Annotated in this window: 56 protein-coding genes (1 of these 56 cut by a window edge); 28 read left to right on the top strand and 28 right to left on the bottom strand. The window is 66.9% G+C overall.

What is annotated here, in order from left to right; genetic code table 11:
- Nucleotides 1-131 carry the end of a hypothetical protein gene (locus tag D8896_RS15380; protein WP_205596848.1) on the top strand. Its footprint begins 424 nt before the window's first position, so only the last 131 of its 555 coding nucleotides appear in the window; its start codon lies beyond the left edge, outside the window; the stop codon is at nt 129-131.
- Between the two features lie 103 nt (nt 132-234).
- Here the strand turns inward: D8896_RS15380 and D8896_RS15375 are convergent, their stop codons facing one another.
- The 3 genes from D8896_RS15375 to D8896_RS15365 all read right to left on the bottom strand — a co-directional run bounded on the left by D8896_RS15375 (nt 235) and on the right by D8896_RS15365 (nt 3,958).
- On the bottom strand, nt 235-1,347 hold the full coding sequence (locus D8896_RS15375; protein ID WP_121823003.1) for a pyridoxal-phosphate-dependent aminotransferase family protein: 1,113 nt from the start codon (nt 1,345-1,347) through the stop codon (nt 235-237).
- 95 nt (nt 1,348-1,442) lie between these two features.
- Nucleotides 1,443-2,681, bottom strand: a complete 1,239-nt coding sequence (gene ilvA / locus D8896_RS15370; protein WP_205596847.1) for a threonine ammonia-lyase — start codon at nt 2,679-2,681, stop codon at nt 1,443-1,445.
- Nucleotides 2,678-3,958 carry an amidohydrolase gene (locus D8896_RS15365; RefSeq protein ID WP_121823001.1) on the bottom strand — a complete coding sequence of 427 codons (1,281 nt, stop codon included), beginning with the start codon at nt 3,956-3,958 and terminating at the stop codon, nt 2,678-2,680. The genes ilvA and D8896_RS15365 overlap by 4 nt, the downstream gene beginning before the upstream one ends.
- A 129-nt stretch (nt 3,959-4,087) precedes the next feature.
- On the opposite strand from D8896_RS15365, the gene D8896_RS15360 reads away from it, so the two are divergent.
- Entirely contained in the window at nt 4,088-5,056 is a 969-nt protein-coding gene (locus tag D8896_RS15360) for a D-2-hydroxyacid dehydrogenase (RefSeq protein WP_121823000.1), read from the top strand.
- Here the strand turns inward: D8896_RS15360 and D8896_RS15355 are convergent, their stop codons facing one another.
- From D8896_RS15355 to D8896_RS15345, 3 genes are read right to left on the bottom strand one after another with little or no spacing between them, the layout of a single operon-like run.
- Nucleotides 5,057-5,461, bottom strand: coding sequence for a PIN domain-containing protein (locus tag D8896_RS15355; protein WP_121822999.1), 405 nt, complete (start codon nt 5,459-5,461; stop codon nt 5,057-5,059).
- Nucleotides 5,462-5,692, bottom strand: coding sequence for an antitoxin VapB family protein (locus D8896_RS15350; protein ID WP_121822998.1), 231 nt, complete (start codon nt 5,690-5,692; stop codon nt 5,462-5,464).
- A 53-nt stretch (nt 5,693-5,745) separates the two neighbouring features.
- Complete coding sequence (locus D8896_RS15345) at nt 5,746-6,927, bottom strand: M24 family metallopeptidase (protein ID WP_121822997.1); 1,182 nt, start codon at nt 6,925-6,927, stop codon at nt 5,746-5,748.
- Between the two features lie 441 nt (nt 6,928-7,368).
- On the opposite strand from D8896_RS15345, the gene D8896_RS15340 reads away from it, so the two are divergent.
- Together D8896_RS15340 and D8896_RS15335 are read left to right on the top strand one after the other, a co-directional pair.
- Nucleotides 7,369-8,217 (top strand): ParA family protein, encoded by an 849-nt coding sequence (locus D8896_RS15340; protein ID WP_121822996.1) that lies wholly within the window; start codon nt 7,369-7,371, stop codon nt 8,215-8,217.
- Nucleotides 8,214-8,675 carry a hypothetical protein gene (locus tag D8896_RS15335; RefSeq protein WP_121822995.1) on the top strand — a complete coding sequence of 154 codons (462 nt, stop codon included), beginning with the start codon at nt 8,214-8,216 and terminating at the stop codon, nt 8,673-8,675. The genes D8896_RS15340 and D8896_RS15335 overlap by 4 nt, the downstream gene beginning before the upstream one ends.
- 6 nt (nt 8,676-8,681) lie before the next feature.
- On the opposite strand, the gene D8896_RS15330 is transcribed toward D8896_RS15335, so the two are convergent.
- The 3 genes from D8896_RS15330 to D8896_RS15320 all read right to left on the bottom strand — a co-directional run bounded on the left by D8896_RS15330 (nt 8,682) and on the right by D8896_RS15320 (nt 10,128).
- Nucleotides 8,682-9,023 (bottom strand): glutaredoxin family protein, encoded by a 342-nt coding sequence (locus D8896_RS15330; RefSeq protein WP_121822994.1) that lies wholly within the window; start codon nt 9,021-9,023, stop codon nt 8,682-8,684.
- Between the two features lie 59 nt (nt 9,024-9,082).
- On the bottom strand, nt 9,083-9,328 hold the full coding sequence (locus D8896_RS15325) for a BolA family protein (protein ID WP_121822993.1): 246 nt from the start codon (nt 9,326-9,328) through the stop codon (nt 9,083-9,085).
- 146 nt (nt 9,329-9,474) lie between these two features.
- Nucleotides 9,475-10,128, bottom strand: coding sequence for a ribonuclease HI family protein (locus D8896_RS15320; RefSeq protein ID WP_121822992.1), 654 nt, complete (start codon nt 10,126-10,128; stop codon nt 9,475-9,477).
- Between the two features lie 85 nt (nt 10,129-10,213).
- Between D8896_RS15320 and D8896_RS15315 the strand changes: the two genes are divergently transcribed.
- Nucleotides 10,214-10,651, top strand: coding sequence for a hypothetical protein (locus D8896_RS15315; protein WP_162991595.1), 438 nt, complete (start codon nt 10,214-10,216; stop codon nt 10,649-10,651).
- A gap of 286 nt (nt 10,652-10,937) precedes the next feature.
- Nucleotides 10,938-11,519, top strand: a complete 582-nt coding sequence (locus D8896_RS15310) for a response regulator (RefSeq protein ID WP_121822990.1) — start codon at nt 10,938-10,940, stop codon at nt 11,517-11,519.
- 33 nt (nt 11,520-11,552) lie between these two features.
- On the opposite strand, the gene D8896_RS15305 is transcribed toward D8896_RS15310, so the two are convergent.
- Nucleotides 11,553-11,966 (bottom strand): ArsR/SmtB family transcription factor, encoded by a 414-nt coding sequence (locus tag D8896_RS15305; RefSeq protein ID WP_121822989.1) that lies wholly within the window; start codon nt 11,964-11,966, stop codon nt 11,553-11,555.
- A 181-nt stretch (nt 11,967-12,147) separates the two neighbouring features.
- Here D8896_RS15305 and D8896_RS15300 point away from each other — a divergent pair, with 181 nt between their 5' ends.
- From D8896_RS15300 to paaK, 5 genes are all read left to right on the top strand, one after another.
- On the top strand, nt 12,148-13,767 hold the full coding sequence (locus D8896_RS15300; RefSeq protein ID WP_162991594.1) for an ATP-binding protein: 1,620 nt from the start codon (nt 12,148-12,150) through the stop codon (nt 13,765-13,767).
- A 143-nt stretch (nt 13,768-13,910) separates the two neighbouring features.
- Nucleotides 13,911-14,966, top strand: coding sequence for a sensor histidine kinase (locus D8896_RS15295; RefSeq protein WP_205596846.1), 1,056 nt, complete (start codon nt 13,911-13,913; stop codon nt 14,964-14,966).
- A 25-nt stretch (nt 14,967-14,991) separates the two neighbouring features.
- The gene (locus D8896_RS15290) at nt 14,992-16,518 is read left to right on the top strand and encodes a bacterio-opsin activator domain-containing protein (RefSeq protein ID WP_121822987.1); all 1,527 of its coding nucleotides are present in this window, start codon (nt 14,992-14,994) and stop codon (nt 16,516-16,518) included.
- 147 nt (nt 16,519-16,665) lie between these two features.
- Nucleotides 16,666-19,182 carry an efflux RND transporter permease subunit gene (locus tag D8896_RS15285; RefSeq protein ID WP_121822986.1) on the top strand — a complete coding sequence of 839 codons (2,517 nt, stop codon included), beginning with the start codon at nt 16,666-16,668 and terminating at the stop codon, nt 19,180-19,182.
- 112 nt (nt 19,183-19,294) lie between these two features.
- On the top strand, nt 19,295-20,581 hold the full coding sequence (gene paaK, locus D8896_RS15280) for a phenylacetate--CoA ligase PaaK (RefSeq protein ID WP_121822985.1): 1,287 nt from the start codon (nt 19,295-19,297) through the stop codon (nt 20,579-20,581).
- A gap of 49 nt (nt 20,582-20,630) precedes the next feature.
- On the opposite strand, the gene D8896_RS15275 is transcribed toward paaK, so the two are convergent.
- Nucleotides 20,631-21,035, bottom strand: a complete 405-nt coding sequence (locus D8896_RS15275; protein WP_121822984.1) for a PaaI family thioesterase — start codon at nt 21,033-21,035, stop codon at nt 20,631-20,633.
- A 146-nt stretch (nt 21,036-21,181) separates the two neighbouring features.
- Here D8896_RS15275 and paaA point away from each other — a divergent pair, with 146 nt between their 5' ends.
- From paaA to D8896_RS15245, 7 genes are all read left to right on the top strand, one after another.
- Entirely contained in the window at nt 21,182-22,123 is a 942-nt protein-coding gene (gene paaA, locus D8896_RS15270; RefSeq protein ID WP_121822983.1) for a 1,2-phenylacetyl-CoA epoxidase subunit PaaA, read from the top strand.
- A gap of 4 nt (nt 22,124-22,127) precedes the next feature.
- Nucleotides 22,128-22,442 carry a 1,2-phenylacetyl-CoA epoxidase subunit PaaB gene (gene paaB / locus D8896_RS15265; protein ID WP_121822982.1) on the top strand — a complete coding sequence of 105 codons (315 nt, stop codon included), beginning with the start codon at nt 22,128-22,130 and terminating at the stop codon, nt 22,440-22,442.
- A complete protein-coding gene (gene paaC, locus D8896_RS15260; protein WP_121822981.1) occupies nt 22,442-23,290 on the top strand; it encodes a 1,2-phenylacetyl-CoA epoxidase subunit PaaC in 849 nt (282 codons plus the stop codon). Before paaB ends, paaC begins: the two co-directional genes overlap by 1 nt.
- Nucleotide 23,291: 1 nt before the next feature.
- Nucleotides 23,292-23,729: a 1,2-phenylacetyl-CoA epoxidase subunit PaaD gene (paaD, locus tag D8896_RS15255; RefSeq protein ID WP_121822980.1), complete on the top strand. Its 438-nt coding sequence runs from the start codon at nt 23,292-23,294 to the stop codon at nt 23,727-23,729.
- Nucleotides 23,726-23,896 carry a 1,2-phenylacetyl-CoA epoxidase subunit PaaE gene (gene paaE / locus D8896_RS19530; RefSeq protein WP_162991593.1) on the top strand — a complete coding sequence of 57 codons (171 nt, stop codon included), beginning with the start codon at nt 23,726-23,728 and terminating at the stop codon, nt 23,894-23,896. Before paaD ends, paaE begins: the two co-directional genes overlap by 4 nt.
- Before the next feature lie 79 nt (nt 23,897-23,975).
- The gene (locus D8896_RS15250) at nt 23,976-24,530 is read left to right on the top strand and encodes an NUDIX hydrolase (RefSeq protein WP_121822979.1); all 555 of its coding nucleotides are present in this window, start codon (nt 23,976-23,978) and stop codon (nt 24,528-24,530) included.
- Between the two features lie 63 nt (nt 24,531-24,593).
- The gene (locus D8896_RS15245) at nt 24,594-25,064 is read left to right on the top strand and encodes a VOC family protein (protein WP_121822978.1); all 471 of its coding nucleotides are present in this window, start codon (nt 24,594-24,596) and stop codon (nt 25,062-25,064) included.
- Nucleotides 25,065-25,077: 13 nt separating this feature from the next.
- Here the strand turns inward: D8896_RS15245 and D8896_RS15240 are convergent, their stop codons facing one another.
- A complete protein-coding gene (locus D8896_RS15240; RefSeq protein WP_121822977.1) occupies nt 25,078-25,536 on the bottom strand; it encodes a MaoC/PaaZ C-terminal domain-containing protein in 459 nt (152 codons plus the stop codon).
- A 158-nt stretch (nt 25,537-25,694) separates the two neighbouring features.
- Here D8896_RS15240 and D8896_RS15235 point away from each other — a divergent pair, with 158 nt between their 5' ends.
- Nucleotides 25,695-26,333, top strand: a complete 639-nt coding sequence (locus D8896_RS15235; protein WP_121822976.1) for a helix-turn-helix domain-containing protein — start codon at nt 25,695-25,697, stop codon at nt 26,331-26,333.
- A gap of 27 nt (nt 26,334-26,360) precedes the next feature.
- Here the strand turns inward: D8896_RS15235 and D8896_RS15230 are convergent, their stop codons facing one another.
- The 7 genes from D8896_RS15230 to D8896_RS15200 form a co-directional block, all read right to left on the bottom strand.
- A complete protein-coding gene (locus D8896_RS15230) occupies nt 26,361-27,758 on the bottom strand; it encodes an FAD-binding oxidoreductase (protein WP_121822975.1) in 1,398 nt (465 codons plus the stop codon).
- Nucleotides 27,759-27,800: 42 nt separating this feature from the next.
- Complete coding sequence (locus D8896_RS15225) at nt 27,801-28,526, bottom strand: ABC transporter ATP-binding protein (protein ID WP_240452048.1); 726 nt, start codon at nt 28,524-28,526, stop codon at nt 27,801-27,803.
- On the bottom strand, nt 28,523-29,275 hold the full coding sequence (locus D8896_RS15220) for an ABC transporter ATP-binding protein (protein ID WP_121822974.1): 753 nt from the start codon (nt 29,273-29,275) through the stop codon (nt 28,523-28,525). The genes D8896_RS15225 and D8896_RS15220 overlap by 4 nt, the downstream gene beginning before the upstream one ends.
- Nucleotides 29,272-31,224 (bottom strand): ABC transporter permease, encoded by a 1,953-nt coding sequence (locus tag D8896_RS15215; protein ID WP_121822973.1) that lies wholly within the window; start codon nt 31,222-31,224, stop codon nt 29,272-29,274. Before D8896_RS15215 ends, D8896_RS15220 begins: the two co-directional genes overlap by 4 nt.
- A 6-nt stretch (nt 31,225-31,230) precedes the next feature.
- Complete coding sequence (locus D8896_RS15210) at nt 31,231-32,484, bottom strand: ABC transporter substrate-binding protein (protein WP_121822972.1); 1,254 nt, start codon at nt 32,482-32,484, stop codon at nt 31,231-31,233.
- A 65-nt stretch (nt 32,485-32,549) separates the two neighbouring features.
- Nucleotides 32,550-34,805 carry an LUD domain-containing protein gene (locus tag D8896_RS15205; protein ID WP_121822971.1) on the bottom strand — a complete coding sequence of 752 codons (2,256 nt, stop codon included), beginning with the start codon at nt 34,803-34,805 and terminating at the stop codon, nt 32,550-32,552.
- The gene (locus D8896_RS15200) at nt 34,802-35,308 is read right to left on the bottom strand and encodes an LUD domain-containing protein (RefSeq protein ID WP_121822970.1); all 507 of its coding nucleotides are present in this window, start codon (nt 35,306-35,308) and stop codon (nt 34,802-34,804) included. The genes D8896_RS15205 and D8896_RS15200 overlap by 4 nt, the downstream gene beginning before the upstream one ends.
- 151 nt (nt 35,309-35,459) lie before the next feature.
- Between D8896_RS15200 and D8896_RS15195 the strand changes: the two genes are divergently transcribed.
- The 3 genes from D8896_RS15195 to D8896_RS15185 all read left to right on the top strand — a co-directional run bounded on the left by D8896_RS15195 (nt 35,460) and on the right by D8896_RS15185 (nt 38,474).
- Complete coding sequence (locus D8896_RS15195; RefSeq protein ID WP_121822969.1) at nt 35,460-36,617, top strand: thiamine pyrophosphate-dependent enzyme; 1,158 nt, start codon at nt 35,460-35,462, stop codon at nt 36,615-36,617.
- Nucleotides 36,618-36,619: 2 nt separating this feature from the next.
- A complete protein-coding gene (locus D8896_RS15190; RefSeq protein WP_121822968.1) occupies nt 36,620-37,588 on the top strand; it encodes an alpha-ketoacid dehydrogenase subunit beta in 969 nt (322 codons plus the stop codon).
- 127 nt (nt 37,589-37,715) lie between these two features.
- Nucleotides 37,716-38,474 (top strand): IclR family transcriptional regulator, encoded by a 759-nt coding sequence (locus D8896_RS15185; RefSeq protein ID WP_121822967.1) that lies wholly within the window; start codon nt 37,716-37,718, stop codon nt 38,472-38,474.
- 350 nt (nt 38,475-38,824) lie between these two features.
- On the opposite strand, the gene D8896_RS15180 is transcribed toward D8896_RS15185, so the two are convergent.
- Nucleotides 38,825-39,829 (bottom strand): LLM class flavin-dependent oxidoreductase, encoded by a 1,005-nt coding sequence (locus D8896_RS15180; protein WP_121822966.1) that lies wholly within the window; start codon nt 39,827-39,829, stop codon nt 38,825-38,827.
- Between the two features lie 168 nt (nt 39,830-39,997).
- Here D8896_RS15180 and D8896_RS15175 point away from each other — a divergent pair, with 168 nt between their 5' ends.
- Together D8896_RS15175 and D8896_RS15170 are read left to right on the top strand one after the other, a co-directional pair.
- Complete coding sequence (locus tag D8896_RS15175; protein ID WP_121822965.1) at nt 39,998-41,683, top strand: thiamine pyrophosphate-binding protein; 1,686 nt, start codon at nt 39,998-40,000, stop codon at nt 41,681-41,683.
- A 131-nt stretch (nt 41,684-41,814) separates the two neighbouring features.
- Nucleotides 41,815-42,774 (top strand): NAD-dependent epimerase/dehydratase family protein, encoded by a 960-nt coding sequence (locus tag D8896_RS15170; RefSeq protein ID WP_121822964.1) that lies wholly within the window; start codon nt 41,815-41,817, stop codon nt 42,772-42,774.
- 9 nt (nt 42,775-42,783) lie between these two features.
- Here the strand turns inward: D8896_RS15170 and D8896_RS15165 are convergent, their stop codons facing one another.
- From D8896_RS15165 to D8896_RS15145, 5 genes are all read right to left on the bottom strand, one after another.
- Nucleotides 42,784-43,371, bottom strand: a complete 588-nt coding sequence (locus D8896_RS15165; RefSeq protein WP_121822963.1) for an HD domain-containing protein — start codon at nt 43,369-43,371, stop codon at nt 42,784-42,786.
- A gap of 1 nt (nt 43,372) precedes the next feature.
- Nucleotides 43,373-44,116: an EthD domain-containing protein gene (locus D8896_RS15160; RefSeq protein ID WP_121822962.1), complete on the bottom strand. Its 744-nt coding sequence runs from the start codon at nt 44,114-44,116 to the stop codon at nt 43,373-43,375.
- Nucleotides 44,117-44,287: 171 nt separating this feature from the next.
- Nucleotides 44,288-44,770 (bottom strand): cupin domain-containing protein, encoded by a 483-nt coding sequence (locus D8896_RS15155; RefSeq protein WP_121822961.1) that lies wholly within the window; start codon nt 44,768-44,770, stop codon nt 44,288-44,290.
- Between the two features lie 10 nt (nt 44,771-44,780).
- Nucleotides 44,781-46,055 (bottom strand): M24 family metallopeptidase, encoded by a 1,275-nt coding sequence (locus D8896_RS15150; protein WP_205596845.1) that lies wholly within the window; start codon nt 46,053-46,055, stop codon nt 44,781-44,783.
- Between the two features lie 112 nt (nt 46,056-46,167).
- Nucleotides 46,168-46,587 carry a VOC family protein gene (locus tag D8896_RS15145; protein ID WP_121822960.1) on the bottom strand — a complete coding sequence of 140 codons (420 nt, stop codon included), beginning with the start codon at nt 46,585-46,587 and terminating at the stop codon, nt 46,168-46,170.
- Between the two features lie 779 nt (nt 46,588-47,366).
- Between D8896_RS15145 and D8896_RS15140 the strand changes: the two genes are divergently transcribed.
- Complete coding sequence (locus tag D8896_RS15140; protein WP_121822959.1) at nt 47,367-48,680, top strand: orc1/cdc6 family replication initiation protein; 1,314 nt, start codon at nt 47,367-47,369, stop codon at nt 48,678-48,680.
- Between the two features lie 443 nt (nt 48,681-49,123).
- Here the strand turns inward: D8896_RS15140 and D8896_RS15135 are convergent, their stop codons facing one another.
- Complete coding sequence (locus D8896_RS15135; protein WP_121822958.1) at nt 49,124-49,894, bottom strand: pirin family protein; 771 nt, start codon at nt 49,892-49,894, stop codon at nt 49,124-49,126.
- A gap of 176 nt (nt 49,895-50,070) precedes the next feature.
- Here D8896_RS15135 and D8896_RS15130 point away from each other — a divergent pair, with 176 nt between their 5' ends.
- Nucleotides 50,071-51,129: a S66 family peptidase gene (locus D8896_RS15130; protein WP_121822957.1), complete on the top strand. Its 1,059-nt coding sequence runs from the start codon at nt 50,071-50,073 to the stop codon at nt 51,127-51,129.
- Nucleotides 51,130-51,200: 71 nt separating this feature from the next.
- Here the strand turns inward: D8896_RS15130 and D8896_RS15125 are convergent, their stop codons facing one another.
- Nucleotides 51,201-52,637, bottom strand: a complete 1,437-nt coding sequence (locus D8896_RS15125) for a (2Fe-2S) ferredoxin domain-containing protein (protein ID WP_121822956.1) — start codon at nt 52,635-52,637, stop codon at nt 51,201-51,203.
- Nucleotides 52,638-52,764: 127 nt separating this feature from the next.
- Here D8896_RS15125 and D8896_RS15120 point away from each other — a divergent pair, with 127 nt between their 5' ends.
- Complete coding sequence (locus D8896_RS15120) at nt 52,765-53,400, top strand: IS6 family transposase (RefSeq protein ID WP_121822955.1); 636 nt, start codon at nt 52,765-52,767, stop codon at nt 53,398-53,400.
- A 73-nt stretch (nt 53,401-53,473) separates the two neighbouring features.
- On the opposite strand, the gene D8896_RS15115 is transcribed toward D8896_RS15120, so the two are convergent.
- A complete protein-coding gene (locus tag D8896_RS15115) occupies nt 53,474-54,313 on the bottom strand; it encodes a proline dehydrogenase family protein (protein ID WP_121823174.1) in 840 nt (279 codons plus the stop codon).
- Nucleotides 54,314-54,444: 131 nt separating this feature from the next.
- Here D8896_RS15115 and D8896_RS15110 point away from each other — a divergent pair.
- Nucleotides 54,445-55,699, top strand: a 1,255-nt coding sequence (locus D8896_RS15110) for an aldehyde dehydrogenase family protein (RefSeq protein WP_121822954.1), incomplete at its 3' end; no start/stop codon positions are given.

Genomic DNA, 55,699 nt, shown 5'->3' with positions numbered 1-55,699 from the left:
CTGCGCCCCTGTTACCGGTCGCCGGACTCGTGCTGGTCGGCGCAGGACAGACGCTTGCGATCCTGGACGCTGCCTTCGGGTACGAGTTAGACGACACAGTCCGAGGCGCGGCCGACGGCGATTCTCCCTGACTCGGACCCGGCCGACCACAGGGTTCGGTAGAAGACAGTCAGATCGTCGCTGTGCCTGACTGACCGCGACCGGCCCGCGGCGGTCGAAGAACCAGTCGGTCGCCTACAGGTCGGCCACGTCTTCGATGGCGTCGGTCAGCGCCCGGATGCTCTCCACGTCGTGTTCGCCCATGTGGCCGATGCGGAACGTCTTCTCGCCGAGCTGTGAGCCGTAGCCGTTCGAGAACGCGAAGTCGTACTCCGCGGACACCTGCTCGATGGTGGCGGCGACGTCGATGCCCTGTGTGTTCTCGATGCAGCTCACCGTCTGCGATTCGTACCCGTCCTCGGGGAACACGTCGAAATGCTCCCGCGCCCAGTCGCGGGTGTACTCGGCCATCTCGCGGTGGCGTTCGCTACGGACCTCGTGACCCTCGTCCAGCATGTGTTTCATCTGCTTGCGGTAGGCGAGCATGATCGGGATGGCGGGCGTCGAGTGGGTCTGCCCCTTCCGCTCGTAGTAGTCGATAGTGCGCTGGAAGCCGCCGTACCACGACGCCGACTCCTTCTCGAGTTCGCGCTCGTAGGCCTCGTCGCTGACGACACAGACCGCCAGCCCGGGCGGCATGGCGAAGGCCTTCTGCGTGGAGGCGAAGATGACGTCGATCCCGTGGGCGTCGATGTCGACGTAGTCCCCGCCGAGCGCGGAGACGGCGTCGACGACGAAGTAGGTGTCCGGGTACTCGGCGACCACGTCGCCGATTTCCTCGATGGGGTTCCGGACGCCCGTCGAACTCTCGTTCATCACGGTGGCGACCACGTCGTACCCCTCGTCGCTTGCCTCCAGTTCGGCGCGGATGTCCTCCGGCTTGATCGCCTCGCCCCAGTCGTACTCCAGCCGGTCGACGTCCTTGCCGAGCCGTTCGGCGACGTTGGCATGGCGCTCGCTGAAGCTCCCGCAGGTCGGCACGAGGATGTTTTCGTCGACGAGGTTGAGCGTCGACGCCTCCCAGAACTCGGTCCCGGAGGCGGTGAGGATAACGACCTCGTTGTCGGTGCCGAGGAACGCCTTCGTGTCCTCGACGATGGTGGTGTACAGGTCCGTCATCCGGTCCATCCGGTGGCCGAACATCGGCTCGCTCATCGCGTCGATGACGTCCTCGCGGACCTCCGTCGGGCCGGGGATGTACAGGGTCTTGTCGTCGTAATCGCCGGTGTACTCGCGTTTCTGGGTCATGGGGACGGGTGGATAGCGACCCATTCAGCGTAGAGAGGGATGGGTGTTTTGATACAGCGAAAACTGGCCGCCCCGGCGGCGACCGTGACGGTCGGTTATTCGTCAAGCGTCGACGAGACCACGGTCACGCCGTCGACGCCGTCGAGGGCGGCAAGTACCGCATGGAGGTGGTTCGGACCGGCACCCTCGATACCGACCGTCAGCGGCGTCCGGTTCGGGTCGTCGCCGGCGCTGCGGCGGGCGCGCTCGGCGGTGTCGAGTTCCGCACCCTCGTCCTCGATCACCTCCGTGACCGTGCCGAGCGCGGTCGGCCAGCCGTCGAGCGCGAGGCGGGCCTCCGCGTAGCGGTCGAGTTCGAGCAGCCCCGTCCGTGTCAGTTCGGCGTGGTCGCTCAGGTTCACGTTGCCTCCCGAGACGACCGCGGCGACGCGCTCGCCGTCGGCGTCGACCGCGCCGGAGAGGAGACCGGCGACAGGTGCCGCTCCCGCCGCCTCGGCCACGGTCTTGGCGCGCTCGGCCAGCAGCGTCACGGCGACAGCCAGATCGCGGTCCGTGACGGTGACCACGTCGTCGATGCGCTCGTTCATCACGGCGAAGGTCCGGTCGAGCAGGCGGGTGTCGGCGATCCCCTCGGCGACGGTGTCGACGCCGGGGAGTTCGCGGACCTCGCCCGCCTCCAGCGACGGCTTGGCGTGGGCCGCGCCCTCCGGCTGGACCCCGACGACGCGCACGTCCGGGTCGCGGGCTTTCAGCGCGGTCGCGATCCCGGAGATGAGGCCGCCCCCGCCGATAGCGACGAGAACGGTGTCCGGGTCGGGAAACTGCTCTGCGATCTCAAGGCCGACGGTACCCTGTCCGGCGATGATCCCCGCGTCGTCGAACGGATGGACGAAGGTCAGATCGTCGCGCTCGGCCATGTCCAGAGCGTGCTCGTAGGATCGCTCGTAGATGTCGCCCTCGACCACGACCTCGGCACCGTAGCCGCGCGTGGCTTCGATCTTCGCCGCGGGAGTCACCTCGGGGACGACCACCGTCGCATCCACGCCGAGCAGGTCGCCGGCGAGCGCGACGCCCTGCGCGTGGTTGCCGGCGCTCGCCGCGACGACGCCGCGCTCGCGTTCCTCGGCGGAGAGCTGGGCCATCCGATTGTACGCGCCGCGGATCTTGAACGACCCCGTGCGCTGGACGTTCTCCAGTTTCAGTCCGACCGCGGCCGCGCCGCTCCGGTCGGCCAGCGTCGTCGACGTGTCGAGCGGGGTCCGGTGGACCACATCGGCGAGGCGGTCGCGGGCGGCCCGCACGTCCGCCGCAGTGACCACGTCGTCCGCGTTCACGGTCGCTCCTCCGCGGTCGCGAGGATCGATTCGGTCAACAGGGAGACGCCCGTGGCGATGCTGTCCTCGTCCACGTCGAACGTCGGCGTGTGGTGGCTCGTCGGGTGGTCAGTGCCGATGATGCAGTACGCAGCGAGGCCGCCCGCCTCCTGTACGCGCTCCATGAGGAAGGTCGCGTCCTCGCTCGCGCCGAAATCAGCGGTCGGGACGACGCGGTCGACGTCGGCCATGCGCTTCGCGCTCGCGGCGATCACGTCGACCAGTTCCTGGTCGCTGTCGGCGCGTGGCGACTCGCTGACCACGTCGAAGTCGGCGGAACAGCCGTGCATCCGCGCGGCCGAGCGGACGACGCGGCGGAGTCGACCCTTCGCGTACTCCATCAGTTCGGTCGTCTCGCCGCGGGCCTCCGCCTCGGCGTGGGCGCGCTCGGCGATCACGTTGCTCGCGGTGCCGCCCTCGACCCGGCCGATGTTGACGCGCGTCATTCCCTCCTCGTGGCGCGGGATCCCGTAGGCGTTCGTGATCGCCGTCCCGAGCGCCTGTACCGCGTTGTCGCCCTGGTTCGGCGACTTCCCCGCGTGGGCGGACGTGCCCTCGAACGTCACGTCGACGTGGCACATCGCGAGCGGTTTCTCGATGCCCGCGACCACCTCGCCGGAGGGGTGGTCGAGCCCGACGTGGGCGGCGAAGAGGTAGTCGAGTCCGTCGGCGAACCGGCTCCTGGCCATCGGGTTCCCGCCGCCGCCCGTCTCCTCGGCCGGCTGGAAGAAGACCACGAAGCGACCCTCGAAGTCGCTTTCTTTGACCGCCTCCAGCACGGCCAGCCCCCACGTCATGTGCACGTCGTGGCCGCAGGCGTGCATCGTTCCGTCGACGCCCGACCGGAAGCCCTCGTCGGCCGGCCGGTGGCCGTCGTCGGTCGACTCCTGCACGAACAGGCCGTCGATGTCCACACGGAGGCCGACCGCCGGGCCGTCGCCCCGCTCCAGCACGGCGACAACGCCCGTGTTCCCGCCGGCCATTCGCTCCAGCAGGTCCTCGTCCGCGCCGCGCTCCCGCGCCCGGTCGATCCACGGTCCGAACGCGTCGTCGTCGGGAACCGCCATCCTGTCGGCGGGGTCGTAGGCGTCGGGCCCGACGGCGAGTTCGTCGACGCCGATTCCCCGCAGTTCCTCGACGAGGCGGTGCGTGGTGTAGAACTCGCGCCACGCCGGTTCGGGGTGGCGGTGGAACCCGCGGCGCAGGCTGACGAGCCTGTCACGGATCGGTTCGTGCATGGTCGTCGCTAACACGCTCCACTACCTTAAGTATACACAATACTCGTTAATACCAGATACACAAAAGACTAAGAGGCCGTCGGGCGTTCCCACGGCCGAGCCGCGTCCACCGACGCGGGAGACACATCGATGAACGACACCCCCGAGATCGCCGTCCTCCGTGAGGGGACGGAAGGACTGTCGATGGGATCGTACGCCGAGGAACTCAGGAAGCGCCTGCCCGACCGCGAGGTCGGACTGGCACGGACCCCGGCCGAAGAGCGGGAACTGGTCGAGCACGCTCGCGTCGTGACGGGTATCGACCTCGACGAGGCACTGCTCGACCGGGCCGACCGGCTCGAACTGTTCGCCTGCACCTTCGCCGGGACCGACCACGTGCCGACCGCGGCGCTGGCCGACCACGGCGTCGCCGTCACGAACGCCGGCGGCATCCACGCGCCCGGCATCGCCGAGCAGGCCATCGGCAACATGCTCGTCTTTGCCCGCCGCCTTCACGAGGGGTGGCGGCGCAAGCAGAACAGCGAGTGGCGACACTTCCAGTCCTCGGAGTTCACCGACAGCACCGTCACGATCGTCGGCCTCGGCTCGATCGGGCAGGCCGTCGCCCAGCGCCTCCAGGGGTTCGAGGTCGACACGATCGGCGTCCGGTACTCCCCGGAGAAGGGCGGGCCGACCGACGAGGTCGTCGGCTTCGACGGCGACGCGGTCCACGACGCGTTCGCCCGGAGCGAGTACGTCGTGGTCGCCTGTCCGCTGACCGACCTGACCCGCGGCCTCGTCGGCGAGGCCGAACTGGCGACGCTGCCGCCGAACGCCGTCGTCGTCAACGCCGCCCGCGGCGGCATCGTCGACACCGACGCGCTGGTCGCCGCCCTGCAGTCCAACAAGATCCGCGGCGCGGCGCTGGACGTGACCGACCCCGAACCGCTCCCGGCGGACCACCCGCTCTGGGACCTGGAAAACTGCCTCGTCACGCCTCACACCGGCGGCCACACGCCCAAACACTGGGAGCGCCTCGCCGACATCGTCGCGCGCAACGTCACGGCGCTGGACGAGGGCGGTGACCTGGAGAACCTGGTCGTCGCACCTGACGGGTGATCAGTCGGGGTCGTACGCCGCGACCGACAGCACTTCGCGGACATCGTCCCGGTGAAACTGCTTCTCCGCGGTGCCGAACGTGCCGCCGTGCTCGCGGGCGCTGGCGGCGATGAGCGCGTCGGGGTGGTCGGCCGGGACGCCTCGGTCCAGGAGTTCCCGCTGTAGCTCCACGGCCTCCGCGGCCGTCCGTTCAGTCACGTCCAGTACGTCCATCGACGACCCGATCGCCTGCCGAACCGTCGACACGTCGCCGTCGATGTACCCGTGTAGACAGCCCATGTACGCCTCGTACGCCACGATTCCGGAGACGGCCCAGGGGTCGGGTTCGTACTCACGGAGGAACGACTCCGCGGCCGGCTTCCCGGCGAGGTAGTCGCTGAGGAGGTTGTTGTCGAGGACGAGCATTCAGGACCCCTGGTCCTCAAGGTCGTTCGCGACGCCGTCACGCATCTCGCGGCGCATCCGCTCCATCCCCTCGCGCGGGTCGCCGTCCGCGTCCGAGAGCGCGCCGAAGCCCGTCCACTTCTCGTCGGCGGTGAGCCTGACGATGACGTCCTCGAAGCTCTCGCCCTCGCGTTTCAGCATCGCCAGTCGCTCCTTGGTCTCGTTCGAGACCCGGATCGTCGTGTCGGCCATGTATTCGAATACGTATGCGCATACAAAAGCGTTGTCGGGACCGACGGCGGCACCTACCGCGTCGAGAACAGTTCCCGCGGGAAGTCGGCGAGCACCTCCGCGCCGTCGCTGGTGACGTGGAACGTCTCGCTGAGTTCGGTCCCCACGTCGTCCTGCCAGATCCCGGGGATCATGTGAAACGTCATGCCCTCCTGTAGTTCGGTCGTGTCGCCGGGGCGGACGCTCGCGGTGTGCTCGCCCCAGTCCGGTGGGTAGCCGAGTCCCATCGAGTACGCGATCCGTTCCTCCTTCTCGATGCCGTAGCTGGAGATCACGTCGCGCCACGCCGCCTCGACCTCCTCGCAGGTGACGCCCGGTTCGACCGCGTCGATCGCCGCGTTCAGGCCCTCCACGACGATCTCCGAGGTCTCGGACAGTTTCTCGGGCGGGTCGCCGACGAACGTCGTCCGGGCGAGCGGCGAGTGGTACCGGTGGCGACAGCCCGACAGTTCGATGATCACCGGGTCGCCCTCCTCGAACCGGCGGTCGGTCCAGGTGAGGTGGGGGGTACCGGTGTGGTCGCCCGAGGGCATCAGCGGGACGATCGACGGGTAGTCACCGCCGAAATCGTCCGTCCCCCGGATCAGCGCGTCGTAGATCTCCGCCGCGACCTCGTACTCGGGGACGCCCTCGCCGACGGCGTCCAATCCGGCGGCCATCGCGTTCTCGGAGATGCGGGCCGCCTGCCGCATGTAGTCGAGTTCCTCGTCGGACTTGATCGCGCGCACCCAGTTGACCAGCAGCGTCGCGTCCTCGAACTCGGCCTCGGGGAGGTTCGACTTGAGCCGGGTGTACGTCTTCGCGGTGAAGTAGTAGGCGTCCATCTCGACGCCGATCCGGCCGTCGTCCACGTCCAGCGCCTCCAGCACCTCGGCGAAGTAGTCAGTCGGGTGGAGGTCGTACGGCGAGTGGACGTGGTCGTCGCTGTAGGCGTAGATGCTCTCCTCCGAGAGGAACGTCGTCGCCCGTGCGCCGTTGGCGTCCTGTCCGCGCCCGATCCACACCGGCTCGTCGCGCTCGGCGGTGACGACGACCGCCTGATGGACGTAGAACGACCAGCCGTCGTACCCCGAGAGGTAGTTCATGTTCGCCGGGTCGGAGACGACCAGCGCGTCCAGGTCCTCCTCGCGCATCCGCTCTTTCGTCCGCTCGATCCGGCGCTCGTACTCGTCCTCGCTGAACACGTCCCCTGGCATTGTCTCACGTTGACGATCGACGAGCCGGCGTATAATCTTTTCGTGTACAATGAGAACAGATAGTGTGTATAGGTTGTCCGTGGCGACGTTCGGATCCGAGCGACATGCAGGGCGTGGAACGCACCAACGGTATATGGATTCAGTATGACTGTCCAGTGTGACTGTTCAGTGTAGTTAGCCAGTGTTACTTAACAGTGTAATTGTACGGCACAACTACACAGTGAACTTGAGCGATCACACTCCCCAGACAACAGACCGCAGTCGGTTCAGGCAGTCGATCTAAACCGTCTAAACGGCGTTACTGCCGGGTGGGGCTGTACAGTTTGACTCACCACATCTACCAATCAATTACACTGTTCAGTTACACCAGACAGTGTTACTGTTCAGTGATACTGCTAAGTATGGCCATGTTTTATGACTCATCAGTGAGTCTGACCGGTCATGATCACCTACACAACGTACTCGGAGGCGGGCGGCGTCGGGAAGACGACGACGGCGGCGAACCTCGCCGTCGCGCACGCTCGGCGCGGACGGGACGTGCTCTGCATCGACCTCGACCCGCAGGAGGGGAGTCTGAGCTACCTGTTCGAGGTGGATGACGACCGCTCGGACGGCACCGCGGACAACCTCGTCCGACATCTCATCGGTCGCCCGAAAGGCGAGTTCCGGGACCTGATCCGGGAGACGGACGAGGCGGGGGTCGACGTGATCCCGAGCCACAACATGCTGGAAAACCTGACGCGGAACCTGATGAAAGCCGCCGAGATCGAGGAGGACATGCACCCCGAGGACGAGTACGAATGGCCGAAGCACGAGCAGTTGCTCCGGGTGTTGCGGGAAAACGACGTACCGGGGGATTACGACGTGATCATCTGCGACCCGCAGGCGACGCCGGGCGACGCGCTCAACAACGCCATCTTCGCGACGCGGTCCGTGCTCCTGCCGGTGGAACTCTCCGGGAAGGGCGCGCTGAGCATTCAGGGCCTCGACGACCTCGTGACAGGTCTGGAGGACGAGGTGGGGATCAACGTGGGTGTCCTCGGCGTCGTTCCGGTGGGGTTCAAGCGGACGAACACCCAGGAGGCACAGTTGTCGAAGCTGGAGGAGTCGGAGTTCGACCTCCCGGTCGTGTTCAGGGAGCGCGCGAGCCTGATGCAGCACATGTGGGACTTTCGAACCTCGGCCTACGGCGTGCTGGAGGACGAGCGCGACCCGAACGGCGAGTACGAACTGGAGACCCTGGAGAAGTACGACGACCTCGCGGCCGGAATCGAGGGTGAGTTCGAATGAAGTCCGGAGCCGGCGACGACCCGTTCGCGGACGACACGGACGACGAACCCCAGAGCGACGCCGACGGCGAGGAACAGGCGTCCGACGTCGACCGACGACCGACGACCGACCGCGACGGGGAACACAGCCGAAACGACGGGTCGGCGCGGCGGGAACAGGAGCCGACAACGGGCGATGATCCCGATGACAGCTCGGACGACGAGGACGCAGCAGCGGAGATCCCGTGGGTCCTGCGGCGCTCACGGGTCAAGGAGGACCGGGACAACGTCCACCAGTTCTTCCTCAGGGACGAGTACTCGGCCACGGAGGACGAGATCATGGCCGCCGTCGCCGACGAGCTGGAGATCCGCGAGAAGGACCTGAAGAAGCTTGACGTTCGGGAGGCGATGGTCGCGACGGCCGACGCGGAAGCGATCGCCGCGACGCTGTCGGAGTGGGGGTACGAGTACGTGGACTGACCGTCGCTACGCGTCCAGTTCGGCGGCCAGTTCCCCGCGCTCGTCGAGTTCCGCGAGGATGTCGCTGCCGCCGACGAACTCGCCGTCGACGTAGGTCTGGGGGATCGTCTCCCAGCCGCTGTGTTCCTCAAGCGCGTCCCGGTACTCGTCCAGCGCTTCGAGCACGTCGACGGTCTCGTACTCGTCGCGGTGCTGGTCGATCAGGCCGAGCGCGCGGCGGGAGAACCCGCACTGGGGCATCAGTTCGGTCCCCTTCATGAACAGGACGACCTCGTTGTCCTCGATTGCGGTGTCGACGCGCTCCTTGGCTTCCTCCGGCGAGAGGTCCGCGGACGGTTCGAATCCCATACCTGTGGGGAGTGGTCCCGCGGACAAATGCCTACCGCTGTTGTGCGCCCGAAACCGCTTCAAACGGGGGCGTCATCGGGGGTGTAGGTCTTCAGTTCGAGCGCGTGGATGTCCTCGGTCATGCGCCCCTCAAGTGCGTCGTAGACGAGTTCGTGCTGTTCGACCAGTGACTTCCCCTCGAACGCCGGGGAGACGACGCGCGCGGCGAGGTGGTCGTCGTCCTCCGGGCCGCGGGGCTGGATCACTTCGGCCTCGGCGTCGGGGACGCCCGCTTCGATGAGTTCCTCGATCTCCTGTAGGTCCATGGACGGTGCCAGGTGAGCGAGGGAAAAAACGTTGCCCCTCCAGATGTGCGCCCCTCGCCAGCGAGACGCTCGGGACGACTTCCGACGAGGTGAAACGCGCGCTGACTGTTTGTGGAAGGTGAGCGGTTGAGCCGTCCGGGTTTCTCCTATCCGGGGCCGAACGCCGCGATGTCGGCCCCGACCGTCGCCAGCGCGTCGGCGGGGTTCGGGTCGCTGTCGGCCAGATGGGTGTACCGGTGGTCCGGAATGCTCGACAGTGCCGTCGCGACGGCCTCGCTGTACGGCGCGACATCCGGCTCCGTCGGATCCTCGTCACCCCAGACATCCCGGATGACCGTCATCGAGTCGATGCGCACCTCGAGGCTGTGTGGATCGTACCGGGTCAGCAGTTCCGAGAGGCCAAGCTGCAGGGCGACGTACTCGGCGGTGTTGTTCCCCGTCCGGGAGCCGACGGGGCGGCCGAGACGGGCCAGCTGGTCCTCGCCGCCAGTCAAGATCACAGCGCCCGCGCCGGCGGGCCCGGGGTTGCCGCGGGAACTGCCGTCGACGTAGAGGACGAACGCGTCGCCCGACTGCTCGGGGACCGGCGGCGGTGAGAGGTCCGATGCGAGCAGCCGTTCGAGCGCGCCGCGCAACTCGTCTGCCGACGTGTCGGGGTCGAACAGCCCACCGTGGCCCGGGACGGCGTCGTTGATCGCGTCAGTGGCGGCCGCCATCTCGTAGCCGACGCCCGCGAGCACCTCGTCGACGAGCCTCGCGAGGGGCGAGAGGTGTTCAGTCGGGAGTTGGTCGTCGGTCACGGTACGTCCTCCTCGAACACTGCCGGCACGGTGTTCCCCATTGGTTCCCGCCGAAATTATGTGCCGGGGATATAAAACAACGGGCATGCCCTCCAGACGACGGGTTCTGACGGCGGTCGGCGTCAGCGCAGGAGCGACGATGAGTGGCTGTACCAGCCTTTTCAGGTCGAACGGCGACGAGAAGGTCCCCGGTCCGAACTACCCGGCCGGAACGCTGTGGGTGTACAACACGTCCAAATCGGACCTTTCGGTGAGAGTCACGACGGTCGACCACTCACCGAGCGCAACCTTCGAACGCGTGGTGCCATCCACCGAGACCGAAGTACACGAGGCGTTCGTATCCGCACCGGCCGGCAACGCCGTCAGGCTGACGGCGCGAGTCGAAACCTTCGCCGAGGACGGACTCTCGTTCTCGTTCATGCCGGGCGGGTCCGGGGACGAGACGCCGCCACAGTACGCCCGACTGCATATTCCCGGTTCCGACGGCGAAGTCGGCTGGCAGACCAGGGAAGCGGTCGAGTAGGTTCGAGTTGCGGGCTTGCGACGCTCACGCCGGGTTCAGCGGTTCGATCTTCGTTCAGTTCGGCGAACTCCGTCACCGACTCGGCGAGAGCGTGCCAGCGCTCGACGAGCGCGTCGATGTCGTCGGCGGTGGCTTCGACGGGTTCCATACGCCGTCTCCCGGGCACACGGTGTTTAGCGTACGGGTCGTGTGTCCCGAACTGACACGCCCCGGAACGGCGGTTTTCGGCACCGCCCCGTCCGGACACCAATCATGTTATGTCACTGCGGAGTCGTATTGCCCGTAAATGGGAGACCGGACGGACGAACCGCTGCCGCGAGCCCTCGTCGTCGACGACGAGAAGCAGGTCGCCGACGCGTACGCCCTCCGCCTTCGCGGGCTCTGTGCGGTCGACACCGTCTACGGCGGCGAGGCCGCCCTCGATGCGGTCGCCGGCGAGGACTTCGACGTGGTCCTCCTCGACCGGCACATGCCCGGGATGTCGGGGGACGACGTGCTCGCGGCCCTTTCCGACCGCGGGTTCGAGGGCCGGGTGATCATGGTGACCGCCATCGACCCGGGGTTCGACGTGCTCGACATGCCGTTCGACGACTACCTCTGCAAGCCGGTCGAGCGCGAGGACGTGCGGGCCGCGGTCGAACAACAGTGTACGACGCTCGGGTACGAGACGCTCGGTGAGTACTTCAGCCTCGAAGCGAAGTGCCGCGTCATCGAGGCCGAACTCCCGGCCGACCGGCGCGAGGACCACGAGGGGTATCGGGAGGCCACGGCCCGCGCGGACCGGCTGAAACAGCGTGCGGCTCGCCTGCTCGACGACGCCGACAGCCTGTTCGAACGGTTCGACACCGTCGGCCGCGAGAGCCGATGAGAGAGGGCGGGGCGACGACGCCAACGGAGCCGGTCAGTCGTCCGCAACGACCGCAGGACCCGACTCGCCGTCGTCCGGGCGGTCCGCCCCGGTCGAGAGACAGAGGCCGTTCTGTCGGAGGTCGAATTCGAGCACCGTGTCGACGGCGTGGAACTGCTTGCGGTGGTGCCCGTCGGGGTCTATGGTCCGCGTCGACTCGACGAGCCCTGCCGACTCGAGTCGTTCGAGCCGACGGTACACGGTCGACTTCGAGGCGTCGACCGTGGCCACCAGTTCCCGCCCGGTCCGGGGAGCGTCCGCAACCTCGCGGAGGACCCGGCGGGCGTGGTCGTCCCCGAGCAGGTCGAGCAGTTCGTCGGTCCCCACCGACGGATCGGTCTCGCCGTCGTCGGGCGTCCCGTCGGTCGGGTCGGAACGGTCGGTCGTGATCGGCTGCGGCGTCGACATACACGGTCGGAGCACCCCCACCCCCCTGGATCCATAGGCTAGCTATCCGAATCCGGTCCGTCGGGGTGTCTAGCAATGAAGAACCGGCCCGTTCGGCCGGCCTCGGGCCGGCGCGATGGGGGCCCCCGAACACGAGCGAGAACCGTTGCAGTATTGTGGCTGGTCGTTGACGTGTGTACCAATGGCGGTCACCCTGGTGAACGGACTGGTCGGCGTGGTTCTGCTGGCCGGTGCCGTGCTGTGCTGGCTCGGCGTTCACTGCTATCGCCGGTGGGACGAGCCGGGGGTGAACGCGTTCGCTACGGTGGCGTTCGTCCTCGGTACCGGGGCCATCAGCAGCGGGGTTGTCGCGTTCACGAGCGGAACGGAGTTACAGCACAACGCCGTCCCGATGTGGACGGATATCGCCCTCACCGGCTGGGTGGTCTCGATGGTCCCGTGGATACTGTTCTCCCTCCAGTACACCGGGCGAGTCACCCGGTTCCGCCACCGGACGATCGCGCTGATCGCTGCGCCGGTGCTCGGGATCGTGGGGGTCGTCGTGGTGCAGTCCAGCAGCGCCCAGAACGTCGTCATCCAGCTCCTCGGAACGTTCGCGCTGCTGTACGTGTTCGCGCTCGTCGCCGTCGGCAGCTACCAGCTGTTGCGAACGTCCCACGAGTACGGCCATCTGTCCGTGTGGCAGGGCGTCTACCTGACGCTCGCGGGGATGGCCCCGCTGGTCCTGATGAACTCCATCGGGATCCTGTCCGGGGCGACGCCCGACGCGGCCGTCTACACGGTGTACGCACTCGCCTTCATCCTGCCCGTAGTCGGACTCGTGCTGTCGGTGTTCCGGTTCGGGATGTTCGAATCGACGCCGGCCGCCGGGACGCTCGGGGAGCAGGCCATCCCCCGGGAGACCGACGACCTCGTGGTCGTCGTCGACCGCGAGGGACGGGTGATCAAAATCAACGAGACCGTCGCCGAACGGCTGGACGTCGACCCGACCGGCCCGCTCGGCGGCCCGGTCGCGTCGCTGGTCGGCCGGACGGTCGGCGAACTGCGGGAGACCGAGACCGTGGAACTGGAGACGGCGGTCGGAACCCGGCGCTTCGACCCGCAGGTGACGGCGTTTACCGACCAGCACGGCCGACAGCTCGGCACCCTGCTCAGCCTGCGCGACGTGACCGACCGGGAGCTACGGAAGCAGCGGCTGGAGGTGCTGAACCGCGTGCTCCGGCACAACCTCCGGAACCGGGTCGACGCGATCAAGGGGAACGCGGAGGCCATCGAGGCGGGAAGCGACGGCGAGTTCGCCGCCGAGATCTACGAGTCGGCTGACGAACTGGCGACCCTCAGCGCGAAGGCGCGGGAGATCGACCAGCTCGTCTCCCGACCGGCCGGGAAGGGCGAGGCGGACCTGTCGGCGGTCGTCCGGGAGCTGGTCGAAGCCACCGACTGCGACCGGATCGCGGTCGACCTCCCGGAGCGTGCGCCGCTCGTCACCGACTGGGAGGCCCTGCGGCTGGCGCTCCGGAACGCCGTCGAGAACGCCGTCGAACACGCCACCGAGTCGGTGAGGGTGACGGTCGAGCCCGACGGCGACGGGTACGCGATAACCGTCGCCGACGACGGGCCGGGGATCCCCGACTCGGAGCTTCGGTCGCTCGACGCCGAGACGGAGACCCCGCTCCAGCACGGCACCGGCCTCGGCCTGTGGCTGCTCAAGTGGAGCGTGACGAAGCTCAACGGCACCCTCTCGTTCGACACGTCCGGGGGGACGACGGTCCGACTGACCGTGCCCGACCAGGGGGCGTGAGCGCGCCGACCGTCTGGATTACTAGACTCCGATACTAAGGCGGGGGCGGACCAAGGCCGATACATGACGCAGTCAGACCGACGACCATACCCCGGACGGGTCCGCCACGGACGACGCGGACGGGACGGGGTGGGTAGCGACGAATGACGGACGAACGCGACGACCCGTTGTCGATCCCCGCAGACCGCTATCCGGGGCCGGTGTGTCGATACGCCACGGTCGACGGGACGCCGACGGTCCGGGCCGTCGACGACGCCTTCGAGCGCGAGTTCGGTCCCGTCGACACGGGGGCCTCGGTCGAGGACTGCTTCGCCGCGCTCGGGATCGCGGTCGAAGCCGGCGACGCCGACCGGGCGCTCGACGAGGGTGGAACGCTGACGGTCGGCGACGGGGAGTCGGCGAGCGGCGGGTCGTATCGCGTTCAGGTCCTCCCGCCCGAAGGCGACGGGGAGGGACTCCTGCTCTTCGTCGAACGCGAGGGTACCGACGACGGAGCGCTCGCCGTCGACCACGTCGCGAGCGTCGTCAGCCACGACCTCCGGAATCCGCTCGACGTGGCGAAGACCCGCCTCCGGGCCGGCCGCGAGCACGACGAACCGGAGCAGTTCGACTACGTCGAGCAGGCCCACGACCGCATGGAGCGCATCATCGAGGACGTGCTCACCCTCGCGCGGGGCGAGGACGTGGTCGAACCGGACGAACCAGTCGACCTCGGTGCCGTCGCGGAGCGAGCCTGGGAGACGGTCGACACGCGACGCGCGACGCTGCACGTCGACTGCCCGCTCCCGACGACGACCGCCGACCCCGACCGGGTCAGTCGCCTCTTCGAGAACCTCTTCCGGAACGCCGTTGAGCACGGCTCAACGAGTCCTGCCTCGCAAACTCGGCAGGACAGCGTGGAACACGGAGCCGCGGACGGCCAAGCCCACGACCTGACCGTCACTATCGGGTGGCTCGACGAGGGCGACGGGTTCTACGTCGCGGACGACGGCGTCGGGATGCCTGCAGACGAGCGCGAGCGCGCGTTCGAACCGGGGTACAGCGCGGACGAACACGGCACCGGACTCGGGCTAGCGATCGTCGCCCGGATCGCCGACCTGCACGGCTGGTCGCGGCGGCTGACAACGGGCCGCGACGGCGGGACGCGGGTCGAGTTCCGGGGCGTCGAGCCGGCGGAAGGGAGCGAGCCGGAGGACTGATTGTCCCGTGTCCGGACCGATACCCATGGACGATCGCTTCGAGCGCGCGCCCGTCGGGATGGTCGAGAGCGACCCCGACGGCACCGTGCGCGCCGTCAACCCCGCCGCCGCCGACCTGCTGGACCTCGACGGGTCGGCGGTCGCCGGCGAGCCGGTCGGGGCGGTGTTTCCCGATTCCGTCGAGGCGACCGTACCGCGGGCGTTCGATACGCCCCCGGAAGAAGAGCGGGCCGTCGAGGAGTACTACCCGGACCTGGAGGCGTGGCTCGCGGTGACGGTCGTACCACACGGGGATGGAGTGACGCTGTACCTGCGCGACGTGACCGACCGGAAGCGGACGGAGCGGACGCTGGCGGAGCGCGACGCCGACCTGAACCGGGTGACGATCAGCAACCGCCTCATCGCCGACGTGCTGGCGGAACTCGTCGACGCGTCCGACCGCGAGACGATCGCGGCGACGATCTGCGAGCGACTCGGCCGGACCGACATCTACGAGTTCGCGTGGGTCGGCGAGCGCGACCTCGGTACCGACGAGATCGTCGTCCGGGCGAGCGCCGGCGAGACCGGGCGGACGTTCGAACGCATCGAGGCGTCCGTCGAGCGCGGCGCGGACGTGCCCGAGCGCCGTGCGATCGAGACCGGCGAGCCGACCGTCGTCCAGCCGATCGGTGCCGACGAGTCGGTGCCCGAACCCGTGCGCCGGGCCGCCTTCGCCGACGGGCTCCAGTCGCTGCTCGCGATCCCGCTTACCTACGGTGCGAGCGTGTACGGCGTCGTCGGCGTGTACACGACCGACCAGGACGCCTTCTCCGAGCGCGAGCGCGAGAGTTTCGGCACGCTCGGGGAGATGGCCGGCTTCGCGGTGAACGCGGCGCGGAACCGGACCCTGCTCCAGTCGGACTCCGTCGTCGAACTGACGCTCTCGGTCACGGACGGGGACGAACCGCTCGTCGCGGCCGCCGGCGACGCCGAGCTATCGGTCGACGGCGTCGTCCCGCAGGCCGACGGGTTGCGGTGTTACCTCGCCGTCCGCGACGGCGACCCGGAGGCGGTCGCGGGGTCGTTCGACGACCGGAACGCCGTCCGGTCGGTCCGGGTCATCGACGACCACGGTGACGCCGGCACGCTCGAACTCGCGCTCCCCGAGGAGACGCTGCTGGGCCGGCTGACCTCGCTCGGCGTGACCGTCGAGTCCGCCACGTTCGCGGACGGCGAGGGTGAGGTAGTCGTCGAACTCCCGCCCGACGAAGACGTGCGCCGGATCGCCGAGACGGTCACGCGGGCACACGACGCGACGGTCACGGCGAAGCGCGAGCGCGAACGCGAGGTCACGACCGCCCGGGAGTTCCGGGACGCGCTGAGCGACCGGCTGACCGACCGGCAGGAGAACGCGCTCCGGACGGCGTACTACGCCAACTACTTCGAGTCGCCGCGGGGCAGCAGCGCCGCCGAGGTCGCCGAGGCGCTCGATATCACCGGCCCGACGCTGCTTCACCACCTGCGTGCGGGCCAGTCGAAGCTTCTGGCGGAGTTTCTCGCCGACGAGGACTGACCGGCGCTGCAGGCGGAGTGCTCGCGGACGATGGCGACTGGGCCAACGCGGACCGCCGTCGGTCTGTATACCTAGCCATCGAGGGAGCGCGCATCCGAATAGCTAGCAGTCCGACTAAGGGAGTACCGGATCGTTTCGGCAATTACGATGCTACGAGAGAAACTGGGATCGGCGATCGATGCCGTCACGGAGCACAACCGGGCGACGCTGCTCGTGTTGATACTCCTGACGGGGCTGGTCGCCGCCGGGATCCCGCAGCTCGACACGACGAGTCAGGCCGGCGGTTCGGCCGAGGACTTCCAGGACCTGGAAGCAGTCGAAACCGGCCAGTACATCCAGGAGAACTACGGAAACGACAGCCGCGAACGGACGAACAGAACCGTCCGGTCCGTGTACGTTCGGACGGAGGACAGTAACGCCCTCTCGAAGTCGTCGCTGCTCGACGGGCTGCAGTACCAACGGGCGATAGTCGGGAACGGCTCCGTGCAGGCCGCCCTCCACGACGACGGCGTGCGCGGGATCGAGAACCTCGTCGCCGTCCGTGCGGCGGGCGACGCGAACGCCACGCTCGACGAGCAGATGCGCGCACTCGAAAACGCGAGCGCAGCGGAGGTCAAGGACCTCGTCGGGCAGGTGCTCGCAGAGAACCCGGCCGCCGGACGGTTCCTCCCCGCCGACCACGGCGAGGGTACCAGTTCGAACGGCCGGCGGATACTGGTCGCCCTCGACACTGGTGTCGGCGAGGACCGGCTGAGCGAGGCCGATGCGGCGCTGTACGGAACCACCCAGGAGCGCTCCGACGCCGGGTTCTTCGTGCTGAACGCCCAGGCGTACAACGACGCCAACGACCACTACTTCAGCGAGATGGTCGAGCTCGTGGTCCCGGTCGCGCTGCTGGTCATCCTGACCGTGCTCGCGTTCGGCTACCGCGACCTGGTCGACGTGGTCGTCGGGATGGCCGGCGTTCTGCTGTCGGTGCTGTGGACGTTCGGCCTGCTCGGCTGGCTCGGCGTCGAAGCCGGGACGATAATGATCGTCCCGGTGGTGCTCGTCTCCGGGCTGAGCATCGACTTCGGCTTCCACGTGTTCAACCGCTACCGCGAGCAACGCGGTGCCGACGAAGGCATCCGCGCGCCGATGAGCCGGGGCGTCCGGCTCGTCGCGACGGCGCTCTTCCTCGTGACGGTGACCGCCTCCATCGGGTTCCTGGCGAACCTCGTGAACCCGCTGCCGGTGATCCGCGATATCGGGATCGCCATCACGCTCGGGGTCGTCTCCGCGCTGTTTATCTTCCTCACCGTCGTGCCGGCCCTGAAGATCAGCATCGACGGCCTGCTCGAACGCGTCGGCTTCGACCGGCGCAAGCGGGCGCTCGGGCACGGTACCTACCTCCGCCCGGTGCTCGCGAGCTGCGTGACGCTCGCGAAGCGCGCCGCCCCGGCCGTGCTGGTCCTCTCCGTGCTCGTCGGTGCCGCCGGCGGGCTCGCCTGGGCCGACCTGGATCAGGAGAGCTTCCAGCAGGCCGACGGCGAGGTCGCGGAGTGGAAACAGAACCTCCCGGGACCGCTGGGCTGGGAGCCGAGCGACGTGGCCGAACAGCAACAGTACGTCGACCGGGCCTACCAGCCGGCGAACGCCGACGACGCGATGCAGTCACGGATACTTGTCGAGGGTGACGTAACCGCGCCCGACACCCTCGAAGCCATCGACGCCGGCGTCGGCCGGATCGACGAGTCGGGGCTGCTCGTCACCGAAAGCGGCGTCCGGGGCGAACGCTCGCCGACCACCGTCATGACCCGCGTCGCAGCGGAGAACGAGACGTTCGCCGCCGTCCTGGACCGCTCGGACACCGACGGCGACGGCATCCCCGACCGCAACCTCGAACGCGTGTACGACGCGTTCTACGCCGCCGACAGCGCCGCCGCCGAACGCGTCGTCGAACGGCGGGGCGGGGAGTACCGCTCGCTGCTCGTGACGCTGTCGCTGGACGCGTCGTACGCCGACGCCACCTCGGCCGCAGCCGAGATAGAGGACGGCGCAGCCGCGATGGCGGGCGACGACCGGACGGCGACCGCCGGCGGTTCGATCTCCATCAACGCTGCCGTCCTGGACGAGATCATCGGCGGCATCGTCCTGACGATGGCGGTCGCCCTGCTTGCCATCGCGGTCACCCTGACCGGGGCGTTCAGGTACATGCACGGGAGCGCGACGCTCGGCGCGGTCGTCGCCGTGCCGATCGCCCTCGTCGTCGGGCTGGTCATCGGCGGCATGTACCTGCTCGCGATCCCCCTGACGCTGCTGACCGCGCTGCTGATGAGCCTGGTCATCGGGCTGGGCGTCGACTACAACATCCACATCGGCGACCGGTTCGCGGACGAACTGGCCGCCGGCGCGTCGTCGACCGAGGCGCTCCACGCCGCGGTCACGGGGACCGGCGGCGCGCTCCTCGGGAGCACGCTTACTTCAGCCGGCGCGTTCGCGACGATCGCGCTCGTCCCGAACCCGCAACTGGAGAGCTTCGGCGGCATCGTCGTGGTCGCGCTCGTCACGTCGTTCCTGGTGAGTCTGCTGGTGCTGCCGAGCCTGCTGGTGCTGTGGAGTCGGCTCGATACCGGAACCGTGACCGCCGACGCCGAATCCGAGGACGCCGCCTCGATGGACTGACTGTCTTCGCCCCCGCTCCCGTATCGCCGCCCGTTCGGCGGTGGACGGGCGCGACACCCCCGCCGTCGACCCGAATGATTTTTTATTAGACCCACAGAGAGATCGTACGAGGATGATCTACAACGAGGTCGAGACGGCCCCCAGAGAGGAGCTTCGGGAGCTACAGGACCAGCGGTTACAGGAGACCGTCGAGCGCGCGTACGAGGAGGTACCGTTCTACCGTGAGCTGCTGGAGGAGCAGGGCGTCACGCCCGACGACATCAACGGCGTCGAGGACATCTCGGAGCTGCCGTTCACGACGAAGGAGGACTTTCGTGACGAGTATCCGGACGGTCTGTTCGCGGTCGATCACGACGAAGTGCGGCGGATCCACGCCTCCTCCGGCACGACCGGGAAGCCGAAGATCGTCGCCTACACCGACGACGACCTGGACGTGTGGAGCGAGGTCGTCGCGCGCTGTCTGGCGGCCGGCGGCGTCGAACCCGGCGACACCGTCCAGAACGCCTACGGCTACGGCCTGTTCACGGGCGGTCAGGGGCTCCATCAGGGGATCGAGGAGCTGGGCGCGACGGTGATCCCGATCGGCGGGGGGCAGACCCAGCGCCAGATCGAACTCCTGCAGGACTTAGAGAGCGACGTGATCGCCTGCACGCCGTCGTACGCCCTCTACCTGTACGAGACGGCCGAGGAGATGGGCATCGACCTGAGCGACCTCCCGCTGTCGACGGTGATGTTCGGCGCGGAGCCGTGCACCGACCCGATGCGGGAGGCGATCGAGGAGCGCCTCGACGTGAACGGCATCGACATCTACGGCCTCTCGGAGATCATCGGTCCCGGCGTCTCGAACGAGTGCCACGAGGTCCAGGAGGGGCTGCACATCTTCGAGGACCACTTCTACCCCGAGGTCGTCGACCCGTCGACCGGCGAACCGCTCCCGGAGGGCGAGGAGGGCGAACTCGTCCTGACGACGCTCTCGAAGGAGGCCCTGCCCGTCCTGCGCTACCGGACCGGCGACCTGACGACGCTGAACTACGAGGAGTGTGACTGCGGCCGGACCATGGTCCGGATGGACAACGTGACGGGGCGTGCGGACGACCTGATCATCGTCCGCGGCGCGAACGTCTACCCAAGCGAAGTCGAGGACGTGGTGCTGGAGTTCGACGGCGTCGAACCGCAGTACCGTATCGACCTCTACCGGGAGGACAACCTCGACCGCATCGAGATCACGGTGGAGCTGGCCGAGGGCTTTACCGGCGACGCCGAGCAGCTACACGACGAGATCTTAGAACGGCTGGAGAACGTGCTCGTGTTCACGCCCGACGAACTCGACCTCGTGGAGTACGGCTCCATCGAGCGCACCGAGGTCGGGAAGGTCAAGCGCGTGTACGACCACCGGTAGTCCCCGGCACCGAAGCAGTCCGCCGCCCGATTCCCCTGACGCCCCGCCGTCACTCACCGCCGTCGGGCTTGTACACCCGGCCGCGGAACGTCGCGATCCGGTCGCCGTCCGCGGTCACGTCGACGGTGTACTCCGCCGTCCGGCGGCCGTCGTACGTCTCGGTGGCGTCGGCGACGAGCGTGGCGTCCTCACCGGCCATGTCGAGATACGAGACGTTCGTCTCCAGCGCGAACGCCGTCTCGCCGCGGCTGTTCGAGGCGGCGGCGAAGGCGGCGTCGGCGAGCGAGTAGATCGCCCCGCCGTGGAGCGTCCCGTGGAAGTTGCGGTGCTCCGGCCCGACGGTGAGTTCCGTCCGCGCGCTGCCCGCGTCCAGTTCGACGAGTTCGATCCCCAGCGTCTCGCAGTACGGGTCGCGTTCGATGCGCTCCCGCACGCTCTCCATGTCCTCCGACATACCGGCGACATCGTCGCTCGGAGTGAAATAGCTACGGTTCGGCGACGACTCGACCGGCGCGGCGAACGTTATCGGGCCAGTATTTAAAGCACGTTCATGTGGCGGTCAATCACTATGGACGGGAAGCCCGAATGTCTGTATAGACCATGAACATCGAGGAAGTCAAAGAACGCGCGGGACCGCGGGAGTTCAGTCCCAACGACGACCTGCCCCGCGAGTACCGCGAGGCCGCAACCCGGATGCTGGAGTTCCACGCCAACAGCGAGATCATGGGCGCGTACCTGGAGCGCCCGTTCATCCGCAAAGCGCCGAGCATCGACCGCAAGCTCGCGTTCAGCGCGAAGGTGCAGGACGAGATCGGCCACGGCCAGATGCTGTACCGGGCCGCCGAGTCGCTGGGCGTCAAGACCCGCGAGGAGATGCTGGAGGACCTCGCGAACGGCGACGGGAAGTTCCTCAACTGCTTCCACTACCCGCTGCAGTCGTGGGCCGACGTGCCGATGATCGCCTTCTTCGTCGACGGCGCGGCGATGCGCCGGCAGGCGACGCTCAAGCGGTCCAGCTGGGAGCCGTACGCCCACGCCATGGACAAGATCTGCTTCGAGGAGGGGTTCCACGTCAAGCACGGCGAGTCCATCATGAAGGAACTCGCCACCGGCTCGAAGAAGGAACAGGAGATGCTTCAGGACTCCTTCGACGAGTGGTGGCCCCGGATCATCCAGTTCTTCGGCCCGACCGACGACAAGTCCACGCACCACGACTTCGCCGCGGACGTGGGGCTGAAGACGATGACCAACGACGAACTCCGGAACGCGTTCCTCAACCAGTACCTCCCGAAGGCCCGGAAGTACGGCCTGGAGATCCCCGACGAGCCGCGCATCCGCGAGAACGACGACGGCACGTTCGAGGTCGAGGAGGACGACCTGGACTGGGACGAGTTCTTCACCATCGCGAAGAACGACTACGAGCCCGGCATCGGCCAGATCGAGGGCCGGGGCAACGCTCGGGCGGCCGTCGAGTGGGTTCGCGACGCCATCGAGGGCGACGACGGCCCGACCGCCGGCAACACCGCCGCGGCGGCCGACTGAAACCATGATCTGGGAAGTGTTCCGACAGGAGAAGGCGGGGAAGTACCACACCCACTGCGGGAACGTCCACGCGCCGGACCGCGAGATGGCGAAGCTGTTCGCGGAGATCCAGCACGGCCGCCGGAAGCCGACCAACAGCCTCTGGGTCGTTCCCCAGCCCGAGGTCAGCGAGGTCGACACGGAGGACGCGAACTTCGGCGGGACGACCGACAAGTCCTACCGCTGGGCGACCGCCTACGACGTGCAACCGCCCGCCGAGGAGGTCGAGGAGTCGACGAACGAGCAGGCCGAGGCCGAACGCCAGCGGGGTGAGAGCTGATGGCTCCCGAGACGGTCGGTGCGGCCGAGGACCTCGACGCCGACCAGCGGGAGGCCGTCGAGCACCTCCTCTTCCGCCTCGCCGACGACGAGTTCGTCGCCGCCGAGCGCTACACGGAGTGGCAGGTGCGCGCGCCGACGCTGGAGTCCGACCTCGCGCTGTCGAACATCGCGCAGGACGAACTGGGCCACGCGCGGCTCTGGTACGACCTGCTCGGGGGGTTCGGCTACGACGAGCCGGACCTGCTGTACGAGCGCGACCCCGGCGAGTTCCGCCACAGCACGCTGACGGAGCTGCCGTTCGAGGAGGGCGACTGGGCCGACGCCATCGTCCGGACGTATCTGTACGACGTCGCGGAGGACCTCCGGCTGGCGGCGCTCGAGGAGTCCTCGTACGCCCCCATCCGCGACCGCGTCGGGAAGATATCGAGCGAGGAGGAGTTCCACATGGAACACGCCGAGAACTGGCTCGAACGACTCGCCGACGACGATGAAGGGCGGGTGAACCTCCAGAACGCCGTCGACCGGCTCGTGCCCCACGCGCTGACGCTGTTCGAGCCGACCGACCCCGACGTGGAGGCGCGGATCGTCGAGGAAGGGTACCGGACCGAGTCGCTCGACGCGCTCGGCGAGGACTGGCTGTCGATCGTCGTCCCGAAACTGGAGGGGTACGGGCTGGATGTGCCCGTCTCGGAGACGGGGACGATCACCCGCGACGACCTGCCCGAGCAGGTCGGCCGCGACGGGAACCACACCGCCGACTGGCCCGACCTGCACGACGAGTTCACGGGCACCTACCACGAACTCGGCCGGCAGGAGGCCACGAAGCTCATGGAGGACCCCACCTGAGATGAGCAGCGACCTCCCGACGGACGGCGACGGCCCGACCCCCTGCCAGTACACGGAGTACCGCGAGGGCGGGAGCGTCGAGGACCTCCCGGCGACCGGCGAGGGCGCGGAGGGCGTCGCGGCGGACGTGTGGGACGCCCTCTACGACGTCGAGGACCCCGAGATGCCGATCAGCATCGTCGACCTCGGCCTCATCTACGGCGTCGACGTGGCGGAGAGCGACGACGGCGACGGCGTCGACGTGACGGTGCTGATGACGCTGACGTACACGGGCTGTCCCGCGCGGGACATGCTGACCGAGAACGTCACCGATACCGTCGCGGCGGTCGACGGCGTCGACGACGCCGACCTCCAGCTCGTGTGGAGCCCCGAGTGGACGCTGGAGATGGTGACCGAACAGGGACGCGACGACCTGCGGGAGTTCGGGCTGAGCGTATGAGCTGGGGCAACGACCCGTCGGTGCAGACCGAGGGCGAACACGTCCCCGCGGAGTGCCCGTACTGCGGCTCGGAGAACACCGAGCGCGACCACCCGAAGGGACCGTCGCTCTGCCGGTCGATGCACTACTGCAACGACTGCGAGCAGCCGTTCGAGAAGTTCGAGTAGGCGGCCCTGCCGCCGCTGTTCTGCCACGTTTTTCGTGACGTAGCAACGCTTTCTACCCTACGGTGTGGTAACTACCGGCATGGCGGACACCGAACCGATCGACCCCGACGACATCGACTCCGTCGCCGTCGAGCCGGACCACTGCCACCGGTGCGGGACGGCGCTTGGCAGCCGGGAGTGGGAGGGGCGCGAACACCCCTGGTGCCCGAACTGCGACCTCGTCCTGTCGCGCAACCCCGTCGCCGGCGTCCACGTCGTCGTCCACGACGACGAGCGCGTTCTCGTACTGGACGAGCCGATACCGCAGCACGAGGGCGTCTTGAGCCTGCCGGGCGGCTTCGCAAGACCCGACGAGGGCCCGAAGGTGGCGGGGCTGCGCGAACTCGAAGAGGAGACGGGGCTTCGCGGCGACCCCGGCGACATCGAATTCCTCACCGTCCACCACGCCGAGTTCCCCGATGCCGCGCTCTACCTGCTCACGTATGCGGTGCGGCGAGCGGACGTCGAGGGGGAACTGACCGCGGAGTTCGATGACGGCGAGGCGAGGTTCGAGCCGTTCGCCGACCTGCAGGCCGAGCCGGACCGGATCCGGGACTCGGACCTGGAGCGCATCGGGCTGGCGTTCGACGAATGACACCGCCCGTACTGCGGGGCGAGCGGGACAACGCTCTTTGTGTCGCCCGGCGAACCGGTAGCCATGCCGGAGATGCCCGCAACGCGGGTGGACCACGTCGGGATCGCGGTCGAATCCATCGCCGACGCCGAGCCGCTGCTGTTCGCCCTCGGCTGCGAGAAAGCGTACGAGGAGCACAGCGACCGCGGGTTCACGTGGGCGACGTACGTACTGGGCGAAGCCTCCCGACTGGAACTCATCGCGCCCGACCCCGACACCGAGTCGTTCCTGACGGCGTTCCTCGCGGAGTCGGGACCGGGACTTCACCACGTCACCCTCGAAGTGGCGGACATGGACGCCGCGGTGGCGGCGCTGGAGAGCGAGGGCGTCACGGTCGTCGACCGCGCCGAGTTCGACGGCTGGGCGGAGGCGTTCGTCTCGCCGAAGAACCCGACGGGCGCGCTGTTCCAGTTGATGGAGTATCACGACGACTACGCCGACGGCCGCGACGCCGGCGGCCACCTGTTCGTGGGCGACGAGCCGCTCGGCGGGTAGCCGAGGCGGGGCGTTACTCCTTCTGGATGAGGAACTTCATGTCGCCCTCGAAGACGACGTCGCCGTCCTGGTTCGTCATCGTCGAGTCGATGATCACCAGCCCGGAGTCGTCGCGGCTGGAGATCTCGCGGACGTCCGTCACCTCCATGTCGAGCGAGATGGTGTCGTCGACGAACACGGGGTTGGGGATGTCCATGTAGTTCATCCCGAGGAACGCGAGCACGGTCCGCTCGAGGAAGCCACAGCGATAGACGAGTCCAGTGGCCAGCGAGAACGTCATCGGGCCGTGGGCGACGCGCTCGCCGAAGTTCCCGTCCTCCGCGTACTCCTTGTTCGTGTGCAGTTCCGTCCAGTCCCCGGTGAACATCGAGTGAGTGACGAAGTCCGCCTCGGTGACGGTCCGTCCGACGCTCTGAAACTCCTCGCCCTCCTCGAAGTCCTCGAAGTGATGGGGTTCGTAGCTGTATGGCACGTTTGTGTATCATTATCGTTGTACAAATAGCTTTCTCACCGGCGGCGAATCGACGGACTGCAGCGGGATGAGAGGGATGCAGTGCGGGCCGCTATCGGAAAAACGAACCCCACGACATGTGGAGGTTATAAATATTCGGGCCTCCTCTACCGGCACGAATGATCGAGGAGTGCCTGATGGTGGAGTTCCGGATCGAGGGTGACGACTGCCCGCTCGCCGAGGCGACGCGGGAGACGGGCACCGTCGTCACCGCCCAGCCGCCACAGCTCCGCGGGGACGGAAACGTCCTCCTCCAGTTCAGCGGGACCGCGGACGACCGGCTCTCCGACCGGCTGGACGCGGACGACCGGATCCGCTATCTCCACCGCTCGCGCTCAGACGACCGGGACAACTTCCGCTGTCTCTCGAAGGACCCCTGCGTCGTCCACGAACTCATCAGCGTCGGCCTGCTCGTGGAGTCGATCCAGTACCGCTCGGGCGAGGCGCTGCTGACGGGGGCCGTCGTCGGTCACGACGTGCTCAAGGGTGTGATGGAGCGCGCCGGCGAGACGGTCGGCGTCCACCTCGAACGCGTCTACCCGCTCCGGACGGAGGACGACGAGCCGGTCGCACAGCGGTGGGACCTGACGCCGGCACAGCTGGAGAGCGTCCAGGTCGCCGTCCGGATGGGCTACTTCGCGGTCCCGCGGGAGGCCGACGCCGGGGACGTGGCGGCGGCCATCGGGATCAGCAAGTCGGCCTTCCTCGAACGACTCCGGCGGGCGCAGGCGTCGCTGTTCGCGGATCTGTTCACCTGAAGACAGTGGGGAGCGCGCGACCGCCGGCTACTCCGACGGGAACACCTTGCCGGGGTTGAGGATCCCGTTGGGGTCCAGCGCCGCCTTGACCGCCCGCATCGCGTCGACGGTGCCCTCGGTGTACTCGTCGGGGAGGTACTGCTGTTTCCCCATGCCGACGCCGTGTTCGCCCGTCGACGTGCCGTCGAGATCGATCGCGTGGCGCACGATCTCCTCGTCGACGCGCTTCCCGAGCGCCCGATGCTCCTCGTCGTCCTTCCGGACCATGACGGTGTAGTGGATGTTCCCGTCCCCGGCGTGCCCGAAGGAGGGGATCTCGAGGTCGTGTTCGGCCTCCAGCGTCGAGATGTGCTCGACGAGGTCGGCGTACTTGCTTATCGGAACGGTCACGTCGCCGGACGTGAGCATCTCCAGGTCGGGGTCGTACTGCTTCAGCGCCGTCGCCATCTCCTCGCGGACTTCCCACATCTCGTCCATCTCGCGGCCCGACCGTCCGATGTCGACGTCGACGGGGTCGTACTCCGCAACGATCGATTCGCAGAACTCTATCTCGGTCTCCACGTCGTGGTTCCGGTGGAACTCGACGAAGGCCATCGGGGCGTCGGGCAGGTCGGCGTCGAGGTAGCGGTTCGCCATCGACGCGCTCAGTTCGTCGATCAGTTCGATCTTCGCCACGTCGACGCCCCACTGGACCACGTCGGAGATGGCCGCGGAGGCGTCCGTCCGGTCCTCGAAGATGATCCGGCCGCCGCGGATCTGGTCGGGGATCCCCGCCAGTTCCAGCGTCGCCCCCGTGACGACCGCCAGCGTCCCCTCGCTGCCGACGAGCAGGTCCATCAGGTTGTAGCCGGCGGAGGTCTTCGTCGCCCTGCTGCCGGTCTCTATCACCGTCCCGTCGGCGAGAACCGCCTCCAGCCGGAGCACCCAGTCGTGGATCTCGCCGTACTTCACCGTCTGCATCCCGCTCGCGTCATTGGCGATCATGCCGCCGATCGTCGAGATCTTGCCCGACGAGGGCAACGGCGGGAAGAAGAGCCCGTGGTCGCCCGCGGCGTCGTCGACGGCCGAGCCGAGCGCCCCGGGCTGGACGTCGATCTGGAAGTCCTCGGGTCTGACCTCGACCACCTGGTCCATCTTCGTCATGTCCATGCTGATGCCGCCCTCGACGGGTACCGCGTGGCCTTCGAGGCTCGTGCCGGCGGCGTACGGCGTCACCGGGACGCCGCGCTCGTTCGCCCCCGCGAGCACCGCCGCCACCTCCTCGGTGGAGACGGGCCACACGACAGCGTCGGGCATCGCGCCCTCGCCTTCGGGCGTCCCCCAGTCGGTGCTGTGGTCTGACAGGGGCTGTTCGTGCGTGGCGATGCGGTCCTCGGGCAGCGGCGTGTCGTACAGAAAGTCGAAGTTCGTGTCGTCGGTTGTCATCGTGATCGGAGTGTCGCTGTTGTGGTTCGAAAGGCGGCGGGGTCAGTCGCCGGCCGCACCGACGCCGAGGTGGCGCTCCCGGACCTCCTCGTCGGCTTCGAGCGCGTCGGTGTCGCCCTCGAAGACGATGCCGCCCTTGTCGATGACGTAGTGGCGGTCGGCCGTCGCCATCGCTGCGCGGACGTTCTGCTCGACGAGCAGGATCGTGACCCCCTCGTTTTTGATGCGGTCGATCACCTCCAACACGTCCTCGACGATCTGCGGGGCGAGGCCCTCCGTCGGCTCGTCGAGCAGGAGGAGCTTCGTCCGGCCCACGAGCGCGCGCGCGATGACGAGCATCTGTTGCTCCCCGCCGGAGAGGTGCGAGCCGGACTGCTCCCGGCGTTCGCGGAGGCGGGGGAACACGTCGTACACCTCGTCGATGGTGTAGATCCCGTCGCCGTCGGCCTTGAGCGCGCCCATCCGCAGGTTCTCCTCGACGGTCAGGTCCGGAAACGCCTGCCGGTCCTCGGGGACGTACTGGATCCCCCGTGCGACGCGCTCGTGTTCCGGGAGGGTCGTTACGTCCTCGCCGTCGAACGTGACGGTGCCCTCGAACGGTTCGAGGACGCCGACGATGCTCCGGAGCGTCGTCGTCTTGCCCGCGCCGTTGCGCCCGACCAGCGAGACGACCTCCCCCTCCCCGACGTCCATCGAGACGCCCCGGAGGATGTGGCTCTCGCCGTACGCGGAGTGGACGTCGTCGAGCGAGAGCAGCGGGTCGCTCACGCCGAGACACCTCCCAGGTACGCCTCCTGAACGCCCTCGTCGGCCTGGATCCTCGCGGGCGGCCCCTCGGCGATCACCCGGCCGTCCTGCAGGACGGTGATGCTGTCGGAGACGTTCATCACGATCTCGAGGTCGTGTTCGATGAGCATGACGGTGAACTCCCGTTCCTCGGCGAGTCGCTGGACCATCTCCACGGTCGCCTGCGTGTCGTCGGACCCCATCCCCGCGGTCGGTTCGTCCAGCAGGAGCAGTTCGGGGTCGTTGGCGACGGCCAGCCCGATCTCCAGTTTGCGGCGGTCGCCGTAGGCGAAGTCGGACGCGCGCTGGTGCGGGCGGTCGGCGAGGCCGACGTCCTCCAGCACGCCCATCGCCGTGTCGTGGACCTCGGTGAGCCCGTCGGCGTCGCGCCACATCGAACTCCGGCGGGAGTCGCTCACCTGCGCGGCCACCTGGACGTTCTCCAGAGCGGTGAGGCCCCCGAACACGTCGGTGATCTGGAACGAGCGCGACATCCCGCGGCCCGCGATCTCGTGGGACGCCAGGCCGGTCACGTCCTCGCCGTCGAACGTCACCGTCCCCTCCGTCGGGTCCTGAATGCCGGTGATGAGGTCGAACAGCGTCGACTTGCCCGCCCCGTTGGGGCCGATGATCGAGCGCACTTCGCCACGGGAGACCGAGAGGTTCACGTCGTCGACGGCGACGAGGCTCCCGTACTTCTTCGTCAGGTCGTTCGTTTCGAGTATCGTCATTCCTTCTCACCCTCCTTGGCCGCAGCGCCCTCGTAGCCGGTCACGTCGGGGTCGTCGCCGTCGCCGAGCGACGGCAGCCAGCCGCCGAGCGGCGAGTCGGCGACCACCCGCGGGAGGCTCACGATGCCCCGCGGGGCGAACATGACGATCAGCACCAGGAACAGCCCGAGGAAGAACCGCCACTGGTCGAAGTACGCGGACACGCCCTCGCTGATACCGACGAACACCCCGGCCCCGATCATCGGGCCGAACAGGGTGCCCATCCCGCCGAGCATCATCGCGATGACGGCGTCGCCCGAGATAGTCCAGTGGAGCGACTCGGGGCTGACGAACCAGCGGTAACCGGCCACAAGGCCGCCGGCGAGGCCGCCGACGACGCCCGAGAACGCGAAGGCGCGGCGCTTGAACTTGTTCGTGTCGTAGCCCAGCGACGCGGTCCGGCGCTCGCTCTCGCGGATCGCCTTGACCACGCGGCCGAAGGGCGAGTCAAGCACCCGCACCGAGGCCGCGTACGTCAGGACCATGACGACCAGCGTGAGGTAGTAGAACGTCGTCGTGTTACCCAGGTTGACACCGAACATCGACGGGATCGGCATGATCAGCCCGTTGACGCCGCCGGTCACGTCCGACCAGGTGACGGCGACCTGGTGGAACAGTTCGGCAAAAGCGAGCGTGATCATGGCGAAGTAGACGCCCGTAAGCCGGATCGACAGCGCGCCGATCCCCCATGCGACGACGCCACAGGCGAGCGCCGCGATGGAAACGGCAAAGAGGTACTGGTCGATGTAGTTCACCATCGCGTACACGGTGATGTACGCGCCGCCGCCCCAGAACGCCGCGTGGCCGAAGGACAGCAGTCCCATGTAGCCCATGACGATGTCGAGGCTCAGCGCCAGCAGCGCCCAGATGAAGATGAGCGACAGCAGCCCGACGTAGTACTGGGAGTAGATGATGTTGATCCCGAGCGGAACCAGCGCCAGCACGCCCAGCGTCGCCAGCACGGGCTTGGAAGTGAGCCGGACGGGCCGGATCACCTCGTCGAACGACACCTTCGTCGAGGCGTCGCGCACCTTGTACTCCCCGAGCAGCCCCTGCGGGCGCACGAGCAACACGAGCAGCATCAGCAGGTACACCGAGAAGCCGGTGAGCTGGGGGACGAACACGTTCCCCATCGACTCCACCAGCCCGATCAGGATCGCGGCGATCGCTGAACCGCGGAAGCTCCCCAGACCGCCGACGACGACGGTGATGAAGGCGATGATCAGGATCGAGTCCCCCATCGTCGGGGAGACGCTGAGGAACGGCGCAGCGAGCACCCCGGCCGCACCAGCGAGGCCGGCACCCAGCGCGAACACGAGCGTGAAGTAGTTCGACACGTCGATCCCGAGCAGCCGCACGGTGTCGGGGTTCTGCGCCCCGGCCCGGACGATGAGACCGAACTCGGTGAAGCGAAACAGCGCCCACACCAGCCCGGCGACGGCTACCCCGGCGGCGATCAGGAACAGCTTGTACACCGGGTAGCTGATCGCGATCGAGCCGAGTTCGAGCGCGGCGGTGCCGGACAGGATCTCGGGGGTCGAGAACTGCTGTGGCTGGGAGCCCCAGATGAACTCGACGCCCTCGGTGATCATCAGCATCACGCCGAACGTGAGGATGATGTGGTACAGCGGGTCGCGGTCGTAGATCCGGTGGAGCGTCAGCCGCTCGACCACGCCGCCCAGCACCGCGACGGCGATCGGAGCCAGCAGCAAGGCGAGCCAGAAGCTCCCGGTCACGTCGATGACCGACAGCCCGACGTACGCCCCGAGCATGTACATCGCGCCGTGGGCGAAGTTGATGATGTCCGTCATGCCGAAGATGACGGACAGCCCGGCCGCGATCAGGAGATACAGGATCCCCAGCGTGAGCCCGTTCAGCAGTTGTGTGATGAACAGGGATGCGCTAGTCATCGGGGGCTAGAACTCACAGCCCGTCTCCTCGCAGGGGATCATCGTGTCCTCCGCGGAGACGGTCTGCGTGACGTCGATGGCGGGCCAGTCGTACTCGCTGGGTTCGACGATCTCGCCGACGTTGTACGGCCGGACCGCCTGGTGGTCGCACTCGCGGAACTGCGTCGTCCCCATCGGGGAAGTGTACTCGATGCTCGTCAGCGCGTCGACGAGGTCGTCGAGGTTCGTCGACCCTGCCTCCTCGACCGCCTGGGCGTACATCTGCATGTGCGTCCAGGAGACGTGCGCGAAGTTGTCCGGGGGCTGGTCCCACCGGTCCTCGTAGAGGCTGACGAACTCCTCGTTCTCGGAGGAGTCGTACTCCTCGAAGTAGCGCACGGCGGAGTACGTGCCGACCGCGGCCTCGGGTGCGGCCTTCCGGATGAACTGGAAGGAGTTGACCGGGCTGACGATCGTCATCTCGTCCTTGAGGCCGGCGCTCTGGGCCTGCTTCAGGAACTGCACGGCGTCGCCGCCGTTGACGCCGGTGACGACCCACTCGGCGTCGGAGTCGGCCATCTGGCTGATGTACGACGAGAAGTCGGTCGCGCCCAGCTGACTCGTGGTCTCGCCGACGACGTTCACGTCGCTGTTCGCTGCCTGTGCCTCCGACTTCCAGGCGCTGGCAACGCTGTTGCCCCACAGGTAGTCGGCGTTGTGGACCCACATGTTCGTGCCGAAGTTCTCGACGGCCCACCCGGCCGCGGCGGTCGCGGTCTGGGAGGCGCGGGTCTCGTAGCGGAACGTGTTCCGCGTACACGATTCCGTCGTGATCTCGTCGGCCGCGATGTCCGGGAAGAACGGGACGTCCCGTTGTTCGGTGTACGACTGAACCGCCGACCCCGCCGAACTGGAGATGGTTCCCATCACGACGTCGACGCCCTCGTCCTCGACGAACCGCCGTGCGACCTGCCGCGCCGTCGAGGGGTCGGCCTGACTGTCCTCGTGGAGCGCCTCGACGTCGTTGCCGTCGATGCCGCCGTTCTCGTTGAGCTGTTCGATCGCCAGCTTCGCACCCTCCTCCTGGTACGCCGCGAGACCGCTGTACGACCCCGTGTGCGGGTACATCCAGCCGATCGTAATCGTATCACCGTTGCCGCCACCACCGGTGAGACAGCCAGTTACGCCGACCAGACTCGTTGCGCCGACGCCCGCCGTGGCTCGGAGCACGTCGCGGCGACGGGTGGATGTACTCTCCCCCTGCTGCTTGTTATCGGACATTCTATCGGTACTGTGTTGCCACCCCGCATATAGCTTTGGGTATCTATAACGAATTTAGACCAACGTCACGCTCCGGAGCCCGGATCGCCCGCCGGGTCGAGGAGGCGGACCGGGTGGTACCCCCGACGCTCGAACAGCGAGTCCATCTGGTCGAGACAGGAAGTGCCGCTGGCGAGCAGCAGGCGGTCCGCGGCGTCGGCGTCGGTGAACTGCTCGCGGAGTTCGTCGCCGACCGCCTCGCTCAGGTCGTAGTACTCGGTCTTGTAGCCGAAGCTGCCGGCCATGCCGCAACACTCCACGTCGGAGGTGACCACGTCGTAGCCGGCCGCCTCCAGCACGGCGACCGTGTGCGCTTCGAGCCCCAGCGTGCGTTGCTGGCAATGGGAGTGGTATGCCACGCCGTGCTCGGCCGCCGCCCGGGGCGTCTCGGCGGCTTCCGGTCCAGCGAGCGCCGCGGCGTCCGCATCGTTCTCCAGCAGCCCGTACGCGTACTCCAGCACCTCGTAGCTGTTGTCGGCCAGCCGCTCGGCGTCGCTCTCCGGAAGCAGGCGCTCGTACTCGCCGCGGAACATCGCGAGGTCGCTCGGCTCGACGGCGACCACGTCCCGGCCGGCGGCGATGTCCGGAGTGAGTACGTCTCGGACGGCTTCGGCACGGTCACGCGCGGTTGCGATCATTCCCTGGGAGAGCGGCGCGCGGCCGCTCCCGCCGGCGTCGGGGACGACCACGTCGACGCCGAGTGCTTCGAGGAGCCGTACCGCCGCTTTCCCGCGCTCCGGGCGGACGTAGTTCGTGTACACGTCCGGGTAGAGCGCGACCGAACGCGCCGGGTCGTCGGGGCCGTCGGCGTCGCGCGCCTCGAACCAGTCGCGGAACGTCTCCCGGCGGAACCGGGGGAGGTCGCGGCGGCGGTCGACCCCCACGACGCGCTCCAGCGCGGCCCGGACCGGCCGCGAGTCGCCGACGGCGTTCGACAGCGGCGCGGTCATGCTCCCCACCGCCGCGAGCGTCTCGAAGTTGCCGAACAGGCGCTTCCCGAGGTCCATCCCGCCGGGTTCGGCGTCCGGGGTCAGTCCCTCAACGAGGTGGTCGAACGCGTCGGGGTCGTCGTTCCGGTTCAGCCGGTCCCGGACCACGGTGTTGATCCACGGGATGTCGATGTTCACCGGGCAGGCGTCGACGCAGCGCGAGCAGCCGGTACAGAGGTCGTTGAACTCGGCCGCGCTCTCCTCGCCGTGGACGCCGGCCTCCCACCCGGTCGCAATGCCGCCGCTGTACGTCTCCCCACCGAAGGCGTGGCCGCCGACCTGCTGGAAGTTGGCGCAGCTGTTCGCGCAGGCACCGCAGCGGACGCAGTACAGCGTCTCCCGGAGGTCGTCGTCCGCGCGCATCTCCATCCGGCCGTTGTCGATGAGTACGAGGTGAAAGTCGCGCTCGTCCGGGTCGCCAAAGCCCGGCGTGTCGGGGGCGTCGAAGTCGATCGCGGGCGTGTCGACCGGCGGCGTCAGCAGCGAGAGGTAGGCGGTCACGTCCTGTCCCGCGCCGGCCGGGCCGATGAGTTCGAGGAACGGCGGCAGGTCGGCGAGGCTCGGCAGGATCTTCTCGACGCCGGCGACAGCGACGTGGGTCTCGGGCGCGACGGCGCATTTCCGGGCGTTGCCCTCGTTCGTCACCAGGGCGAGCGTCCCCGTGTCGGCGGTGACGAAGTTCGCCCCGGTCATCCCGATGTCGGCCTCGGCGACCCGCTCCTCCAGATAGTCGCTGGCGAAGGTCGTCAGTTCCTCGGCGGTCTCCAGCGGTTCGTCGAGGTCGAAGCGGCGCTCGAACAGTTCGGCGATGTCCTCGCGGGACCGGTGGACCGCCGGCGCGACGATGTGGCTCGGTTCCTCGTCGTCCAGCTGGAGGACGAACTCGGCGAGATCCGTCTCGTAGGTGTCGACGCCGACCTCGGCGAGGGCGTCGTTGACCTCGATCTCCTCGCTGGTCATCGACTTGCTCTTGACGGCGGTGCCGGCGTCGATGTCGGTCGCGACCGACTGCACGTACTCGTTCGCGTCGGCCGCGTCGTCCGCGAGGTAGACGGTGCCGCCGTTCCCCTCGACGGTCTCGCGGAGTTGCTCGATCAGGTCGGGGAGGCGCTCGATTGCGTCCTCCTTGATCGCCCGGGCCTCCGCCCGCAGTTCGTCCACGTCGTCCATCTCGGCGTAGCGCCGGTACCGCCCCTCGTTGAACGTGCCGACGTTCTCGCTGACGTTGTCCCCCTCCGTGCGGAGCAGTTCCCGGATGTGTGCCGCCCGCTCCCGCCGCGCGTCCCCGCTCATCGGTCCTCCAGCACGACGACGTGAACCGTCTCCGGGCCGTGCGCGCCGTAGACGAGCGACCCCATGTCGGCGGTGCCGCTCGGCCCGGTGGCGATAACCGCGCTCGACAGGTCGCCGTCCGCGATCGGTCCCGAGAGGGCGGCGACCGCGTCGGTCAGGGAGCCGACCACGTCGCTGGCCGCCAGCACCGCGACGTGCTTGTCCGGGTAGAGGCTCACCCCTTCGGCACCCTCGACACCGGACTGCACGACGACCGACCCGTACTCCGCGACGGCCGGCCCGACCGGCGTGACGCCGGTCGTCGCCGCCGTCAGTTCCGACGGCGTCGGGTTCAGTTCCACCGGGAGGCCGGACAGCGACACGCCCTCGAACGGGAGGGGGACGCCGACCGCCGGTGGGTCGAGCTGTGCCTCGATGCGACCCGGGAACTCGGTGGCGGTGATACGGTCGACGGTGACCGGTCGGTCCGCCAGCGCCTGCTCGAACGCCTCGACGTGTGACATGCTCTACCGAAACCCCGGTGTCCCGCCACCGTAACGCTTTCCCCGTCGCCCTCGGCTATCGTCACGCCGTCAACGACCGCGCGACCACCTGACAGAATTGTTCAATAAATGTTAACCGTTACCTTCTCCCGGTATCGGATGTGAGACGCGAATGACCGAGGACTTGCGACCGTTAACCGCAGGATCGGTCGACGCCGACGTCGAGACGCTGTCACAGGCGGATATCGACATCGGCGTCCACCGGATCCTGGAACCGGACGGGACGTACGACCGGGCGGCGATACCCGACCTGAGCGACGACGCACTGTGTGACCTCTATCGCTGGATGGTGCTCCAGCGCGTCGTCGACGAGCGCGCGACCAAGCTCCAGCGTCGGGGGCGGCTCGGGACCTACGCCTCCGGGCGGGGGCAGGAGGCCAGCATCGTGGGAAGCGGGTTCGCCATCGACGACGCGGACCGCGTGTTCCCGTACGGCCGCGAGGCGGGCACGCTGCTGATCCACGGCCTGTCGCTGCGGGACCTGCTGCTGTACTGGCGCGGCATCGAGGACGCCTCGAAGATGGAGGGGACCAACGCCTTCGGCGTCGCCATCTCCATCGGCTCGCACATCCCGGTCGCCGCCGGGACGGCGTGGGGGATGAAACTGAACGGCGACGACGCCATCGCCTTCGCCAACCTCGGCGACGGCGCGACGTCGACCGGGGCGTTCCACGAGGGGATCAACTTCGCCGGCGTCATCGACGCGCCCGCCGTGTTCTTCACGCAGAACAACCAGTACGCTATCTCGCTGTCGTTCGACGGTCAGACCGCCGCCGACACGGTCGCGCAGAAGGCGCTGGGCTACGGGCTCGACGCCATCCGCGTCGACGGGAACGACGTGCTCGCCGTGTACGAGGCCGTCACCGCCGCTCGCGAGCGGGCACTCGCCGGCGACCCGGTGCTGGTCGAGGCCGTCACGTACCGCCGCGCGGCCCACACGACCAGCGACGACCCGAACCGCTACCGCGACGAGGAGGAGGTCGAGGACTGGGCCCAGCGCGATCCGCTGGAGCGCTACCGCGAGTTCCTCAAGTCGGAAGGGCTGTACGAGGACATCGACGAGGACGAGGTCCGCGACGAGGTCGACGAGATGTTCGACGAGGCGGTCGACGCCGCCGACGACTTCGCCGAGCGCGAGGTGTCGGAGATATTCGAGTACCTCCACGCGGAGACGCCGCCCGAACTCCACCGCCAGCTGGAGGAGTTCGAGGAACTGCTGGAGCGCCGCCCCGACATGTACGACTACATCGAGCAGCGGCCCAAGGGGTGACCATGCAGGCGACAATCGTCGAGGCGATAAACGACGCGATGCACGAGGAGATGGGCAACGACGACCGGACGCTCGTCTTCGGGGAGGACGTGGCCGAATCCGGCGGCGTGTTCCGCGCGACGGAAGGACTTCAGGACGAGTTCGGCGGCGAGCGCGTCCTCGATACGCCCCTCTCGGAGATCGGGATCGTCGGCGCTGCGATCGGACTGGCTACCTACGGGTTCCGCCCGATCGCCGAGATCCAGTTCTCCGGGTTCCTCCCGCCGGCGTTCGACCAGCTCGTGACGAACGCCAGCCGGATCCGGTGGCGGACCCGGGGCGAGCTCACCGCGCCGATGACCGTCCGGACGCCGTACGGGGCCGGCGTCCGCGCGCTCGAACACCACTCCGAGAGCCTGGAGGCGGCGTACGCGCACGTCCCCGGGCTGAAGGTGGCCGTGCCGAGTACCCCCCACGACGCCAAGGGGATGCTGATCAGCGCGGTTCGGGACCCCGACCCGGTGCTGTTCATGGAGCCGAAACACGTCTATCGCTCCTTCCGCGGGGAGGTGCCCGAGGGGACGTACACCGAACCGCTCGGGAAGGCGGCCGTCCGGGCGGAAGGGGAGGACGTGACCGTGGTCGCGTGGGGCGCGATGATGCACAAGACGCGAGAGGCCGTCGACGCGCTCGACGACGTCGACGTGGAGCTGATCGACCTGCGCTCCATCTCGCCGCTCGACCGCGAGACGGTCGTCGAATCGGTGAAAAAGACCGGGCGCTGCGTCGTGGTCCACGAGGCCCCGAAAACCGGCGGCTTCGCCGGGGAGCTGATCGCCACGATCAACGACGAGGCGCTGATGTACCTCGAAGCGCCCGTCGAACGCGTCACCGGGTTCGACGTGCCCGTTCCGCTGCTGGCGATGGAGGACTTCTACATTCCCCAGCCGCCACGCATCGAGGAAGCGATCCGTGAAACGGTGACCTACTGACGCGCTCTGCATCGATCCGTGCACATCCCTCGACGTTCCGGGGCTGTCGATCTCTCGTTCGGTACTGGAGAACGCATATCCCCCAGTGGGGAAAACACTATCACGCCTGCCACCATATCGATCGATCATGAGTGACTCTCCCAAAACCATCGGTGCGCTAGAACGCTCGTTCGACATCGTCGAAACGATCGAGCGTCTCGGTCCCGTCGGTGTCTCGGAAATAGCTGCGGAGGTATCGCTGGCCAAAAGCACCGTCTACACTCATCTGCACACCCTGCACGAGAGCGGCTATCTCGTGAAGGAAAACGGAGCGTATCGGTTGAGCTGTCAGTACCTCCGGCTCGGAGCGAGCGTCCAGCACGACTTCGACATCTACCGGCAGGGGAAAGCGGAACTCGACTCGCTGGCCGCCGAGACCGGCGAACGGACGAACCTGGTCGTCGAGGAAGGCGGCCGGGGGACGTGCGTGTACGCGACGAACCCGAGCGGGTCGACGGAGGCGTACATGTCCCTCGGGGAGCAGCGGCCGATGCACGCGACGGCCACCGGGAAGGCAATCCTCGCGCACCTGTCCGAGGAACGGGTCGACGCCATCGTCGACGAGCACGGCCTGCCGGAGTTCACGGCGAAGACGATCACCTCCCGTGCCGCGCTCCACGAGGAACTGGCCGAGATCCGGGATTCGGGAGTCTCCTTCGACAACGAGGAGAGCGTCGAGGGACTGTGCTGCATCGCGACGGCGGTGCTCGTCGAGGACGAGCCGCTCGGCTCGATCAGCGTCTCCGGTCCCTGCAGCCAGTTCGCGGAACCCGACCGGCGCGAACAGCTCCAGGAGGCCGTCCAGGACACGGCAAACGTCATTCAGCTTGATTTCATGCTAACGTGACGGGCTGGGCACGTCCGCTGGAGGGCACCGTACGTCGGACAGTCGTTTACTCCTGTCGAACGGTGGCTGCGTGGATTACACATCTATCCGTGTAAACTGGGGATGAAGTGCGATTCAATTACAACAGTATTGCTGTAATTAGGTCGGCCGGCCCGATCGATAGCCTCCAAAGCGGAGGGGAACGGTAGAGGGTTTCGGCTGGAGAAATATTTACTACGTTTATTATATATCCACCGGGCAGGTCTATTTCGAACGGAGACCCATTCTCGAAGCCCTTTAGCGCTCGGAGTATGTCCAACTGTATCGAATATTGTAAATAAACGGATCGTTCGTTTAGGATCGGCGGGTCGTCACTCGAAGTGGGGGACGACTTCGCTCCCGAGCCGTTCGACACAGTCGACCATCGCGTCCGTGCCGGTCCCGGGGTGGTACGTTCGGAGGATGAAGTGAACGTCGTCGCCCAGGGCGTCGCGGTACGCCTCGATGCCGTCGATCACGTCGTCGGGCGTCCCGAAGATCGCCTGTTCTTTCAGTTCCTCGACGCGGTCGTCGCTCAGTTCGTCGACCGACTCGCCGGAGAAGATCTCCTCGTACCGCCGCTGGAGGTAGAGGTACCCGTCCCGCATCTCCGCCCAGGCCGATTCCTTCGAGTCGCCGACGAAGCCGTGCTGGAGGACGTAGACGGTGAAGTCCCCGTCGATGTCCTCCGCCTCGCGGACGCGCTCGATGTCCTCCTTGCGCTTCCGGACGCCCTCGATCGAGAGGGCGGAGGGCGCACACCAGGCGTCGGCCGTGCGTGCCGCGCGTCGGACGGCCGGCTTGGCCGCGCCGCCGAGCATGATCGGCAGATCCCCGTCTGGTTTCGGGGTCACGGTCACGTCCGGGTCGGCGTCGCTGAACTCCGCGTCGTAGTCCAGCGGCCCCTCGGACCACGCCCCGCGGAGGACGGAGACGGTGTCCGCGAGGCGCTCGGCGCGTTCGTCGACGGGCACGCCGAACCCCTCGAACTCGCGGGGGTTCGAGCCGATGGCGAGGCCGAGCGTCGTCCGCCCGCCCGAAATGAGGTCGACCGTCGCGGCGTCCTCGGCGAGGCGAACCGGGTCGTACAGCGGCGCGAGCGCGATGCAGGTGCCGATCTCGATGTCGTCGGTCGCGGCCGCGAGCGCACCGAGCGATGGCATCGTGCCCGAGAGGTATTCGTCCTCCATGAAGTGGTGTTCCGACACCCAGGCGCTCGCCAGCCCGGCGTCGTCGATCGTCTCGCCCAGCCGGAGCATCTCGTCGTACAGTTCGGTCGACGAGCGGTCGTCGTCCGGGCGACGCTGGCAGGTGAACAGTCCCGTGCCGATCTCCATACCCGACGCTGTCGAGGAATCGTTATAATTCTTCCCAGTCGTATCGCGGAACGGTGGGTTGAACGGGTGGACGGGGTCGTTGCGTCCCCGGATCGGGATGCCCTTCCGTCCGCGAGCGTGTCGACACCGATGGGAAAACCGAAGTAGGGGGCCGGGGAACACGACGGTATGGACACGAGCGAACGGCTCGTCGAGTCGCTGGAGAACCTCGGCGTCGAGCGCGTCTTCGGCTATCCGGGCGGCCGCGCGATCGAACTGTTCGAGGGGCTCCGCGAGTCGTCGGTCGACGTGGTGCGCCCCCGGGACGAGCGCGAGGCGAGCGTGATGGCGGAGATGCACGGGCGACTGACCGGGTCGCCCGGCGTCCTGACCGGTCAGGGGCCGTGGATCGGGAGCCTCGGCTCGATCGGGCAGATGGAGGCCCGCCTCGGATCGTCGCCGATGGTCACGATCACGGAGGCCTCGGAGCGCGGCAACTACTCGACGGTCGCCCCGTATCAGCAATCTCGCGGGGATTACGGCGGTCTCGAACTGCCGAAGATCCTCGACGCCGTGACGAAGGAACACTGGTTCCCGCGCTCCCCGACGGAGACGGTTCGGAGCCTCCAGTTGGCGTTCAAGCACGCCGTCGCGGGGCGGCCGGGACCGACCGCGGTGGTGCTCGACGGCGACGCCGTCACCGAGGAGTTCGACGGCGACACCCTCCCGCCGGTGTGGAACGACGAGCGACAGACGCGGACGTGGGAGTCCCGGCCGACCGCGACCGACGTTGCGCGGGCGGCGGAGGCCCTGGAGGCGGCGGAGCGCCCGGTGATCGTGGCCGGGAACGGCGTCCACGCGGCCGACGCGTACGACGAACTCGCGGCGGTCGCGGAGGCGTACGACGCAGCCGTCGCCACCTCCTACCTCGGGAAGTCGACGATAGCGGAGACGCATCCGCTGGCCGCCGGCGTTATCGGCTCGTTCGGTCACGAGGGCGCGAATCAGGTAGTGAGCGAGGCCGACGCGCTGCTCGTGGTGGGGTGTCGGCTGAATCCGATGGACACGAACTGGCAGGCTCCCGAGTTCATCCGGCCAGACGAGCAGACGATCGTCCACGCCGATATCGACAGCCGGAACGCCGGGTGGGTGTACCCCGCCGACGTGGGGCTGATCGGTGACGCCGCCGAGAGCCTGGGCGCGCTGGCCGACGCCGGCGAGGCGAGCAACGACTGGGCGAGCGACCGGGCAGAGCGCGCACGGGAGTCGTTCACCGCTCCCGAGTGCGAGTCGGACGCCTCGCCGATCCTGCCCCAGCGCGCGGTCAAGGAGATCGAGCGCGTCGTCGACGAGGACACCGTCGTCACCGCGGACTCGGGCAACAACCGCTTCTGGTTGCTGAACTACCTGCAGGCACCCGCCACGGGAACGTACTACGGCAGCGGCGGCGTCGGCGCGATGGGGTGGGCAGCCCCGGCGGCGGTGTCGGCCGCGCTGGAGACGGACGGCGACGTGATCGCGGTTGCGGGGGACGGCGGGTTCGCGATGACGATGACCAGCGTCGAGACCGCCGTCCAGCAGGGCGTCGCACCCACGTTCGTCGTCCTCAACGACACCAGTCTCGGGATGGTCCGACAGATGGAGGGCGACGTGGCGGGCGTCGAGTTCCACGACACCGACTTCGTCGCCGCGGCCCGGGCGTTCGGTGCCGACGGGATCCGGGCGACGACGCCGGCCGACCTCCGCGACGCGCTCGACGAGGCCACGGGGTCGGAGACGGCGACGGTGATCGACGCCCGGATCGACCGCGAGCAGGACATGGCCGACACGCTCCAGTCGTCGTTCTACGCCTCCGTCGGCGGGCTCCACGAGTAGGTTAGGGGGCCGTCCACGAGTAGGTCACGGGTCCGTCCGTGGGCGGTCGTCCGGCCGGCGGGGCGGCCGCCGAGCGACGCCGACGATCCGACACGGATACACTTTTGACCCTCCGCCGGGCAGTGGTTCGTATGTCATCGTCGACCGTACTGGTCACGGGCGGTACCGGTTTCATCGGCTCCTACGTCGCACAGGAGTTCGTCGAGGACGGCCACGACGTGGTGGCGTACGATCTCTCGACGGACACCGACATCCTGGAGAAGCTCGGCGTCGCTGAGGACGTGACCGTCCGACGTGGCGACGTGACCGACCCGACCGACGTGGTGCGGGCGGTCCGCGAGACCGGGACGACACACATCGTCCACCTCGCCGCCCTGCTGACCAACGCGGCCGAGGACAACCCCCGTGCCGCGATGAAGGTCAACGTCGAGGGGACGAACAACGTGTTCGAGGCGGCGCGGACGCTGGACGAGCAGGTCGAGCGGGTCGCGTGGGCCTCCAGCGCCGCCATCTACGCGCCGCCCGAGAACTACGACGACTGGGTGACCGAGGACGACCTCGTCTACCCCGACACGCTGTACGGGGCGAGCAAGGGGTACAACGAACACCAGGCGCGGGTGTACCGGGAGGAGTTCGGCGTCTCCGACGTGGCGCTTCGCCCGACTGTCGCGTACGGTCCCTACCGCGAGACCGGGGGGTCGGCGTTCCTCGCCAACATCGTCGAAAAGCCCGCCGTCGGTGAGTCGTTCAGCGTCGACTACGGCGATCAGGCGATCGACTGGCAGCACGTCGCCGACGTCGCACAGGCGTTCCGGAAGGCTGCGTTCGCGCCGGAGGGGGACCTCTCCCAGCGCGTGTACAACGTCCGCGGCGAGCTGGCGACGATCCGCGAGGCCGTCGAGACGATGCGGGAAATCGTGCCCGACGCCGACCTCACCGTCACGGACGAGGGCGAACTTCCGTGGACTCAGAAGCTGGATATGACGGCCGCGCAGGAGGACCTGGGGTACGACCCCGAGTACGACCTCGAAGCCGGCTTCCGGCAGTACGTCGGCGTCCTGCGCGAGGAGGCGGGGTTAGAGCCGCTGTAACCGCAGCCGCTAGTTGCTGGTCTGCGAGTACTTTTCCACCCACTCCTGCAGGCTGATCCCCATCGTCGCCTGCGTGATGGCGTTCGAGGACGCGGAGTTGGCGGACTTGACCAGTTCGGCCTCCAGCGTTCGGGAGGGGATCTCGCCGATGAAGTGGGGGATCGCCCGCTGCACGTCGAGGGGACAGCCCACCTCGTGGGCGAGCGCGTAGCCCGAGAGCGAGTGGGGGATTTCTTCGGTCGCGTACTCGGGGTTCGGGTCGACCAGTTCGGCGTCGACGTGGTCGACGTACTCGTAGCATTTCCCCACGTCGTGGAGCAGACATGCCGCACGGATCACGTCCTCGTCAGGCTCCGCGCCGTGGAAGTCGCGCTGCTGGGCGGCGGCGTCGACCGCGATCCGCGTGACGCCACGGACGTGCTCGACGTTCGTCACCTCGTCGATGTTCCAGGCGTACGGGATGGCCTCGATGTGGGACCAGCCGCCGCGTTCGAGACCGAGCCGCCACGCCTCGATGACCTGCTCGCGGAGTTCGTCGTCCGCGATGTCCGCGAGTTCGGGGAACGCCTCCCGGACCTGGGTGTCGTAGTCGGGCATCTCAGGAATCTTCGTCCGAGGTCGTTCCGTCGGGTTCGTACTTCTGAACGGTCTCCCGGCCGATGAACCGCGGGCGTTCCTCGACGGCGAGGAAGTTGTCCACGTCCTCCCTCGCCTCCTTTGCCTTGCCGCGGTCCGGGTCGTAGTCGCGCGACCCTTCGCTGCCGAGTGCGTCGTAGAGCGCATCCAGGTCCTCGAAGTAGAGCTCAGCCACCCCGTCGAACTCGGCGTGCTCCGGGTCGGTCGGGAGGACCGTGGCGTACCGGACGACGCCCTCGATCTCGCGGGCGATCGGCGTGTGGTTCTCCTGCCAGTACTCGACGAACTCCTCGTGGCTCATCCCCTCCTGTCGCACCAGGAACGCGGAGTGTTTGTACAGGCCATCGGTGTCGCCGTCAACCTCGTCCTTCTGGACGATCTCCTCGCCGATGAACCGGGGGCGCTCCTCGACGTCGAGGAAGTTGTTCACGTCCTCCCGAGCCTCCGCGGCGACCTCCTTCGTCGGGTCGTAGTCCCGACTGCCCGGACTCCCCAGCGCCGCGTGCAGGTCGTCGAGGGAGTCGAAGTACAGTTCGGCGAGCCCGTCGAACTCGGCGTTCTCCGGATCGGTCGGAAGGACCGTCTGGTAGCGTTCGACGCCCTCGATCTCGCGGGCGATCGGCGTGTGGTTCTCCTGCCAGTACTCGACGAACTCCTCGTGGCTCATCCCATCCTGCCGCACGAGCAGGGCGACGTGTTTGTACATCGTCGGGAACGTCGCTGCACGCGATTATAAATCGTGTGGAAAGGATCCGGTCGATATAACGGGGGACTGAATCAGTCGCTTGGGACGGGATCAATCCGTCGCCTGGAAACAACAGGATAGGGAACGGACGAGAGGAACGACAGGGCCCGATCTGCGACCGTCGCGACGCTATTACGGCACGGACGCGGTCGCGTCGCAGTCCGGGCAGACCAAATCCGCATCGCCGTCGCCGAGTCGCATATCGTCCCTGCCACAGTCCGGACAGGACACGTCCGCGTCGTCCAGCACCGGGATGCGGCTGACCCGAACGTCGTCGCTGTCCCGGGGCGCGCCGATCGCGAACGCCACGACGGTGTCGTCGGACGCGTTTAGTCCCGACTGGAACTCGCCGGGAGCAAAGCGGATCGCTTCGCCAGCGTCGACCGTAACGGTCCCCTCTTCCGTCTCGAACGTCGCCGTTCCGGAGACGACGAGGAAGAGTTCCTCCTGGTCGGCGTGGGCGTGGACCGCGCCGCTGAACCGCTCGCCGGGATCGAGGCGATACTGTGCGACGGCGACGGTGTCGGTGTTCAGGGGACCGGTCAGCGAGCGTCGGTCGGTGTAGACGCCCTCGTCCGCCTCGGGATCGACGGCGTCGATAGAGACTTTCCGCATCGTTCGGTCATCAGTGGTCGATCCGCGTGATCTCCTCGACGGGCCACTGGCTCAGTATCTCGACGCCGTTCTCGCGGACGACGACCATCTCCTCGACGCGGACGCCCTGCCGGTCGGCGGGCTGCATCGTCTCGACGGCCATCGTCATCCCCTCCTCGATCTCGATGGGATGCTCCGGGGAGAGGCCGCGCCAGATGAGGGGTTGCTCGTACAGCTGGAGCCCGAGACCGTGTGCCCAGTGGTTGGTCGTCATCTCCCAGAACTCGTCGGCGTCGTACCAGTCCATGTGCTCGCCCTCCTCGTCCGGGAACCCCCTGCAGATCTCGTCCGTGGTGACGCCGGGTTCGATGCGTTCGAGCACGTCGTAGAGGTCGTCGCGGGCCTTCTCGTAGGCGTCCTGCTGGGCCTGCGTGGGTTCGCCCACGGAGAAGGTCCGGTAGTAGCAGGACCGATAGCCGAGGTAGCCGATGTTGTAGAAGTCGGCGTAGACGAGGTCGCCCGGCCGGATGGCACGGTCCGTCGTGTTCGCCTGGTGTTTCGGCCAGGTGTTCGGTCCCGAGGTGACGTACCCGCCCTGTGCCATCGCACCGTGTCGCCAGAGTTCGCGCACTGCGTCGCCCCAGACCTCGGACTCGCGCTTGCCCGGCTTCGCGCTCTCGGTGATCGCCTGGAACCCGGCCTCGCAGATCGACGCGACCATCCGCAGACACTCGATCTCGTCGCGCGTCTTGGTCTTCCGGGCGTCGTGCATCAGGTCGACGCACTCCTTGGTCCGGACGTCGACGTCGTTGCCCTCGAAGGCGTTCACGAGGCCGCGGTTGTCCACGTCCAGCCCCATCGGCTCCTTGTCGACGCCGTACTCCGCCAGCGCGTCGGTGACGAGACGCGCCATCTTCTCCTTGAGCCAGTTCCGGGCGGAGTCACGCCCGGACGCGCGCGGCACGTTCCCGAGCCCCGGGCAGGCGTAGCGCACGTCGTTTAGCCACGGACAGTTGTATCGCTGATTGCTCGCGTGGTCGGCCGTGTCCCAGTGAACGACGTCGCCGTCCTCCGTGAGGAGGGTGTAGTGGTCGGCACCCGACCCGCCCGTCATCGCGAGGCCGGTGACGTAGCGGATGTTCGGGTCCGACACGAGGAGCATGCTGCCGAGGTCGCTGTCCTCCAGTCGTTCGAGGGCTCGGTCGTACCGCTCGCGGCGGAGCCGTTTGACGTCGATGCGCTCCTCCCAGTCGACCGCCTGGGTGCCGCGCGTCCCCTCCATGAAGTCCCGCTGATAGAGGCTCATCGAGTCGACGTTCCGTCCCCTCTCACATGAATATTCCCGAATGTCGATCGTACTTCCGGGACCTGTTCACGTTGTTCGAAACGGGGTGTACCGACCTATCGGCCCCGAGGTGTTACGCCTCGACGATTTCGACGAGGTTGTCCTCGGGGTCGCAAACGAACAGGATTCGGGTCCCGCTCTCGGTCGTTCGCGGTTCGCTCAGCGTGTCGACGTGGTCCGGCAACTCGGCGTAGAACCGGTCGATGTCGTCGACGGCGAGACCGAGATGCTTCGCACCGGTTTGATTGACGTGATGGGCCGATGCGTCGGAGCCTGACGGATCGTACTCGACGAGTTCGATCCGCGCTCCGCCGGCGTCGAGGTGTGCGAACCTGCCGGTAGCGTCCGGGACGTCGACGGCGTCGGCAAAGGACTCGCCGGAGACGGAAAACCGCGAGACGACATCGAGATCGAAAACGTCGCTGTAGAACCGGACCGTCTCTTCGAGGTCCCTGACAGTGATGCCGAAGTGGTGCGCTTCTGGGGGTTGCATTGTCGGACCCTTCGAAGCGTTTGGTAAAGACGCTTCGCCTCGATGGTCCTGTATCGTGGAAAACTCTCCCCGTCACACACCTCTATCGATTTGTTTCCCGGACAGTTCCGTGATAGGGGTGGGGACCCACACACCTCTATCGATTTGTTCGGGGCAGTAGGGACTGGGGGTGAGAAACGGCCGGATAGGTAATATATCAGGTTGATTCCGTCGATTTGCCCCGTACTGTCCCTCTCTATCAGTAATTCGTGCTAATTCTTGTTCGGTTTCCTGTTCTCTAATTGATCGACTCTTCCGAACTTGATCGACTCTTCCGAACTCGTTGGATGCCTAGTCACATCTCAAAGTATAGCTACAGACCATGTTCAAGTAGGTGAAATAGTGAAAACCCGATTGCGTACAGCGATTAAACAAATCGATAACGGGGTGTGTTCTACTAACTTACTACACTAGAACTAGCTAGATAGAAGAAAGAAGAGAAACGCAACGGCAGGTGAGATCGTGGATCGGCTATAGAACGAGTAACACAATATATCCGAGCGATCACGTTCCGGCTTTCCCCCCACCCCACCGATCCCCTCCAGAACAAATCGATAGAGGTGTGTGGGTGTCCGGAACCGTTAACCACGAGGTATCCGGTAGGCTACGACGGCAACATATCGTCGGAGGTTCCGGTAGCTATTTCACTCTCGGCGATATTCGCCACGGAGAACGGCTATGATTCGGTAATCCAAATCGATAGGGGAACCTTTTTGACGGACCCGTTGAATGGGACTGGTATGTCTGACCCCGGCGACGACTCGGATGACGCAGGGTCGATCAAGGACATGATCCTGGAGCAGGAGGAGACGGCGACGCTCATCCGTGACCGAACCCTGCTCGACCCGACGAAGATCGTCGACGAGGACCGGATCGTCGGCCGGGACGAACAGCTGTCGTCGATCACGCGTCACCTCCGCGTCGCGATCAGCGGCGAGCGGCCGCCGAACCTGTTCCTGTACGGCCCGTCCGGAACGGGGAAGTCCCTGATCATCAATGCAGTCTGCGGAAACATCGTCGAGCTCACCGAGAACCGCGACACGAACTTCGGCGTCTTTCAGATGAACTGTCAGAACGTCGGGACGCTCGGTTCGGCGGTGTACGAACTCGCGCGGAAAGTCGCGGACGACGCCGGAGTCAACGTCGAAGTCCCCGAACACGGGATCCCGACGAAGAACAAGTGGAACGAACTCTACCGGCTCGTCAACGAGCATTACGACATCGCCGTCTTCGTCCTCGACGAACTCGACATGCTCGTCGGCCGTCGGGACAAGGACGAACCGGCGTTCTCACGGCTCCTCTACCAGCTTTCCCGGGCGGGCAGCACCGACGAGATCACGGCGAAGATCTCCGTTGCGGCGATCTCCAACGACACGAAGATGATGGAGGACGTCGGATCCCGTGCGCTGAGTTCGTTTACGCCGGAGGACGTGCATTTCGACGACTACGACGCGAACCAGCTCCGGGAGATCCTCGAACACCGGCGTGACGCGTTCCACGACGGCGCGCTGTCGGACGACGTGCTGCCGCTTGCGTCCGCGTTCGCCGCCCAGACCCACGGCGACGCCAGGAAGGCGATCGACCTCGTCAGAACCGCCGGATCGATCGCCGAACGCAAGGGATCGGACCGGGTCCGGGAGGAACACGTCCGGCGCGCGCAGGACAAGGTCGAAAAGAACCGTGTGCTGGAGGTCACGCGAGGGATCTCGACACAGAAGAAGCTCTGTCTGTACGCGACGGCAGCCGTCGCGCTGGAGACGGGGAACAACGCCGCCAAAAGTCCGCACGGGTACACCGTCTACCAGTATCTCACCCAGGCGCTCGACGCCGAGCAGTACTATCAGGAGACGTACGTCAACAAGATGAAGGAGCTGACGACGTACTCGCTGGTCGAATCCGAGCGCAAGAGCCAGGGGCCGAACTCGGGGAGCTATCTGGAGTTCACCTTCGGCGAGGATCCGGCCACGATCATCGAGACGCTCCGTGAGGACTCCAGGCTCGACGAGGTCCATGCCGACGAACTCCGGTCGGTGGTGAACGCCCAGATCCGGTGACAGTCGAACAAATCGATAAGGGGGTGTCACACCACACCCCATCGAACAAATCGATAGAGGTGTGACCTCGAAACGGATGGTCCAATCGGCCGAGGGCAACGCCTCGAACAAATCGATAGAGGGGCCCCACCGACAACCACCCTCGAGACAAATCGATAACTGGGTGGGTCGGATGAACCGGATTGGAACAAATCGATAGAAGTGTGAAACCGCTACAGGGTATCCCCGGAACAAATCGATAGAGGGGGGATTCCGACGAACATCACCGGGACAAATCGATAGCGGTGTGTCCCCCGAACCGGTGTGTCCCCCGAACCGGCATGCCCCCGGACCTTGCTATCGACGATACCCAAAATCGATCGTCGTGATCTCGTCGTAAACTCGATGCGTAGACCGACCCAGTGGACACCGGTACACTCAGCGTCTGATCGCCATGCACCCACTTAGCGTCCGATCGTCCCCTGTCGGGTGATCGGGGCATCGGGATCGATGGAGAAGGCAACCAGAATCGAATCCTCGGTCGCCGTTACCGGAACCTCACCGTCGGCGGTCACGAGCGCACTTTCCGTGTAGCCGACCTTAGCCTCTTCGTCACCGACAGCGACGGCACCGTCGAACACGTAGAGATACGTGTCCCAGCCCGAACGGGACGGGAGAACTGTGGTCTCCCCGCCTGTCAGCCGGCAGTCGTAGCAGTTGACCTCGTTCCGCACGTACAGCGGGGCGTCGCCGCCCTCGGGACCGAACAGGTGTCGCCACTCGTTTGGTCCGGCCTCGGGGATCGGTTCGTGCTGGATGCCGGGGTCGAGATTCAGACTATGCGGACGGACGAAGATCTGGAGCATCCGGAGCGGCGGGTCGTCGGCCTCGGTCTCCTCGGCGTGCCAGAAGCCGCTCCCGGCGTTCATCACCATGAGATGTCCGGGATCGGTGACCAACTCGTTGCCCTGGCGGTCGTCGTGGCGCATCACGCCTTCGGGCACCCACGAAATGATCTCCTCGTTCCGGTGCTGGTGCATTCGGATGAGCGTCCCCGGATCCATGAACGACTCGACGACGGTCGCGAGGGGGCCGTAGCCGTGGTCGTCGTGGTCCGGGAGCGCCCGTCCAGGGAAGTTGAACCGCGTCCTGAACTTCCCCTGGTCCTGCGAAACGTCCGACCGTGGGGCAGTGTGGATCCCCGACTGCGTCCGTACCGACGGTGTCTCGTCCATTAATACCGGATAGGTGACCCGGGCGGATATGTATTCCGTACGGGGATCGCCCGGTCCTACCTGTCCCGACCGCGCCGTTCATCCCCGATTTCCTTTGCCAACAGTTCGAATCCATCACCGTCGATGGTTCACACACCCCCGAAAACCCCTTTACGTGATACGGCAATACTCCCGGTATGTCGGACGACTTCGTGACTCCGCCACCCCTGTCGCCGGGGGACCGCGTCGCGGTGCTGGCCCCGTCCAGCGGCGGCGCACGGAACGCCCCGCACGTGTTCGAACTCGGGCTGGAACGGCTCCGAACCGTCTTCGACCTGGACCCGGTCGTGTATCCGACCGCGCGACAGAGCGACCAGTTCCTCGCCGACAGCCCGCGGGCACGCGCGGCGGACGTTCACGCTGCCGTCCGCGATCCCGAGATCGGCGGCATCGTCGCCACCATCGGCGGCTGGGACCAGTTGCGGATCCGTCGCTACCTCGACACCGACGTGCTCGCCGCGAATCCGACGCGGTTCTACGGGATGAGCGACAACACGAACCTCTCGCTGGCGCTCTGGAACGCCGGCGTCGTCTCGTACAACGGGGCGCAGCTGATGAACGAACTCGCGGTACCGGGGGAACTCCCCGACTACACCGAGCGGTACTGTCGGCGTGCGTTCTTCGAGGAGTCCCTCGGGGAACTCACGCCGGCGACGGAGTGGACGGACGAGCCCACCACCTGGTGGACCGAACCGTCGGAGATGGGCTCGCCGCCCGCATACGAGGCAAACCCCGGCTGGCGATGGGTCGGCGGCTCGGACCCGGCCACCGGACGTCTCTGGGGTGGAAACCGAATCATCCTGGAATGGACCCTCGCGGCCGACCGCGGGGTCCCGGAACCCGCCGAACTCGACGGAGCGGTGCTCGCCATCGAGACTGCCGAGATCATCCCCTCGCCCGACGAGGTCCGGGCGACGTTGATGAGCATGGGCGAGCGCGGACTGCTCGAACGGTTCGCGGCCGTTCTGGTCGGCCGCCCGCCAACTCGCAGCTACCTGAAGGAACCGCCTCGCGAGGAGCGCGAAGCCTACCGGGAGCGGATGTACGACGCGATCGCCGACGAGATCGCTCGCTACAACCCGGATGCGCCGGTCGTCATGGGGCTGGACTGGGGGCACACGAACCCCATCGCGCCGCTCCCCATCGGTGCCCGAGTCACCGTCGACCCCGGTTCGGAAACCGTCTCCTTCGAGTGACCGATCCGGAGCCTCCCGGACAGTTTCTCCAGTTGGTAACACTACCCGGTAACACTACCCGGTAACACCGTTCAGTAACACTCGCCTGTCGGACACCGCCCCTCGGCGTGTGCGTGGAACGTCGCCTCGAACGCGTCGAGCGCCGATCTGGTGGGTCGGGCCGCGGCGGCGGCTACCCGGCAATCCATCTCGGCGAGCGCCTCACAGGTCGTCCGCAGTTCGTCCGGATCGAACTGGCCATCGTACACTGCCCGTAGCTGCTCGTGTAGCTCCGGCACCACGTTCCGGCATCCGCCACAGCGGCCACAGCCGTGCTCCCTGGCGAACTTCGTCCGTCTGCCCGCGACGGCCACCGGACACCGCGAGTCGTCGAACAGTTCGACGACGCCGTTCGTCCCGAGACCGGCGGTCGTCAGGGCATCCACGTTCGCGGCCACGTCCAGCGTCCGGGTGAGCCCACCGAGACGGCCGCCGACGCAGGCGAACTCGAGCGACGGCTCCCCAACCGCGTCGAGCGCCGTCGAGAGCGGCGCGTCGGTCGGCAGTTCCACCGTCGCCCGGTCCGCGTCGCCACATACGGTGACCAGCCGAGTGCCGGGGTCGTCCGCCGTTTCCGGGGCACCCCGATCGCTCGCCAGTCCGCCACTCGAATCGGTTCCGTGAACGAGTGCCCGAAGCCCGGCGAGCGTCCGGGGCGTGTGGACGACGGTGGGTCGATCGTCATCGACCGTCTCGGCCGCCATGACCTCCTCGTCGGGGTCGAACGCGCCGGTTCCGACCGTCACCGTCACGTCCCTGTCGGTATCGGCTGCAACAGCCTCGACTCGGCTCCGGGCGATCCTGTCCCCCTCGCCCGTAACTACGACAACGTCGCTCGCCTCGACCACATCGGCGACGGCCGTCGCGGCGTCGACGACCGCGGCCGGGTCGGATTCCAGCAGCAGCCGATCAGCGGCTACGTCCGGGTCGGTGTCGCTGGCGACGACCACGGCCGGCTCACCCCCGGCGGACTGGGCGGCGTCCCACGACGCAACGACGGGCCCGTCGGCCGAGTCGACGAAACCCCGCCCGCGAAACCCCGAATCGCGCGCGGTCGATTCGACCGCGGCCGGGGCGGTCGACCCGACCGGCGATCCGTCGCTCGGGTCCACCCAGCCACAGCGGGCGAGCGTTCGGCGCTCGCCGACCGCGAACGGGCCGTTGGCGGGTCGCGGAACTCCAGTCCCGTCGTCGTCCGAGACGGCGAAGGCGGGCGGTTCGAGCAGTTCGGTCGTGAGGGCGTCGACCAGCCCCTTCGCTCCCGACGGCGTCACGCGACCGTACGCAGCAGTCCGACCGTCACGCGTCGCCATGAGGACCGGCTCCCGGCAGGTGAGTCCCGTCGGCCCGACTGTTCGCACGTCGACGCCGTCCGGCGCGGCTTCCCGGGCCGCCCGAACCACGTCGTCGCCGCCACGACGGCCGACGGTCACCCGTATCGTCGTCCCGCCGGTGTCCAGTTCTGTCATGCGAGTCGGGTGGCGTTCGATCGACGTAAGGGTTGGCAAGCGTAACGATCGACGCACGGATTGGGAGGGGAAGCGGCGGTGTTCAAATAAGGGTGAAGAGTGATGCGGAGCGATCTTCTAGTGGTTCATGCCAGAGATCGCCCGCCTCATCGAAGGTAGCGACTGCTTCGAGTTAGACTTTCTGGAGCGAGAGGCGACACCCGAACCCGCGATGAAGCTGGGTATCCGACTCTATCTAGCAGAATTATCACTTTTAGATACAATTTCTGTTCTCTATAGGTTGGGTGCCGAACGTTGTCGGACGACGGTTCACAACCGGGTGCAGAAAGCAGATCTACAGCCCCGTGACGGTGCGAATCCGGCTCACGTCGCGGTTGACGAGACCGTGATCCAACTCAACAATGAACGGTTCTGGCTGTACGCCGCCGTCGGTTCCGACACGAACCGCTTGCTGCACGTCAAGCTCTCTCCGACGAGAAACCAGGCGATCACCGAGATGTTTCTCGCAGAACTCTGCGAGAAACATCTCGTCGGTGACACACTCTTTCTCGTCGATTCCGCACCGTGGCTGCAAGCAGCGCTCCACCGACACGGCCTCGATTACAGATATGAAAAACACGGTAATCGGAACAGCGTCGAATGTGTCTTTCGAGAACTAAAACGTCGAACCAACCAGTTCTCAAACTGTTTCAGTCACGCCGAATCAAACACCGTCGAAAATTGGCTGCAAGCATTCGCCTTCGCATGGAACCAGCTTATCTAACAATTACCTTACTTCCCTGCCACAATCTAGTAAGATAGCGTTCAACTCGGATTTCACCGCCGTAGCGATTGGGTCACACACCGACAACTGCCCGTAGTGCAAACAATGCATTCTCCTTCCGCTCACGCACCCGGCGATAAAAATACTGTATCCATCGTGACCCGTAGGGGACGTACTGGTAGACATCCACGCCTTCAGCTGCAAGATTCTGCTGAGCGTCTTCACGAACACCCATTAACATCTGTATCTCATACGGGGTGCCGTATTCTTGGTGTAGTGTTTTCGCGTACTCGATCATCTCCGGATCGTGGCTTCCTACCGCGATTCCTCCATCCCGTTGTTCAAATGCGTCCTCGAGTAACGTCCGATACGCCTCATCGACACGGGATTTATTCTTGAATGCGACCGATTCCGGTTCGTCGTACGCACCCTTCACAAGTCGTACCTTCCCAGGTACATCACTGAGACGCTCCAAGTCGTTCCTTGTTCGTTTGAGATTAGCCTGAAGACAGATACCGACACCGCCGTTGTGTTCCCGGGCCAATCTCTCGTATGCATCGAGTGTCACATCCGTTGTCTCGGAATCTTCCATATCAACCCAAACGAAAACATCATGCGAGTCCGCAGTTTCGACGATGCGACTGAGATTGGTCTCAAATTGATCAGCAGATATTTCTTGTCCGATTTGTGAAGGTTTGACTGAGATACAGGCATTAACATCAGACTCTGATATGTCCTCAACTAATGCGCAATATGCTTCCGTGTCTTCGGTTGCTTTTTCGGGGTCACCATGATGTTCTCCGAGTAAATTGAGGATCGTGTTGACACCGTTCTTATTATTTGTAGCTGCACGGTCTAATGCCGCTGCCACCGATGTCCCAGCAACGAAGTTATTCGCGATAGGTGGAATCATCATCTTTTACTCGGTGTGGCTACCTATAATCTCAGCACCGACCAAATCATACATAGTATAATAATTGAAATAATAGTGGGGCCGACCATGGGAGGGAGCCCATTCTACACCACGGCCACCAAGGCGTACGTATGAGTCAAGCAATCGGTGCAGAGAGTTACCAGCATTACGTCGACGGCGAGTGGACCGACGGCGAGGGAACGGAGACGTTCGAGAGCGAGAACCCGGCGACGGGCGAGACGCTGGGCGAGTTCCGCCGGGGCACCGAGGCGGACATCGACCGCGCGATGGCCGCCGCCGACGAGGCCTTCGAGGAGTGGCGAGACCTCTCCCGCATCGAGCGGGCGGAGTACCTCTGGGACATCTACCACGAACTGCGGGACCGACACCAGGAACTGGGTGAGGTCGTCACCAAGGAATGCGGCAAGGAGATCAGCGAGGGAAAAGCCGACGTGACCGAGGCCTGGCACATGGTCGAGTGGGCCGCCGGCGACGCCCGCCACCCGAAAGGCGACGTCGTGCCCTCCGAGATCCCCGAGAAAGACGCCTACATGCGCCGCAAACCCCGCGGCGTCGTCGGCTGTATCACGCCGTGGAACTTCCCGGTCGCCATTCCGTTCTGGCACATGGCCGTCTCGCTGGTCGAGGGCAACACCGTCGTCTGGAAGCCCGCCGAACAGACGCCGTGGTGTGGCCAGATCATCGCCGAGATGTTCGAGGATGCCGGCATCCCCGACGGCGTGTTCAACATGGTGCAGGGCTTCGGCGACGCGGGCAACGCCATCGTCGAGGACGACCGCACCGACACCGTCCTCTTCACCGGTTCGGCGGAGGTCGGCCAGGAGGTCGCCAGCAAGGTCGGCGGCACGCCCGGCAAGCTCGCGGCCTGTGAGATGGGCGGGAAGAACGGCATCGTGATCACCGAGGAGGCCGACCTCGACATCGCCGTTCACTCCGCGGTCATGTCCTCGTTCAAGACCACCGGCCAGCGCTGTGTCTCCTCCGAGCGGTTGATCGTCCACACGGACGTGTACGACGAGTTCAAGGAGCGGTTCGTCGAGGTGGCCGAGCAGGTCGCGGTCGGCGACCCGCTCGAGGAGAACACGTTCATGGGGCCGGCCATCGAGCCGGACCACGTCGAGAAGATCCAGCGGTACAACGACCTCGCCGAACAGGAGGGCGCGAACGTGCTGGTCGACCGCGCGGAACTGGGCGACGACGAGATCCCCGAGGGTCACGAGGACGGCAACTGGGTCGGCCCGTTCGTCTACGAGGTCGACTACGACGAGGACCTGCGCTGTCTCAAGGAGGAGGTGTTCGGCCCCCACGTCGCGCTGGTGGAGTACGAGGGCGACGTCGACCGCGCCATCGAGATCCACAACGACA

The organism is Halostella salina (assembly GCF_003675855.1).
In the GTDB taxonomy this organism is placed as follows: Archaea; Halobacteriota; Halobacteria; order Halobacteriales; family Natronoarchaeaceae; genus Halostella; species Halostella salina.
Note: the sequence above shows the minus strand (reverse complement) of the source record. Positions and strands in the feature narration are given on the sequence as shown.

Excerpts from the sequence above, each read along its gene's own strand:
- D8896_RS15330 (WP_121822994.1), bottom strand. The coding sequence starts at position 9,023 with ATGGGATTCGAACCGTCCGCGGACCTCTCGCCGGAGGAAGCCAAGGAG.
- D8896_RS15230 (WP_121822975.1), bottom strand. The coding sequence starts at position 27,758 with ATGACAACCGACGACACGAACTTCGACTTTCTGTACGACACGCCGCTG.
- D8896_RS15340 (WP_121822996.1), top strand. The coding sequence starts at position 7,369 with ATGATCACCTACACAACGTACTCGGAGGCGGGCGGCGTCGGGAAGACG.
- D8896_RS15155 (WP_121822961.1), bottom strand. The coding sequence starts at position 44,770 with ATGCGGAAAGTCTCTATCGACGCCGTCGATCCCGAGGCGGACGAGGGC.
- D8896_RS15205 (WP_121822971.1), bottom strand. The coding sequence starts at position 34,805 with ATGAGCGGGGACGCGCGGCGGGAGCGGGCGGCACACATCCGGGAACTG.
- D8896_RS15245 (WP_121822978.1), top strand. The coding sequence starts at position 24,594 with ATGCCGGAGATGCCCGCAACGCGGGTGGACCACGTCGGGATCGCGGTC.
- D8896_RS15140 (WP_121822959.1), top strand. The coding sequence starts at position 47,367 with ATGTCTGACCCCGGCGACGACTCGGATGACGCAGGGTCGATCAAGGAC.
- D8896_RS15305 (WP_121822989.1), bottom strand. The coding sequence starts at position 11,966 with ATGTCGACGCCGCAGCCGATCACGACCGACCGTTCCGACCCGACCGAC.
- D8896_RS15285 (WP_121822986.1), top strand. The coding sequence starts at position 16,666 with ATGCTACGAGAGAAACTGGGATCGGCGATCGATGCCGTCACGGAGCAC.
- paaK (WP_121822985.1), top strand. The coding sequence starts at position 19,295 with ATGATCTACAACGAGGTCGAGACGGCCCCCAGAGAGGAGCTTCGGGAG.
- D8896_RS15360 (WP_121823000.1), top strand. The coding sequence starts at position 4,088 with ATGAACGACACCCCCGAGATCGCCGTCCTCCGTGAGGGGACGGAAGGA.
- D8896_RS15345 (WP_121822997.1), bottom strand. The coding sequence starts at position 6,927 with ATGCCAGGGGACGTGTTCAGCGAGGACGAGTACGAGCGCCGGATCGAG.
- D8896_RS15375 (WP_121823003.1), bottom strand. The coding sequence starts at position 1,347 with ATGACCCAGAAACGCGAGTACACCGGCGATTACGACGACAAGACCCTG.
- paaA (WP_121822983.1), top strand. The coding sequence starts at position 21,182 with ATGAACATCGAGGAAGTCAAAGAACGCGCGGGACCGCGGGAGTTCAGT.
- D8896_RS15180 (WP_121822966.1), bottom strand. The coding sequence starts at position 39,829 with ATGGAGATCGGCACGGGACTGTTCACCTGCCAGCGTCGCCCGGACGAC.
- D8896_RS15190 (WP_121822968.1), top strand. The coding sequence starts at position 36,620 with ATGCAGGCGACAATCGTCGAGGCGATAAACGACGCGATGCACGAGGAG.
- D8896_RS15355 (WP_121822999.1), bottom strand. The coding sequence starts at position 5,461 with ATGCTCGTCCTCGACAACAACCTCCTCAGCGACTACCTCGCCGGGAAG.
- D8896_RS15210 (WP_121822972.1), bottom strand. The coding sequence starts at position 32,484 with ATGTCCGATAACAAGCAGCAGGGGGAGAGTACATCCACCCGTCGCCGC.
- D8896_RS15170 (WP_121822964.1), top strand. The coding sequence starts at position 41,815 with ATGTCATCGTCGACCGTACTGGTCACGGGCGGTACCGGTTTCATCGGC.
- D8896_RS15130 (WP_121822957.1), top strand. The coding sequence starts at position 50,071 with ATGTCGGACGACTTCGTGACTCCGCCACCCCTGTCGCCGGGGGACCGC.
- D8896_RS15120 (WP_121822955.1), top strand. The coding sequence starts at position 52,765 with ATGCCAGAGATCGCCCGCCTCATCGAAGGTAGCGACTGCTTCGAGTTA.
- D8896_RS15235 (WP_121822976.1), top strand. The coding sequence starts at position 25,695 with ATGATCGAGGAGTGCCTGATGGTGGAGTTCCGGATCGAGGGTGACGAC.
- D8896_RS15150 (WP_205596845.1), bottom strand. The coding sequence starts at position 46,055 with ATGAGCCTCTATCAGCGGGACTTCATGGAGGGGACGCGCGGCACCCAG.
- D8896_RS15200 (WP_121822970.1), bottom strand. The coding sequence starts at position 35,308 with ATGTCACACGTCGAGGCGTTCGAGCAGGCGCTGGCGGACCGACCGGTC.
- D8896_RS15115 (WP_121823174.1), bottom strand. The coding sequence starts at position 54,313 with ATGATTCCACCTATCGCGAATAACTTCGTTGCTGGGACATCGGTGGCA.
- D8896_RS15365 (WP_121823001.1), bottom strand. The coding sequence starts at position 3,958 with ATGCACGAACCGATCCGTGACAGGCTCGTCAGCCTGCGCCGCGGGTTC.
- D8896_RS15185 (WP_121822967.1), top strand. The coding sequence starts at position 37,716 with ATGAGTGACTCTCCCAAAACCATCGGTGCGCTAGAACGCTCGTTCGAC.
- D8896_RS15310 (WP_121822990.1), top strand. The coding sequence starts at position 10,938 with ATGGGAGACCGGACGGACGAACCGCTGCCGCGAGCCCTCGTCGTCGAC.
- D8896_RS15135 (WP_121822958.1), bottom strand. The coding sequence starts at position 49,894 with ATGGACGAGACACCGTCGGTACGGACGCAGTCGGGGATCCACACTGCC.
- D8896_RS15215 (WP_121822973.1), bottom strand. The coding sequence starts at position 31,224 with ATGACTAGCGCATCCCTGTTCATCACACAACTGCTGAACGGGCTCACG.
- D8896_RS15315 (WP_162991595.1), top strand. The coding sequence starts at position 10,214 with ATGCCCTCCAGACGACGGGTTCTGACGGCGGTCGGCGTCAGCGCAGGA.
- paaD (WP_121822980.1), top strand. The coding sequence starts at position 23,292 with ATGAGCAGCGACCTCCCGACGGACGGCGACGGCCCGACCCCCTGCCAG.
- paaE (WP_162991593.1), top strand. The coding sequence starts at position 23,726 with ATGAGCTGGGGCAACGACCCGTCGGTGCAGACCGAGGGCGAACACGTC.
- D8896_RS15160 (WP_121822962.1), bottom strand. The coding sequence starts at position 44,116 with ATGTACAAACACGTCGCCCTGCTCGTGCGGCAGGATGGGATGAGCCAC.
- D8896_RS15295 (WP_205596846.1), top strand. The coding sequence starts at position 13,911 with ATGACGGACGAACGCGACGACCCGTTGTCGATCCCCGCAGACCGCTAT.
- paaC (WP_121822981.1), top strand. The coding sequence starts at position 22,442 with ATGGCTCCCGAGACGGTCGGTGCGGCCGAGGACCTCGACGCCGACCAG.
- D8896_RS15300 (WP_162991594.1), top strand. The coding sequence starts at position 12,148 with ATGGCGGTCACCCTGGTGAACGGACTGGTCGGCGTGGTTCTGCTGGCC.
- D8896_RS15165 (WP_121822963.1), bottom strand. The coding sequence starts at position 43,371 with ATGCCCGACTACGACACCCAGGTCCGGGAGGCGTTCCCCGAACTCGCG.
- D8896_RS15220 (WP_121822974.1), bottom strand. The coding sequence starts at position 29,275 with ATGACGATACTCGAAACGAACGACCTGACGAAGAAGTACGGGAGCCTC.
- D8896_RS15290 (WP_121822987.1), top strand. The coding sequence starts at position 14,992 with ATGGACGATCGCTTCGAGCGCGCGCCCGTCGGGATGGTCGAGAGCGAC.
- D8896_RS15335 (WP_121822995.1), top strand. The coding sequence starts at position 8,214 with ATGAAGTCCGGAGCCGGCGACGACCCGTTCGCGGACGACACGGACGAC.
- D8896_RS15250 (WP_121822979.1), top strand. The coding sequence starts at position 23,976 with ATGGCGGACACCGAACCGATCGACCCCGACGACATCGACTCCGTCGCC.
- D8896_RS15175 (WP_121822965.1), top strand. The coding sequence starts at position 39,998 with ATGGACACGAGCGAACGGCTCGTCGAGTCGCTGGAGAACCTCGGCGTC.
- D8896_RS15325 (WP_121822993.1), bottom strand. The coding sequence starts at position 9,328 with ATGGACCTACAGGAGATCGAGGAACTCATCGAAGCGGGCGTCCCCGAC.
- D8896_RS15195 (WP_121822969.1), top strand. The coding sequence starts at position 35,460 with ATGACCGAGGACTTGCGACCGTTAACCGCAGGATCGGTCGACGCCGAC.
- D8896_RS15275 (WP_121822984.1), bottom strand. The coding sequence starts at position 21,035 with ATGTCGGAGGACATGGAGAGCGTGCGGGAGCGCATCGAACGCGACCCG.
- paaB (WP_121822982.1), top strand. The coding sequence starts at position 22,128 with ATGATCTGGGAAGTGTTCCGACAGGAGAAGGCGGGGAAGTACCACACC.
- D8896_RS15145 (WP_121822960.1), bottom strand. The coding sequence starts at position 46,587 with ATGCAACCCCCAGAAGCGCACCACTTCGGCATCACTGTCAGGGACCTC.
- D8896_RS15350 (WP_121822998.1), bottom strand. The coding sequence starts at position 5,692 with ATGGCCGACACGACGATCCGGGTCTCGAACGAGACCAAGGAGCGACTG.
- D8896_RS15125 (WP_121822956.1), bottom strand. The coding sequence starts at position 52,637 with ATGACAGAACTGGACACCGGCGGGACGACGATACGGGTGACCGTCGGC.